The organism is Dysgonomonas mossii DSM 22836, from assembly GCF_000213575.1.
Classification (GTDB): domain Bacteria; phylum Bacteroidota; class Bacteroidia; order Bacteroidales; family Dysgonomonadaceae; genus Dysgonomonas; species Dysgonomonas mossii.
In genome coordinates this window covers 115,343-173,013 of the sequence record NZ_GL892004.1, presented here as the reverse complement: position 1 = coordinate 173,013, position 57,671 = coordinate 115,343, and the positions used below count along the sequence as shown (strand labels likewise).

Here is a 57,671-nt window from a genome sequence, read left to right as displayed (position 1 = left end):
GACAAAATAAAGCATACCAATAATGATAGTTATCGGAAAGATAAAAATTATTAGCAATATATTTTTCTTTCTTTTTGTCATTTCCTTTTCCATTAGTATATGGAATGTCTCTTACCGGCAGCATGATAAAATACATTAAACCAAGAAGCAAGATAGCTTTATAATAGGTTTTATTGTTTCTGCATAGTAAAAAGCTTAATTGTTAAAAAGTAACAAAAGTAACAGTTTTTAGACGTTTTTGGTTGTTACCTTTTTATCCCTCTAACTTAATATAAAATACTCTATAATAGATAAATTTAAGCCCAAAAATTAATTGTTAATTAAAAATAACTCCATTTTTAATTGTTTTTTCTACAATATTCATTCCTATATGGTAAGGCAGAAACTTGTAAGAAGGATATTCTAATATCACTAAATCGCCCTGCTTGCCCACATCAATACTACCAATCTTGTCCGCTATGCCTAAAGCTGCCGCTCCGTTTATAGTGAGTGCAGTAACAGCCTCTTCGGGTGAAAGCTGCATATAAATGCATGCCAAAGCAAATAACAGAGGTATAGAATTCGTAAAACTGCTTCCCGGATTGAGATCTGTGGCTAAAGCGACAGCACAGCCCGAGTCTATCATAAATCTGCCTCGTGCATAATCTTCTTTCAGAGAAAATGCGGTGCATGGCAATAGCGTCGCAACAGTATTGCTATTTGCTAAATCTGCAATTCCTTTGTCTGATGCCTGTAGTAAATGATCTGCCGACAATGCTCCTAATTCTACGGCCAGTTCAGCTCCACCAAGTGTCACTATCTCGTCGGCATGTATTTTTAGTTTAAAGCCAAGATTTTTTGCTGCTGTTAAGTATCTTCGTGATTGTTGTATGTCAAACACATTCTTTTCGCAAAATATGTCGCAGCATTCTGCCAGATTCTTGTCCTTTACTAAAGGCATCACCTCCTTTATCAGGTAGTCTAAGAAGGCATCTTCTCTGCCTTTATATTCCTGTGGTGTGGCATGTGCTCCCATAAAAGTGCTTACGATATCGATAGGATGCTCTTCGTCCAGAGCTTTCATCACTTCCAGTTGTTTAAGCTCTGTCTCTTTGTTCATTCCATAACCGCTCTTACCTTCTACAGTGGTTACACCCATAGCGAACATTTTGTCGAGTCTTTTCCGTCCGGCTTCTTTCAGCTCTTCAAAAGAAGCATTGCGAGTTACTGTCATTGTATTGTGTATACCACCGCCACGCTCCATTATAGACATATAGCTATCGCCACGCATACGCCATGAGAATTCTTCCTCGCGATAGCCTCCAAAAATAAAATGTGTGTGAGAGTCCACAAATCCGGGGAGTACAGCTTTATCTGTAGCGTCAATGACTGTATGTTCGGGGAAATCTGACAGCGGAGGGCAATTTGCACTTTTGCCTACAAATGTAATTATACCTCCTGTGACAATCACCGATCCGTTTTCGATGATCGACAGGTTAGACATTTCTCTCCCCTTCTTTGCCGAAAAGCCGGAACAAGTAACTAATTGTGCTGCGTTTTTTATAATGATGTTTCCTTTTTTCATGTGTTATCCATTATTGTCATATTGAGTGTAACGAAACATCTCGACTCTATTGAGACAAAAGATTCTTCCCTTTGGTCAGAATGACAAGGAAAGTCTACTCCATCAAATGTGTTTCCAGTACCTGCTTTGTCGAAAAATCTTCAAGCCCCAGATAGTAAGCCGCTGTATCTATCAGCGCATCCATCGGAACGAGACCGATGATTTCCGCTCCTACTACAGATACTCCGTAACGATTTGCTTCTATTCTTACTAATTCGTGAGCACGGTATATCGCTGTTTTCGTAAAATCTGTCAGGTTCATCGATACTTGTACGATTCCTCTTTCTGTCAGTTCCACGCCCATAGCCTTACAGAAGCGTAAGCCACCGCCTAGGAATCGCACCTTCTTTGCTATTGAGTCTGCTATCTCGAGCTTGTTGGTATTCAGGTTTACATTGTATGCTACCAGTGGCATGCGTGCCCCTATAACAACACCTCCGGCTGTTGGGTGTGGCTGATCGGGTCCAAAATCGGGCTTCCATTCGGGTAGAGTCATCTTTTCTTTCAGTCCTTCAAACTCTCCTTTTCGGATTGTAGCCAGATTTTCGCGATGAGGAGCAGATGCTGCTTTTTCGTAAAGGAATACCGGCAATCCATAGCGTTCGGCGACTTCCTGTCCTACTTCTTTCGAGAGGTTGACGGCTTCTTCCATGCTTACATTGCGGATAGGGATGAAAGGAACTACGTCGACAGCTCCCATACGGGGATGTTGTCCTTTGTGGTGATTAAGATCTATTACTTGCACTGCTATGCCTATAGCTTCTATCACTGCTTTTTTTAGAGCATTGGGTTCGCCTACAACGGTTACTACCATTCGGTTGTGGTCTTTGTCGGTGCTGTAGTCTAGCAGCTTAACGCCTTCTTTGGCACGGAAAGCATTTACGATCTTTTCTACCTTCTCAAGATCGCGTCCTTCGCTAAAATTTGGAACGCATTCAATGATTTTGTTTGAGCTCATGGTATTATTTTATTAAGACTTGACTTATTTCTACCTTTTTATAGCGTGCATATCTTTTTCTAAATAGAGATCCTTCGTGCCTCAGGATGACAGACAGAATTTAATTTTACTTATTATCCTGCTTATTTCGTTTTATCATAATCTGCTCTTGTCTCCAAGGTAAGTGATTCTGTATCGCAATCCCAGATGCTTACATAATTATCTGAAAGTACTATATGTGTGTCCCATCCGGCATATTGTGCATAAAGCATCAACGTACAAATATCAGTAGGCGTAATAAAGTCACCTGTTTCAGGAGCATGAGAGTGAACAGAGACTACGGCATCTTTTCCTCCGTCAAAGTCGATAGGAATTAGATTTCTGTGAATTTCTTTTTTCTCTTTCACATTGTTTTGTTCGTCAAACGTTAGCAGATAATCGTTTCCGAAGAGCATTACTCCGGTAACCTTTGGAGCGGTTAATACATATACTCTCTTTTCTCCGTTGCGGATATAGGGGATAAGATTGAAGCTTGTATTGCTATATGTCTTGAATAGGACGCTGTCTTCCTGTATTTCGGCTAAAGCTTTTTGCCGTATAGTAAACAGCAGCTTTTCATCTTCCCTGAAGTCTCGTTCCTTGAAGTCTATAGTTGCTGTTTCTACTATTTTAATATCTCCGAACGAAACGACTCCGATTACTTTTGGGTTTGCGCTTCTTGAAAAGAACAAACACTTTGCAGTTCCATTATCAATATAGGAGAAATATCCACCGATCCGCTCTTTCTCTTTGAAGCTTTTTGTAAAAATATCTGTCCCATGCCATGCTGTTATTTCGAGCCGGTAAAGGTATTTTCCTTCTTCTGTAATTTGCTCGGCTATCTTTTTTAGGTCTATATTCTGACTAAAAACATTAGCTGATAAAAGCAGAAGTATAATTGTGATAAGTTTCTTCATTAATTATTTTCTATAATATTCTTTACTAATTCTTCGTCTGCAATATAGGGTATTGTGATATGATAACCATCATTGTGAGTCTCATTAAAAGACTCGCAAGTTTCGATTGCATGTTCGTTTCGTGCCCACGAACGGCGTGCTACTCCACCCATCACGTCCCACAACATAGATGAACGTATAATTTCGTCAATTCGTTCACTACCATCGCAAACTAATCCAAATCCTCCGTTAATGGCTTTGCTAATGCCAACGCCTCCACCATTGTGAAGCGCAACGAGGCTCATTCCCCTTGCTGCATTTCCGGCAAAACATTGTACAGCCATGTCTGCCATTACATTGCTGCCATCTTTTATATTTGCTGTTTCCCGAAATGGAGAATCTGTACCGCTTACATCATGATGATCGCGTCCTAACATTATCGGGCCGACTTCTCCATCTCTAACCAGTTTATTGAAACGCAAAGCAATATTCATTCTTCCTAGAGCATCTTGATATAAGATACGTGCCTGTGTACCAACTACCAGTTGATTTTTTTCAGCTTCGCGAATCCATTCGTAATTGTCTTTATCTTGTCCTCTTCGTGTAGGATCGATACATTCCATTGCTGCATGGTCTGTTTTGATGAGGTCTTCGTGCTTTCCGCTGAGGCAAACCCAACGGAAAGGTCCATATCCATAATCGAACAATTCGGGTCCCATGATGTCTTCCACATACGAAGGCCAGATAAAGCCATCTTTTTCGTCGATGCCATTTTTAGATATTTCTTTTATACCCGAGTCGTATATTGCTTTCATGAAAGAATTACCATAATCGAAGAAATATATACCTTTAGCAACTAGTTTGCGGATAACTTCAAAATGACGTTTAAGAGAATCGTTTACTCGCTTGTGAAATGTTTGCCTATCTTCTTTTAATAATCTTGTCCTCTCTTCAAATGATATCCCAACAGGGCAATAGCCGCCTTCGTATACTGCATGACAGGAGGTCTGATCTGAAAGTAGGTCTATGTGAATTTGATTTTTTTCTGCATACTCCAGCAAATCAATAATATTGCCATGATAAGCTATGGAACAAGGCTTTTTATTTTTTTGAGCTTGTTTAGCCATATCAAAAGCTTCTTTTGCTTCGGATATTATATGATGTACCCATCCTTGTCTGAAACGTGTTTCGATACGAGAGAGATCTACTTCAGCTACAATAGAAACAGCACCCGCTATATCAGCAGCCTTGGGTTGTGCTCCACTCATGCCTCCCAACCCTGATGAAACAAACAGATAGCCTCCCAGGTTCTTATCTTGAGGAATGCCTAATTTTTTGCGTCCGGCATTTAGTAATGTATTGAATGTGCCATGTACTATACCTTGTGGTCCTATGTACATCCATCCTCCGGCTGTCATTTGCCCATAGTTGGCAACACCCATCTGTGCGGCAATTTCCCAATCAGCCTGATTGTCGAACATGCCCACCATCATGGAATTTGTGATAATGACTCGCGGAGCATCAGGCTTCGATTTGAATAGACCAAGAGGATGTCCGGACTCAATAACTAAGGTCTGATCCCTTGTAAGTACTTCAAGATACTTTTTAATCAATTGATATTGCATCCAGTTTTGACAAACTTGCCCTGTTTCGCCATACGTAACCAACTCGTACGGATATAATGCGATATCGAAGCAAAGGTTGTTATCTATCATTACTTGAAAGGCTTTTCCTTCAATACAGTTTCCTTTATATTGGTCGATAGACTTCGGGAAGATGTCTCCCTGTGGACGGAAACGGTATCCATAGATGCGTCCCCGGGTTTTGAGCTCTTTGAGAAACTCAGGAGCTAAGGTTTCATGTAATTCGACGGGAATATATCGCAAAGCATTTTTAAGTGCTGTTATTGTCTTAGCAGCACTGAGCCTAAAGCCCCTATCGGGTGCACGGCGTATCCCTTCAACAAAAGACGGATATTCGGGTAATCTATTATCAAGTCTGATGTCCATGATGTTTGATTCTTGGTTACATCTCTCGAAGATAAGATTTATATTTTTATCCTAAAATATATTGAGTATATTTCTCAATATGTTTTACGACAAAATATCAATGTTTGTAAGTTAAACAGTGAAAATCGAATAGGTCTGAATATTCTCAGCGTCTTTTGGTCTACCTGTTGTTGTCAAAATGTCAGACGTATTGCTTCAAGCTTTGCAGGAAGTCTGATAAATTCACATCTCTATCCAGATCCATTTTCTTTCGTAATCTGTATCTGTTTACTTCTACACCCCGTATCGATATGTTGAGCAGTGGCGCTATTTCCTTCGAGGAAAGGTTCATATTGAGGTATGCACACAATATTTTATCATTGCGTGTCAGATTAGGGAACCGTTCGTCAAGCAGTTTGAAGAAATCCTGATGTATCAGGTCAAAGTTTGATTGGAATATTTCGAAGTCAGTGTCATGCTCAATATTGGTATTGATCTGACTGATTAGGCTCATGACTTTTTGTTTGATTGTACTTATTTGTTTTTCTTCATCAATGGCTTTGGATATATTTAATGCGTTTCGTTTCACATTTTCGAGCATTTCATTTTTACGGATCACATTCAGCATATAACCATTTAGCTCTTGCGTTTTATATTTCAATTCATTTTTCAGATTCTCGTTTTGTAGCTCATATATTGCTTCATCTTTCAGCTTTGTTTCTTCTTCATAGCGTCTGGTTTGAGCAATTAGCTCCTCGCCCTTCTGATGTATAATTTTCTTTTGTTTACTGATTGTTTTTTTATAGATGATAAGTATTAAAATCACTATAGCTAATGAATAGAGCAAGTAAGCTAGTACCGACCTGTACCAAGGGGGGTGGACTGTAAAACTAAATGACGTAATGCTCGAAGAATCGGGGTTGCCATCAATAAATGCTTTTACCTCGAAAACATATTTACCCTCGTGGAGACCGGTGTATTCTTTAACAGTATTGGTCGAGGGGATACTCCAATCGTCATCTATTCCTTTCAGCCTGAAGCTATATAATATATCTGAGGAATGATCGTAGAAGGTTGCTGCAAAATTTATTTTTATAGAATTTAATGAGTATGGCAATGAAAGTCTTTTTTCGCTGCTGCCATAGCTTAAGATACTGTCGTTTTTACTACAAGTTATTTCTCGGATGTAAGTATTTATAGTTGAGAATTTACCATTTTTTCTTGACATGTCTATTCTTGCAAAGGCATTATCGACGGCTACAATTGCAGTTTCGGGATCGATCATGTTTATATTTTCATAGCTGTCTATCAGTTCGTTCGAAAGCCCCCAGTTATGTATATATTCTTGGTATTTACCTTCGCTATATGCTAAAACTTTTAGATTGCGATCGGCAACAAACCAAATATTTTTGTATTTATCTAGATAGAGAAATTCATAATACTTTGGTCCTTCCAGCATCAACTCGAGTTGAGTATAATGATCGAACGAGTCGGTTATCCGGCTATATTGGAGTATTCCGTTGCGGGTACATATAACCAGGTTGTTCTCTATCTTCCTGATAATAATATTGGAATCGAAAGCATTATTGTTTAGCGTATAGGTCTTGTATCGGATTATTTTTTCAAAATTTTTATCGAAGGTTAGTCGGCGCATGGTACCATTCGCATTTGCTACCCAAAAATTATAGGGCTCGTCATCTTCTATAAATCCTCGGAATGAGTCTCTAAATTCAGGGATTTTATGTGAAAACATCCAACGTCCATTTTCCCTCTTCAGAATACAGAATCCCGAATAGGTAGCAACCATAAGCTTATTCTTGTCTTCGCTTAGGGCATGAGTTTCCCAAGCTCCTAGAAGGTCTATTTTGTACGTCTCTGTGGGGGTTATTACCATTATACCATTATCCCCCGAACTAAAGAGCGTATTATCTATTATGTTGGTAGACCAGATTTGCCCTTCCGAGCCTTTTATTAATTGATACCGATTATCTTTATCCAGCTTATAAAGAGCCTGGTTAGTCCCAAAATATAGTTCATTATTGTACATCGCGCTACTGTATCCTGTGCCGATCGGTGATACTGTTGCAAATAATGGACTAATTGGAGAATTGAGGCTTATATAGCTTATTCCTTTATCAAGTCCGAGCCATAAGTTTTGATTACTATCAAAAAAACACCCTAAAACTGTATTATTCTTTAAGCCACTATTAATATTAAACTCTTCTTTGTAGAACGGATCTTTTAGGTCGAATATGATGACGCCGTTTTGGACTGATCCAATAGCGATTTTTGATCCTGATATGGCTGTGCTAAATAATTGATTCTTCTGTATGAAGCTATCAGCTATGGAGTTAATTTGTTGTATGTTGCTTTTATTTAACAGATATAAACCTTTCTTCGCCGATGTTACTAATATATCTTTATTGTATGATAATAGGCTTACAATTTTATGCCCACTCAATGGTTCGGATGCTTCCAGAAATGTTAGTTTGTTATTCGAGTTTAGATAAAAGATTCCATTCGGTGTTGCCAGATACAATGTTCCTTCATGTAAAAGAGAACAGTCTATTTTTGTATCGGAATCTATCATGCTGACATTTCCTACCTTCTTGTGGTATATATGGATATAACGTTCACTTATAAAGTAGATCACATCTCCCCCATCCTCTATATTCCAAACTTCTCCTCCCCAATTTTTTGATTTGTCTGATAGGGAGCGGTATGTTAGCTGACCGATTGCATTTGGTTTAAAAAGACCAAATTCGGAACTCCCGCCAATATATATATTGTTATCAATAATTTTAATAATTCGTATCACATTATTTCTTATTGGATATGATGTCCAGTTTACTCCATCGAACTCTAACAAGCCATTTGAGTTTGCCGAATATATCCATCCTTTGTCAGATTGTGTTATCATCCAGTTCTGAAATCCGGCTTTGTATTGGCTTCGTTCATAATTCGTGATTTTACGTTGCCAGATAGACGTGGAATGTGCAGGAACAACTAGTGATATTCCAATTATTACTGAAAATATAAAACATAGTATGTGTTTATTCATCTTCCCAACGATGTGTTTATCATATGATCCATCGAGTTGCGCTACTACTGGATAAATCCTCTTATATATTTGAATTTAATTTTTATTGTTATATTTTTTTATAAAATATGGTTAACTATCGAAATTTCAAATGGGCAGTTGATATCATATGAAGTTAATGTTTTGTTCCGGATACCTACATTTATATTCCTATTGGTATCAAATATACAAATATAATTATAAAAAATGGGTGTAAAGTTTGTTTTTGTTATAACTATCATATATACAGTTGTTTTTGTTGTTTTTGTAGTAATGGAAATGTTATATATTGAGTTTAAATTGATTAGAAAAAGTAATGAATAAATTTTTAATATTACTACTTTTTGAGATTTTTAAAATTGGGTAAAGAATTATTATTTATATTATTTTCGGGAGACTTGGCGATACTTTTTTTGATCTATGGGAAATTATTCAATTCTTGTTAAATTTCATATGTGTCTTTTATATAGACAATTACATTTTATATGTAGTATTAATGTAGTGTTCAATTTAGCTCTTTTTTGAGTTTTTGTTGTAGTGAAAATATGTAAAAACAAAAACTTGAGCCTTATTTTTGTATTAACAAATAAAAACAAGAGTTGCCTATTTCTCTTACATGTTAACTTTAATTATACATAATCCTAAATCTGATCAATAGTAGTTCTAAATCTAATCTAATTACCTTATTTATAAATCCAAATCCCCCTAATACATATATTTATATGTAAAATTTTATAAAGACCTAACAAATATGAAAAATATTTTTACTTGAATTATTTTCAAATAGTTTAAAATTTTCATAATCAAATGATACGGAATCGTAAATATTTAAGCTTTTTGGTTTTTTAAGGGAAAAGAAGCCGCCCTGTTACTAAAAGAATAAAGAGGTTATGATTCTTATATATTTAACTTAATCTAACTAAACTAAAAAAACTTATAGACATGGCTAACGAAAATCTAGTATGAAAAACATGAACCGATTGCATAAGAGTGAGAAAAACAAACAAACTTATTTCATTATATCATAAGATAAATACAATTTACTTCATTTTACTAGAGAACTTATTTACCGATTTCATAAGTCTATATACAAGACTCTAGAAAAATACGAATCATCTCACTTCAGTCAAAGAATTTATAAACAAAACAGAATTTAGTAGCATTAATCAGCAAATTGAATTCAGCAAAATTAATTAAGCATGAGAAAAATTTTGTTATTATTATTAACATTATCCTGTTACATTCAATTGTTTTCACAAGAGATTACAGGAGTAGTTTCTGACAATACAGGAGAACCGATCATCGGAGCCACTGTTGCCCTTAAGGGTAAAACGGTTGGATCATTGACCGATATTGACGGAAAATATTCAATCAAAGTTGACAATAGCAACGATGTGCTTGTATTTTCCTATGTAGGGTATATCCGTCAGGAAATAAAAGTAGGAAATCAGAAACAAATAAATGTTGTTCTGATCGAATCGGCAAAAGAACTTGATGAAGTTGTTGTTGTTGGATATGGAGTACAGAAAAAAGCTCTGTTAACGGGAGCTAATACGAATATAAAAGGAGATAAGATAACAGAAGTCAAGCCGACTACAGCTATGGAAGCTCTCCAAGGTGTAGCACCAGGGCTTAGCATTACACGTAATAGTGGAGCACCTGGATCGGGAACAAAAGTTACGATTCGTGGTATGGGTACCATTGGTAATTCCGATCCTCTTTACATCGTAGATGGTGTAGCCGTAGGGGGGATAGATTATCTTAGCCCGTCTGATATTCAGTCTATTGATGTATTGAAGGATGGAGCTTCTACAGCTATTTATGGTTCGCGTGCGGCGAATGGTGTAATTCTAGTAACTACAAAAAGAGGGGAGAAGAACTCTTCTCCAACAATAAGCTATGATGGGTATTTCGGTGTCCAAAATATTTATAAAAAATTACCCGCTCTGAATGCTCAGGAATATATGTATATTATTGATGAAGCGCGTTCTAATGAAGGGCTTCCTCTTTTCGATTGGAAGAATAAGATGATAAATGATAATACATATTTGGACAATACTAATGTTTTTGCCGGAAATGTAGGTAAGCAGTATGGCCAGTATATTTGGGACAGACTCCAATCGGGATGGAAAGGGACAGACTGGGTGGATGAAATCACTCAAAAAGATGCACCTGTTCAGAGCCATACAATCAATATTACCGGATCGGGTACAGATGTTGTTTATGCTCTTGGATTTTCATATTATGACCAGAAAAGTATTGTTGGAGGAAATGTGACGGATGCCGGCTATAGGCGTATTACCGGAAGGATGAACACCGAATTTACTTTATTAAAAAGAGGTACTAAACCAATGTTGACAGTAGGTGAAAATGTAACTTACACAAATACTATAAACAGATCTGTAGCCAATGGTAATATCTATTGGAACGACTTGCATGACGCTTTAGTTTCTACACCATTAATACCGGCATATTGGACAGAGAATGAGAATATATTGCCAAAGACTTGGGGTTATGGACCTGCTCTTGAGGGTATTTCTGCTAATCTTATAAATCCTTTAGCAAGAATGTATTTCCGTCACCAATACAATGCAGGAAGTGGTAACACAATTGTAGGAAACGTTTTCGCAGTATTTGAGCCAATGGATGGATTAAAGTTCAGGTCTTCATTTGGTGTTAATTCATGGTTTGGTAAAAGCAGGTCGTACGCTCCAATTTATATGCTAGGTAAATTTCAAGAGAATACAACGGATGGTATTGACCAAGGTATGAATATGGGAGCAGCAACAACATGGACCAACACTATATCTTATGAAACAAAAATAAATGATCATAAAATCAGTGGATTATTAGGTACAGAATGGGTCAAAAATATGACCAATACAGAACTTAATGGTCATAAGTCTAATTCAAAATATCCGGGCTCATTCGATCATGCATATTTAAATAATGCGGAAGTTCCGACGACTGTTTCTCAAATATCAACAACAGGTGCAGACTGGTGGGCTCAAGGAGGTGGACTATTCTCTTACATTGGCCGTTTAAGCTACAATTTCAAAGAACGATACATGGTTGACTTTACATTCCGTGCTGATGGTTCTTCCAATTTTGCTCGCGGTAATCGCTGGGGATACTTCCCGTCTGTTTCGGCAGGATGGAATTTTACGGAAGAAGAATTTATGCAATCAACTTCATCATGGTTGAATTACGGTAAATTAAGAGCTAGCTGGGGACAGAATGGTAATGAAAGTATACCAAACTTTGTTTATTCTTCGAATATCAGATATGTAGATAATGGTTATTATTTTGGTTCAAACAAAGAGGTGCCATCTGCAGGAGCACTTCCTGCAAATGTTCCTAATCCTGATATTAAGTGGGAAACCTCAGAACAGGTTAATGTCGGTTTAGATACTAGATTCTTGGCCTCTAGGCTTGGATTAACTTTCGACTACTATGTTAAAACTACTAAGGACTGGCTCGTTCAACCTCCGATTTTAGGTACAAATGGAGCAGATGCTCCATTTGTAAATGGTGGTGATGTCCGTAACTCTGGATATGAGATTGCTTTAAACTGGAACGACTCTTACAATGACTTCAAATATGGAGTTACTCTAAGTGGAGCTCATAATAAAAATGAAGTTATTCGTATAGCTAATGCAGAAGGAATTATTACCGGGCCTGTTGATGTTCTTTCACAAGGGACTTCGTATATCTCGCGTATAGAAGTTGGTCATCCGATGGGATTTTTCTATGGCTATAAAACTACAGGGATCTTCCAAAACCAACAAGAAGTAGATGCGTATGTAACTTCAAAAGGAGTACCAATTAAGATAGGTGGAGATGAAGAAAGTGTTGCTCGTAAGCCGGGAGACGTTCGTTTTGTTGATCAGAATGATGATGGAATAATTGACGAAAAAGATAAGGTGATGTTGGGGAAATATCAGCCTGATTTTGAATTAGGTATACAATTGAATGCAGAATATAAAGGTTTTTATGTAAACTCTACATTAGTAGGAAAATTTGGTATGCAGGTAATGCAGTCTTATCGTTCGTTTGCTGATAGTCCATGGCAAAACTATACAACTCAAATTTTTGACCGTTGGCATGGTGAAGGAACTTCTAACAGGATACCACGATTGACTTATACTACCAGTGCAAATAATATGTTAATATCAGATATATATATGCATGATGCGGACTATTTGAGAGTAAGTAATCTAACCCTTGGATATCATTTCGACAAACTGTTGAAGAAAACCAATTTTATTAAGAGGGCTTCCGTATATGTTTCTATTAACAACTTATACACCTTTACTAAATATGATGGTATGGATCCTGAAAGAGGTTGGTCTGGAAATGATGCAAAAGATAATGGTATATATTATAATTATGGATGGGCTGGAGGCGTAGATTTAGGATTATTCCCTCTTCCTCGTACAGTAATGTTTGGTGTTAATATAACTTTATAATTATTGAATATGAAAAAAATAGTATATATAATATATGCTTTATTGCCTTTTTTTATTAGCTGCGAAGATCAGCTAGATACAAAAAATCTCTATCAAAAAGACTTGGACAGTTTTTACAGTTCACCTAAAGATATAGATGAGGCAATGAACGGAGTTTACAGTGCACTTTATGTTGATGGTGTTTTCAGTGAAGAGCATTGTGCTGCAAACTTATTAGATGACTGTATGTTGGGTGGAGGAGGCCCTGACGACGTAAATGCTAAGAATGTTGATGATTTCAAAGATCCGGTTGAAGATACCTACAAATCACTTTGGGTAGAAACATACAATGGAGTCTATAGAGCGAATGCCATTATTGAAGCAGTTCAATCCAAAGATTTCTCTTCTTATTTTAAGACTAAAGAAGAGACAGACGAATTTTTAAACAATACTTTAGGCGAAGCTTATTTCATGAGAGGGTTCTTGATGTACAGAGCTGCCAGATTCTTTGGAGGAATGCCTCTAATTCCTACAACAAAAGCTGACCGTAAAGTACCTCGTGCATCTTTTCAAGAGACATTCTCGTTTATTGCAGAAGATTTTCTTAAAGCTATAGAGCATTTGCCTCGGATTAAAGGCACTGATCTTCCGTTGGAAGACTACGGACATGCTAATCTTTGGGTAGCAAAAGCTTATCTGGCACGCACATATCTTTTTTATACAGGTTACATGACTAATATAGAAGGTACTGCAACCAACGACATCCCTCTTGCCGAAGGAAGTCTGACAAAAGATAAAGTGGTAAAAGAACTTGAAGATGTAAGAGATAATAGTGGCTATGAATTAACTCCTGATTTTAGAAACTTATGGCCGTATGCTTATGTAAATGAAAATGCAAAGAATTTTGATCCAAAATTTGATTCCCAAAACCCTCCATTACCTTGGGCTGATAAACTTGGACTGAAATGGGTTGGACAAGATGGACCAAAATCAACAATAGGTACAGGAAACAAAGAGGTAATGTTTGCTTTGCGTTATGGTTTGGCAAATTGGAGTATTGGTCAAAAATACAACAACCGTATTCCTTTATTCTTCGGTATTCGCGGAAACTCTATGGTGCCATTCGGTGAAGGATGGGGATGGGGAACCATTCATACTGCTTTCTATAATTCATGGGCAGACGGAGACTTACGCAAAGAGGCTTCTGTAATAAACCTGTCTAAGAAAAGCTCGGATGATGGAGCAGCAAATTGGCAGAGCAGTAAAGGAGATCAAGAAACAGGTCTTGTAAACAGAAAATATACTACTCTCCAGCATAATGGAAAGCGAGGTAAAGATGAAGAAAGTATCAAAGGGATGTTCTACTATTTATACAATATGGTGAATGGAGATCCAATGCAGTTGTGGGCTGCACAGGACTTCTATTATCTAAGATTTTCAGACATTTATTTAATGCACTCTGAGCTTACTGAAACAGCTGATGGTATAAACAAGGTACGTGCTCGCGTGAGTTTACCTCCTGTTGCTTATTCTCTAGATGCACTTAAAAATGAACGTAAATATGAGTTCGCATTCGAAGGGCTTCGCTGGTTCGACCTCGTTCGTTGGGGAGATGTAGCGAAAGCAGACAAAAATTATTACGGTACAGAGATTGATGTGAATAACTCGGGAAGTACAGGGAAATATAAAGTAACTTACCGTACTGAAACTAAAGGCCTTGTTACTATACCTGAATCTGAAGTACGTCTGTCAAACGGAGTTTATACACAAAATCCGGGATGGTGATTTTTAATACAATAAAAAATAGAAAAATATGAATATAAATATTTTTAAAGGAATAAAATCAGCTTCTATACTTTTTTTGTTGATTTTCATATATGCTTGTTCTCCTATTGAAGATAGGGACGAATTAAGTAATAGTTTCTCTGCGGACAATATTGTTCTGGAGGCAACTCAATCTACTCCCGGAGGCAACAAAGTTTCTATAAAAATGGCAACCAAGGGAGTTACCGGATATTGGGATTACATACTTAATCAAAAGTATACAGATGAGATTAAGGATATTATATTCCCATTTACTGGAGAACATACCCTATCTTATTATGTAACTACGCCTTATATATCGTCAGGTGTTGATAATCCGGAGTATATCAAAAAGACCATAAATATTAAGATCACACAGCTTGATACTCCTCTTCCTGAAGCCTATTATGCTTTGGTTGGAGAAGATCTGAGCGGTAAATCATGGGTTTTTGACGGAACTTTGGGAGATAATAAAGTGTGGTGGGCAATGACAAATCCTGAAAATTCAGGAGATATCTGGTGGAATGCAGGGGGCATAAATCAAGCTACTCCTGAGGGGTATACAGGACATATGACATTTGATGTTACTGGAGGGTTGAATTTTACGACTTATTTATCACCAAGCGACGTAAGCCCGAAGAAAGGTTCGTATACTTTCAATGCCGATTTTACGAAACTTTATATCAAAGGAGAAACTAATATTTTGGGATCAGATCATACTAACTCACGTAATAATAAAGAGTTCCAAATCCTCGAGCTAACTAGTACCAGATTGGTATTATGGGTACCACATGCTTTGGGAGGAACTGGCTGGATATGGGCATTTAAACCACAAGAGAAGAAGTAAGTCTCAGACTTTTAAGATAAGAATGGAATGAGAATAAGTTGATAGAAGCCTGTTTTCGGGTATAGCTTGAAAGCAGGCTTCTTATTCTTTATATATTCTAACTCTAAGATCCTCCTATTTTTTTAGAAAAAGCGAATAATAATGATAAGATATTATATTACACTACTAGCAATAATACCCATATTTCTTTTTGCTTGTGGAGATTCAGAGAAAGATCCCGCACCAGTTACTGTGTTTGATATAACATTTGAGCCGACTCAATTGACTTTTACAAGCGATGTTGGAGAGAAAGAAATAATAATAAAATCAAACAGGTACTATACAATTTCGTCGAACCAATCGTGGTGTACAATCACACCTACGGTAGGCTATGCCGATGAGACTACAACTATAAAAGTAAATGTAACAACCAATAACACGACATCAGAACGTACAGCTACCTTAACCTTTAGTAGAGGTGCTGACAAAAAAGAATATATCATCAAGCAAGAGGCAGGTAAAGAAGTCAATTATGTTCCTTCGGGATACACCCTTGTTTGGCAAGATGAATTTAATGATCCAAGAACAAATGAAGGGAAAGCAGTCCTTCCCAATTCAACCGAATGGTTTTATGAAACGGCTGCCCCGGGTTGGGTAAACAATGAGTTGCAAACTTATATTGCAGGTCATAGAGGAACAGATACCTGTGCCATGATATACGATGGTTCACTGAAAATAATTGCTAAAAAGATTGGAAAAGAGATATTATCTGCTCGTGTGAATACAAATAAAAGTTGGCAGTACGGATATTTTGAAGCACGATTGAAGCTTCCGGGAGGAAAAGGTACTTGGCCGGCTTTCTGGATGATGCCTAAAAATTTCACGGCTTGGCCCGATGATGGCGAAATTGATATTATGGAATATGTAGGTTATCAAAAAGATGTAACACACTCTGCGATTCATACTAAATCTTACAATCATAGTATAAATACCCAAAAAGAGGCAGAAAAAGCGGTTGCGGATCTCGAGACTGAGTTTCATGTATATGCCCTTGAGTGGACGGCAGATAAAATAACGACATATATAGATGGTAAAGTTGTTTTTACTTTCGAAAATGATAAAAAAGGGAACAAAGATACCTGGCCCTTTAATGCCCCGTTTTATCTCAAGCTAAACCTTGCATGGGGAGGCAATTGGGGAGGAGCTCAGGGTGTTGACGAATCAGCCTTGCCGGCTACTTATGAGATTGATTATGTAAGAGTATATCAAAAAGAATAAAATATATGATAATTAAAAAATTAGGATTGTTAGGTATATCCGTATTGTTTGGTTTGTATTCAACATGTTTGGCTCAAGACAATCTAGAAAAACGTATTGAAAACCTCCTTTCAAAAATGACCCTTGAAGAAAAGATAGGGCAAATGAATCAGGTTAGTTTCTTCGCTGTAGACGATAAGGCTATAGCTCAATATAGCGAAGATGATATGAATACCTTCCTCGAAAGAATGGGCATTGCCGGTGGTCAGGGGCAGAAAAAGACTTCGCAGATGACCAAGACTGAAAAGGTTGCTCTCATCCGGCAAGCTGCGGCGCAGATGTTGGATAATAGCATCATTCAGCCTATTAAGGCGGGTGGGATAGGCTCTTTACTGAATGTTACCGATCCGGAAATGGTTAACAAGCTTCAGAAAGAAGCGATGGAAAACAGCCGGCTGGGTATTCCTCTGATTATAGGACGTGATGTAATTCACGGATTTAAAACAATATTTCCAATTCCATTAGGGCAGGCAGCTTCTTTCAGTCCACAAATAGTGGAAGAGGGGGCACGTGTTGCTGCCGTAGAAGCTCGTTCTACAGGAGTGACATGGACATTCGCTCCGATGCTTGATATATCTCGTGATGCACGTTGGGGACGTATAGCCGAAAGTCTTGGGGAAGATCCATATCTGGCAGGTATACTGGGAGCTGCTATGGTAAAGGGATTTCAAGGAAATGGAAATCTCAATGATCCGAATTCTGTTGCTGCATGTGTAAAGCATTTTGTGGGATATGGCGCAGCCGAAGGCGGACGTGACTATAACAGTACAAATATACCTCCGATTTTATTGCACAATGTATATCTGTCTCCATTCCAACAGGCAATTAAAGCAGGTGCTGCAACAGTTATGACTTCATTTAATGATAATGATGGTATTCCTGCTTCGGGGAATAGTTATATACTGAAAAAGGTTTTGCGTGACGAATGGAAATTTGATGGATTTGTTGTTTCCGATTGGGCTTCCATGACAGAGATGATCGCTCACGGATTTGCTAAGGATGGCAAGCAAGTAGCTGAAATATCAGCCAATGCGGGTCTGGATATGGAAATGGTTAGCGGTTCGTATGTTCAGTATTTGCCGCAATTGGTAAAAGAAGGAAAAGTTTCGGTAGAAACGATAGATAATGCGGTGCGTAATATACTCCGTATCAAATTCGGGATGGGGCTGTTCGAAAACCCTTATGTAGATATCAAAAAAGAATCTGTTTTATACGCAGATGCACATCTAAAAGCAGCAAGACAGGCTGCTATAGAGTCCGCTATCTTGTTGAAGAATGATAATAATATATTACCCTTGTCTCGGAGCAAAAAGGTGGCTATTATAGGACCAATGGCAGATGCGCCACACGATCAGATGGGAACATGGGTTTTTGACGGAGATAAGAATTACACAGTAACTCCTGTTGCTGCACTCAAAGGAGAATATAAAGATGTTAATTATGTGTATGAACAAGGATTAGCATATTCCCGTGATAAAAGTACAGCCAATTTTGAGAAAGCAAAACAAGCTGCAGCCTCGGCTGATGTGGCTGTAGTTTTCTTGGGAGAAGAAGCAATCCTTTCGGGAGAAGCTCACTCTTTATCCAATATCAATCTGATAGGATTACAATCAGACTTGCTGAAGGCGGTAAAAAGTGCAGGTAAACCTGTAGTATTAGTCATTATGGCAGGTCGCCCACTGACGATAGAGCGAGATCTTCCGTATGCCGATGCTGTGTTATTTAACTTCCATCCCGGAACAATGGGAGGCCCTGCTATTCTCGATCTATTATTCGGGAAAGCTAACCCAAGTGGAAAGCTTCCAGCTACGTTTGTACGTGAGGTGGGACAGATACCGATGTATTACAATCACAACAATACAGGACGTCCGGCTCCTGAAAAGGTGATGACACTCGATGATATTGCGCTCGAAGCAGGACAGACCTCTCTTGGTAATACATCCTTTTACTTAGATTCGGGTAAAGATCCGCTGTTTCCTTTCGGATATGGACTTTCTTATACGACATTCGAATATTCAAATATAACGCTCTCCGCTTCAACCATTCCTATGGATGGTACACTGACAGTAAAAGCAACTCTTAAAAATACAGGAAGTGTAGATGGAACAGAGGTTGCCCAACTGTATGTACAGGATATTGTAGGCTCTGTTGTACGCCCTGTAAAGGAATTGAAAGGCTTTCAACGAGTAGCACTGAAAGCAGGAGAGACAAAAACAATTGAATTTAAACTTACAACTGATGACTTAGCATTCTACGGTCGAGATTTAGTAAAGAAGGCTGAAAAAGGTGATTTTAATGTTTGGGTAGGCGGTCATAGCAACGCTACCCTAAAGGGTACTTTCTCTGTGACAGAATAAAGTACAACAAGAGGCTGTCTTATCTAAGAATGGTAACGGATTTTTAAGACAGCCTCTTCTTATGTCAAAATGCAATTATAATATAAAAACTATGAGAAAATTATTTTACTTATTGCCCTTGCTTATAATCTTTCTATCCTGTCAATCGAAGAAGGAAGAGAAACAATCCTCCGATCGTTTCATCCGTGTAGAGGGACCTGATTTGATAAAGCCCGATGGTAAAAAGTTTCTTATTCAAGGAATCAATTTGGGTAACTGGCTTAATCCCGAAGGATATATGTTTTTCTTTCAGGATGCAAGCTCATATCGCCTGATCAATGAGGCTTTTTGTGAAATGGTTGGGCCTGATTTTACAAATTGGTTTTGGAATGAATTTAAAAAGAATTATATAACAGAAGACGATATAAAATATATCAAACAAACCGGTATGAATTCAGTGAGGATACCGTTTCATTATAAACTCTTTACGAATGAAGATTATATGGGACAGGCTTCCGATCATAACGGTTTTGGAATGATAGATCAGGTAGTGGAGTGGTGTCGTCAAGAAGGTTTGTACGTTATACTGGATATGCATGATGCTCCGGGGGGGCAAACCGGAGATAATATTGATGATAGCTATGGATATCCTTGGCTGATGGAAAGTGAGCCGAGCAAAGAGTTGTTTTGTGATATATGGAAAAAAGTGGCAGAGCATTATGCTAATGACACCATCATACTGGGTTATGACCTGTTGAATGAGCCCATAGCACATTATTTTCTCGAAGAACATGCTCATCTGAACGATTCGTTAGAGCCGCTATACAAAAGATGTGTAGACACGATCCGCATGGTAGATAAGAATCACATTGTGTTGCTTGGCGGAGCACAGTGGAATGGAAACTTCAAGGTGTTTAAAGACTCTAAATTTGATGATAAACTGATGTATACCTGTCATCGCTACTGGTGCGACACATTGCAGTCTAATATTCAGGATTTTGTGCAGTTTAGAGATAGCGTGAATTTACCAATTTATATGGGCGAAACGGGCGAAAATACAGACCAGTGGATTGCCGGATGGACACGCCTGATGGAGCGTAATAATATAGGATGGCATTACTGGCCATATAAGAAAATGGTTCCGAATAGCTGTATGGTAACGATACCTAAGCCCGAAAACTGGGATGTGATAGTAGAATACACCAAGCAAGACAGGGGAAATTTTGCAAAAATACGAGCAGCAAGACCAAATCAAGAGGTGGTGAAAAAAGCGATGACTGATTTGCTGGAAAATATGAAATTTAAACATTGCAAGAAAAACGCCGGATACATTTCCGCATTGGGCATGAAGCCCTGATGTTGGGTCTGAAAATATAATCTCCTCGCTTAGTGATTAAGCATTTATTGTAAATAGAGATTGGGAAAGGGATTACGTTATAGAAATATAGTAGTCCCTTTCATTTTTTACTCCTCGTCTTTTTGCTCTTTTTTATATTCCATCGACATGGCAATGGTACCATATAAAGTAAGTATAGCGGCAATAAGTATGGTGACTACCCATCCTGTAATATTTACAAACATCAGATAGGCTGATACGCACATCAGCAGTGCCGCAAACACCATTATATTGAAGAGTCGCTTCCCTCGGAAGCTCTTTCCCGGATAAGGCGTCGTAAAGGTAATGGCTGTATACCCCACAGCTCCAGCTATCAGTATATATTTGGCTATTTCGGGCTGGAAATAATAAATAATTGCAGCTAAAAGAATTAGTATAGCTGATATTTGAAACAGGATGTTTTTAAGCTTAGGATTTTGCTTCATTACAAAATTAGATATGTTATTCTACCACAAAGACATCTTCATCGTCTTTTTTAAGCAGGTAGTTTTCGCGTGCGAATTTTTCGATCTGGTCTTTATCAGATTCCAGCAACTTCAATTTTTCCTTATCTTGTTCCGTTTTCTCACGGTAATAATCTATCTGACTATTCAACTCCATTATTTTTGCATCGTATCCAAAGCGGGCAAATATATTACTATCGCTGATAAAGAATGCAAAAAATATGATTACCAATATAATAAGTAACTGTACTTTTGTATATCTGGTAATAAGATAGTTGAATATAGATTTGAAAATCTTCATAAAAACCAAAAACAATTAAGATAATCCGGATGTACTATACTCCGTCTACAAAGATATATATTTGTAGTTATAAATAAATGAAATAAGGTTAAAAGATATTCTTTATGGATATCAGCTTATCAATATAGCAGGATGGCAAAAGAAGATAATATAGTCAGGAAATACAGGAATTATCTATTGTTGGAGAAATCATTATCGCCCAATTCCATTGATGCATATATGACTGATTTGGCTAAACTGTCAGGCTTTCTCCAAAATGAGAATCTGAAAGTAGAAGACGTTACGCTCGATAATCTGCAACAGTTTGTAGCTCAGTTGTATGATATAGGAATAAATGCACGTTCTGTAGCAAGGATCATCTCAGGGATAAAGTCGTTTTATGATTTCTTGGTGTTGGATGGCTATATGCAAAACGACCCGACCGAATTGCTTGATAGCCCGAAGATCGGATTGAAGTTACCAACCGTACTTGCTCTTGACGAAATAGAAAAATTAATGTCGGTGATCGATCTGTCAACAAAAGAAGGACAACGCAATCGTGCAATCTTAGAAACCCTCTATAGTTGCGGTTTGCGTATATCGGAACTTACTACACTCAAATTCTCCGATCTGTTTTTTGATGAAGGTTTTATCAAGGTACAAGGCAAGGGGAGTAAGCAGCGTCTTGTCCCTATATCGCATACGGCAATCAAGGAAATAGAAAAATATTTGATATACCGCAAGGAAATAAATGTAAAGAAAGGTTCGGAGGATGCCCTCTTTCTAAGCAACAGAGGTACTGCGATATCCCGTATTATGGTCTTTCATTTCATTAAAGAATACGCTATACAGGCCGGCATAAAGAAAACGATCAGTCCGCATACCTTCCGCCATTCGTTTGCGACGCACTTGCTTGAAGGTGGGGCAAATATCAGAGCCATTCAGTTGATGCTCGGACACGAAAAGATCACCACTACCGAGATCTACACGCATATGGACAGAGAGTATTTGCGTCAGGAAATCATAGAACATCACCCACGTAATAGGCGATAGAGACTTATATAAAATAGGCTGTCCTAAAAGTAAAATTACATAACCATAGAGCTACTCTCTTTGCCATTCTGAATGTAATGAAGAATCTTGACTCTCGGGACACGAGATGTTTCACTTCGTTCAACATGACAAAGAGGATGTAAAAAATACTTTTAGGACAGCCTATTTTATTCTTTCTATTCTTTTAATCGTGCTGCGTAACCCCTTTCCAACTATCAGTTCTGAAAGGTGCGGCAGGCAATCCTTCTTCGTTAAACAGATTCACATCAGGATTATTCGCCCAAGAATAGCGTACAGCCACAGGATTAGCTATCTTCTCTGAATAAACCACCACTTTATCTCCGTCGATATAAGCCTTCGCCCATTCAAATTTCTGATCTGCTCCTGCAATGGCAAAACCTTCAACGTATCCGTACTTGTTCTTTACGCATAGCCCTTTGCCTGTGTTGTTGTACGAAATGATTGCTTTATTACCTTCAATATTCATTGCCTTAAATGTAGGACCTGAATATACGATATCTTTCTTGCCATAATCTTTATTGAGTGCGATAAGAGCAAGGCGAAGACCAACATCCTGTTTGTTGCGAGGGTGAATGTCATCTGCATCGCCTATATCTGTAATCACAGCTTCACCTGTTTGAGAAAGAGAAAGTGTCATTGTTTGGGCTTCACGCAATTCCGCCCATTCGCTATTCACCGGCTTGTCGTCCTTTGCCGTATAGCTAGCCAGCTGTACCCAGTAGAATGGGAACTCGTAGCCCCATTTTGTACGCCAGTTGTTTATCATTGTGGGGAATAGGGTACGGTAATTGTAAGCCTGCGATGCATTATTTTCTCCCTGATACCAGATAGCTCCTTTGATGGCTAATCCGGTTATAGGGTTTATCATGCCGTTGTATAGCAGCGAATAATACATATTCGGAGAAATATCGATAAACTTATACATTCTGTTGGTTACGGCTTCTTTGTATTGCCATTCTCCGGCCAAAGGGTATTGTTTGCCTTGCACTTGCAGATACATTTGTTCAGCTTTTCCATATATACCGCCGCCGCCACCGTTATCGGTGATTTTTACAACAATGGTATTGTCTCCACTTTTTAGTACATTTTCCGGTATCTTGTAGCTCCTCTTCACTGCATAACCTTCTGTTTCTCCAATTTTTATGCCGTTTATCCATACAATGTCATTGTCGTCTATTACGCTTAAGTCTATTGTTGCAGCTTTTCCTTCACTTTCTTTTGGTAGTGAAATGTTATATTTGAACCATACGATACCATCAACATTGCCTATCACATTTTCCCACATCTGCGGCAATTGCATCTTGTTCCACGCTGAGGTATTGAATGAAGGGTCGTACCATTTTTCACTGATGCCCGGATCGTTATTCAGTGCATTCAGATATTGGGCTTTGTTTTCTTCATTGGTTTTGGCAAACTCATCAAAGTTGTCAACCTTAAAGTCTTTGTATCTTTCTCTGAATTTCTCGGGAAGGCTGTTAAAAGCATCACTACTTGTCCATGTTTCTATATCTGTTCCTCCCCACGAGGAGTTGATAATCCCTACAGGAATGTTCAGTTCTTTATTCAATTTGCGCGCAAAAAAGTATGCAACGGCAGAAAACTCCGATACTGTTTGAGGGGAACATACCTGCCATGTTCCGCCTAGATTGTCTTTGGGTTTCATGCTGATATCTTTCACTACGTTGAACGCACGTATCTGAGGGTAATTGGCATCCTTTATTTCCTGTTCATAATTATAAACTGACCCCCATCCGTGTACAGCCATTTCCATGTTCGATTGTCCCGAACATAGCCATACTTCACCGATAAGGATATCATTCAATGTGATGCTATTCTTCTTTCCTTTTACTTCCATTGTATAAGGACCGCCATACGATACAGGATTGAGTGTTGCAACCCAAGCTCCGTTCTTATCAGCCTTTACTTTTTTTATTTGATTCAGGAAGTGTACTTCAACAGCTTCATTCTTGTCAGCCCAACCCCATATTTTGATAGGTTTGTCACGCTGAAGAACCATGTTGTTGGAGAAGATGTTAGCTAGTTTTACTTCTGCGTGAAGTACTGATGCAAAGCACAAAAAGCAGAAAAAGGGTAAGAGTAATGTTCTTTTTGTCATGGTATTAAATCTTTTCTGTAAAAATAAACATTAAAAATTTATTTTTAAAGCAAATGTGAAACAAGTATTTTTCTCTTGCCTTGTTAAGGCTCACAGGTATTCATTATCAGTGAAACAAAAAAAGTTTATCTTTGTTATAATATTCGGATCCCAACTAAAAAACAACATAAAATTCATATGAATTACTTTAATTATAAAAGACGTCTGTCATCCGAAACCAGAATAGGGAATACTCCACTGGGCGGAAATAACCCTATCAGGGTACAGTCGATGACAAACACCAATACGAACGATACAGAAGCAAGTGCCGAACAGGTAATAAGAATAGTAGAAGCCGGAGCCGACTATGTGCGCCTTACAGCACAGGGGGTTCGCGAAGCTGATAATCTGAAAAATATAAAAGAAGTGGTGCGTGGGCGAGGATATAATACTCCGCTCATTGCCGATATACACTTCAACCCTCGTGCAGCCGAGGCCGCAGCTAAGGTTGTAGAAAAAGTGCGGATCAATCCGGGAAACTTTGTAGACAGAGTAAAAACGTTCGAAACATTTGAGTATACCGATGAAGAATATGCTCAGGAAATAGATAAAATACGAGCTAAACTCGTTCCTCTACTTGATATCTGTAAAGAACATAAGACAGCTATCCGTATCGGAGTAAATCACGGTTCTCTCTCCGATCGTATTATGAGCCGCTATGGTGATACACCTGAAGGAATGGTAGAATCCTGTATGGAATTTTTACATATCTGCCTCGAAGAAAGATTTAAGGATATTGCCATTTCGATGAAGACATCAAACACGGTGGTAATGTCGAAGGCTGTACGCCTGCTGATTGCCCGTATGGAAAAAGAAGGTCTTAATTTTCCTTTGCATTTGGGTGTAACCGAGGCCGGAGACGGTGAAGACGGACGTATCAAGTCAGCGGTTGGTATAGGCTCGCTTCTTTCGGATGGAATCGGAGATACGATTCGTGTATCGTTGAGTGAAGACCCTGAGTATGAAGTGCCGGTTGCTCGTAAGCTGATAGCATATATTAAGCAAAAAGAAAATCATCCTGAAATAGTAGCCACAGCAAGCGATAAGTTCTCTCCTTTTTCTACTGACAGACGTGAGACGTATGTAGTCCGAAATATAGGAGGTGATAGTGTTCCTGTTGTCATTTCAGATCGTTCGCAAGGTAATTTTGAGCTAAATAGCCATTTCTTGCCTGATTATTTATATGTAGGCAAGGAGCTTCCTATTGCTGCACCTCGGGCAATTCCTTCTATTATAGACTTTGAGGGCTGGAAAGGTGAGAAAAATACTTATCCGTTGTTTGATAAATCGAATTGGAATAAAATCAGCGAAACAGATTCGGCTATAAAATTCCTCCGCTTGTCTTATCCTGAGTTGGATAAAGATATTTTAGCATTGTTGAAGAATGATAAGTCTATCGTTGTTATTCTTTCTACCGATCATATCAACGGAGTAGGCGAACAGCGTGCTTTTATCCACGCATTGATGAATAACGATTGCGATACACCTGTTGTTCTCAATCGCCGCTATACAGAAAATGAGTCGGAAGACATTCAGATAAAAGCCGCAGCAGACTTCGGGACATTGTATCTCGATGGATTTGGGAATGGCATTATGTTGCAGAACGAAGGAGCAATTCCTCTAAAAAATATCGATGCGTATATGTTTGGTATTTTGCAGGCATCACGAGTGCGTACAAGCAAAACCGAATATATTTCGTGTCCGAGCTGTGGACGTACCTTATTTGATCTACAAACAACCGTTGCATTGGTGAAAGGGGCAACTTCGCACCTGAAACATCTTAAAATAGGTGTGATGGGATGTATTGTCAATGGTCCCGGAGAAATGGCTGATGCCGATTATGGCTATGTAGGTGCAGAGAAAGGCAAAATTTCTCTTTACAAAAAGAAGAACCTAATAGAGAAAAATATTTCTTCAGCGGAAGCTGTAGAACGTCTTGTTCAGCTTATAAAAGAAAATGGTGATTGGGTAGAGCCCGAAAACTAAAAAATTATAAAAATAGAGCAGCAGAGGATACATCGTTTCCCCTGCTGCTCTCTTTTTATACTATATCCTCAGATTTACACTAAAATCCCTCAATTCCTTTTATATATAAAAATAGAACATATAAATTATGCTCTGAAAGCTTCATTATTAATTCGTTTAAATCTGAAGAAATAACTATATTTGCGCCAATAAAAAATTGCAAGATATTCGGCTATGGAATACAACTTTAAAGAAATAGAAAAACGTTGGCATCAATATTGGATTGATAATAAAACTTACAAAGTAAAAGAGGATAAAAGCAAACCTAAATATTATGTCCTTGATATGTTCCCTTATCCCTCAGGAGCAGGGCTGCATGTAGGGCATCCGCTCGGATATATCGCATCCGATATATATTCCCGCTACAAAAGGCTGAAAGGTTTCAATGTTCTCCATCCAATGGGTTATGATGCTTACGGACTTCCTGCCGAACAATATGCTATACAGACAGGGCAGCATCCTGCCATTACTACGGCACAGAATATAAACCGCTACCGTGAGCAGTTGGATAAGATTGGCTTCTCATACGATTGGAGCCGTGAGATTCAGACCTGCGACCCCAGATATTATAAATGGACGCAATGGGCATTTATCCAAATGTTTAACAGCTACTACTGCTATGATGAAAATCAGGCACGCCCGATTGCGGAACTAATCGCAGCTTTCGAACAAGTTGGTACAGAAGGTTTAAATATAGCTTGCAGCGAAGAATTGCAATTTAGCGCTGCCGACTGGAAATCATATACCGAAAAACAAAAGCAAGAAATATTGCTCAACTACCGTATAGCCTACCGTAGCGAAACAACTGTAAACTGGTGTCAGGCTTTAGGAACTGTGTTGGCTAACGATGAGGTTATAAATGGCTTGTCGGAGCGTGGGGGATACCCTGTAGAACAACGCTTGATGCGCCAGTGGAGCTTGCGTGTGTCGGCCTATGCACAGCGTTTGCTCGAAGGTTTGGATAAAATAGACTGGAGTGATTCTATCAAAGAAACACAACGCAACTGGATTGGGCGTAGCGAAGGTGCAGAAATGAAATTCAAAGTAAAAGATTCGGATGTTGAATTCGAAATCTTTACTACCCGTGCCGATACCATCTTTGGTGTTACATTTATGGTACTTGCTCCCGAAAGCGAATACGTTCCTCAGGTGACAACAGCGGAGCAAAAGGCTGAAATAGAGAAATATCTGGATGCTACAAAACGCCGTACTGAGCGTGATCGCCTGATGGATAAAAAAATATCAGGAGTATTCACCGGTTCGTATGCTATAAATCCTCTTAACGGCAAAGAAATACCGATCTGGGTTTCTGACTATGTACTTGCCGGTTACGGTACAGGAGCAATAATGGCCGTACCGGGACACGATAGCCGTGACTATGCTTTTGCTAAACATTTCGACTTGCCGATTATACCTTTGATTGAGGGGTGTGATGTTTCGGAAGAAAGTTTTGACGCAAAAGAAGGGATCATGATGAACTCAGGATTCCTCGATGGTTTGACTGTTAAAGAAGCGATTGAGAAAACAAAAGAATATGTAAGAGAAAACAAGCTAGGACGTGTAAAAGTAAATTACCGTCTTCGTGATGCTATTTTCTCCCGCCAGCGTTACTGGGGAGAGCCATTCCCTGTATACTACAAAGAGGGTCTTCCTTACATGTTGCCATTAGATAAACTACCTCTTGAGTTACCCGAAGTAGATAAATATTTGCCTACCGAATCGGGAGAACCGCCATTAGGCCGTGCTACTAAATGGGCATGGGATGAAGCCAATGAAAAGGTTGTAGATACTGCTAAGGTAGACCACAAGACAATATTCCCACTCGAGCTAAATACAATGCCGGGATTTGCCGGTTCATCGGCATATTATCTGCATTACATGGATCCATATAATGATCAGGAGCTGGTTTCGAAAGAAAAAGATGAATACTGGCGCAATGTTGATTTGTATATCGGTGGTACAGAGCATGCTACGGGTCACTTGATATACAGCCGTTTCTGGGATAAATTTTTATTCGACATAGGCGTTTCGTGTGAAGATGAGCCATTCAAAAAGCTGATTAATCAGGGTATGATACAAGGGCGTAGCAGCTTGGTATATCGTATCAACGGAACAAATACATTTGTCTCTTATAACCTGAAAGATGAATATGAAACTTCAGAAATCCATGTGGATGTAAATATTGTGCATAATGATGTGCTTGATATAGATAGATTCAAAGCATGGAGACCTGAATACGAGACTGCCGAATTTATACTTGAAGATGGTAAGTATGTTTGCGGATGGAATATCGAAAAAATGGGTAAACGATATCACAATGTCGTAAATCCTGACGATGTAGCTGAAAAGTACGGAGCAGACACACTGCGTATGTACGAAATGTTCCTTGGGCCATTGGAGCAGTCCAAACCTTGGGATATGAATGGTATCGATGGTGTTCACCGCTTCTTACGTAAAGTGTGGAGTCTGTTCTATAAAGGTGAAGAGTTTGTTGTTATTGATGAAGAGCCAACAAAGGAAGAGCTAAAATCATTGCATAAGCTCATAAAGAAGGTCTCTGCCGATATCGAATCATTCTCATTCAATACATCTGTTTCAGCATTTATGATTTGTGTGAATGAATTGACTTCTTTAAAATGCAGTAAAAAAGCGATTTTGAAAGAGTTGATTACCTTGCTTGCTCCTTTTGCTCCATTCGTTTCCGAAGAGCTTTGGTCTGCATTGGGCAATACAACATCTGTTTGTGATGCCCAATGGCCTACTTTTAATGAAGAATATCTTGCAGAAGATTCATTCAAATATGGAGTTGCTTTTAACGGTAAGGTTCGCTTCGAACTTGATTTTTCAGCAGATGCCGTGCAGGCTGATGTAGAGAAAGCAGTGTTAAGTCATGAACTGGCTCAGAAATGGCTTGACGGAAAAACACCGAAGAAAGTAATCTTTGTTCCCAAGAAAATGATAAATGTCGTATTGTAATCAATAACAATCCATGCCTAAAAGATATTTAAAGGAGTTTTACTGGAAGGATTACGCAACTATATTTGTTGGACTGGCTCTGTATGCCGTAGGGCTTATTGGTTTTATAAAACCCGGAGGTATTGTTACCGGAGGATTAACGGGGATAGCCCTGCTTGTAGAATATGCTACAAGCAATAAGATTCCTTTGCAATACACCTATTTTCTTGTAAACTGTGGATTGTTGTTTGTGGCTCTTAAAGTTCTTGGTCTTAAGTTTATGATAAAGACCATCTATGGAGTTGTTGTGCTCACTTTTCTGCTTACTATTTGTCAGTCCATGATAACCGAGCCCATTGTGAAAAATGAGCCGCTTCTTTCGGGTGTTATCGGAGGGATGATGTGCGGAGTTGGGATAGGGTTGGTATTCAGTTCGAATGGTAGTACAGGAGGTACGGATATCGTTGTAGCACTTATCAATAAGTATAAGAATATAGCTTTTGGGCGAGGAATGCTTTTGTGCGACTTTGTGATAATTAGTTGTTCGTATTTTGTATTCCAGAATTATCAGACTATTATATACGGGCTTATTGTGATGGGTGTGATGACATATAGTATAGATATGGTTATCAATGGATTCCGTCAGTCGGTTCAGATACTTGTTTTCTCCGATAAATATGAGATTATAGCCACTGCCATAAATCATGAATTGCACCGGGGCTGTACTGTCCTGGATGGTATGGGATGGTATACGAAGAAGCCTACAAAGGTTCTGATTGTCTTAGCCAAACGCAACGAAGCACTGGAAATATTCCGCCTGATTAAAAGTATTGACGAAAAAGCATTTATCTCACAAAGTACTGTTCGGGGTGTTTATGGAGAAGGCTTTGATAAGATAAGGACATAAAATCATGGACTTGAAAGGTAAAAATATCATTCTCACAGGCGCCTCTTCAGGAATTGGGAGAGATATGCTCGATATTTTAGCCTTATATCCGAATGTCAAAATTGTAGCTGTTGCCCGTCATGCTGACCGTATCCCTCAAAAAGAGGGAGTTGTATATCCCTATGCTGCTGATGTAAGCAGTAAAGATGGAGTTGATAATGTATTCAATTATGCTCAGGAAATATTTGATGGCGGAGTTGATGTCTTTATCGCTAATGCCGGTTTTGCTTACCTCGAAAAAATAAATAACCCCGATTGGCAGCATATAGAAGATATTTTCAATCTGAACGTATTTTCCGCTATCTATTCACTGGAGAAGCTAGTAGCTGACAGTAACAATAAAAGAGTTGCATTTGCTTGTACTATATCGGGTGCAGGTCTGGTTTCTTTGCCTGCATATTCGCTCTACTGTTCTACAAAAGCCGCACTACACCATTTTGTGCAAACCTATAGGTACGAACAGTCCGAAAATTTACAAATAACAGCAGTTTACCCTGTTGCCACCCGCACTGAATTTTTTGATAAGGCAACCGGAGAAGATAATACGCCTTTGCCATTTCCTACACAAAACTCACAAACTGTAGCAAAAAAAATTATCAGAGGTATCGAAAAAGGGAAGGGGAATATTTATCCATCCTTATTGTTTCGTTTCTTTTTCCCCATTGGAAGGGCTTTCCCTCTTTTCCTGAAAATATATTCCGGGTTGGAAAAGCTGAAGGTTAGAAAATGGTTGTAATTACAGAATTTAAATCTAATAGAGTAAATAATATGTCAGATATATGTAAAAATTGTAGTACTCCTATCTCCGGGAAATATTGTTCAAACTGTGGGCAATCAACAACTACTGAACGTATTAATTTCCATTATATTATCCACGAAATACAGCATAGTGTTTTTCATGTAGATAGAGGAATTTTGTATACGATAAAAGAACTCATTACGAGACCCGGTGAGTCTATTCGCGAATATTTATCGGGTAAAAGGATTACCCATTTCAAACCGTTTTCATTTATTCTTATTTTAGGGACTATATATGGATTTATATGTTTTTTTCTAAAAGTATATCCTGAAAACTCATTTGCCTATCTTCAGACAGATGCTGCAGCCAATAATTACAGTCAATTGGTTTTCGATTGGATGTATGGGCATTATTCTTTTGTTATGCTGGCTTTTATTCCATTTTATGCATTAGCATCCTATATCGTATTTAAGAAGTCAGGCTACAATTTTGTGGAGTTTCTTGTAATAAGCTCATATATAGTAGGAATGCAGATTCTAATTCTTATTTTAACTTATCCTATTTATTACTTTACACTCTCCGTATGGGTTGTCATGCTGATTTTTTTATTTTGCTATTTATATCACTTTTGGGTATATATACAATTGTTTGGTCAAGATTCATGGATAAAAGCTGTATTTAAGACATTTATGAGCATGACGATATCATTTTTATTTATTGTAATAGCTTCTTTTTTAGTTACATTTGGATTGATCTTCATCAACTCTCGATAGAGATCTTTTAAGGTTTTAATCCTTTCTTCTTGTTTTTATAATATTCAAGGAGCTTATATCCCATAAGCCCGATTGCTATTCCAAATAATATACCGCAAATAACATCGATAGGATAATGCTTGGCAAGATAGATGCGGCTATATGCGACAATTGTAGCCCAAATTATTGCCAGATAACCATAATACTTAGAGCCGGTCTTACGGAATAATAAAAGGAAAAAAGTAGCCATCGTAAACGTTGTTGCAGAATGGGATGAGAAGAAGCTTGTGCTTGAGCTATATCTTTCTATTGCATGTATAATACCTGTCCAATCTTGATTGTGTATCGGACGTGGACGTTCTACCATCATCTTAATAATATTGGTTAATAATGCACTTGCACCGATAGAAAGCAGAAAAAAAGTAACAGATGTTTTCCTCCATGTCTCTAATCTGTAATAGATAAATACAGCCATCAGAATACACATAATCACCCAGAAATGGTACGAACTGAAAAATAACATAACAGGGTCGAGCCAACCCATATGTTTACTGTTCAGATACAAAAAGAGTTCTTTATCCCATTCTATAATTTTGTGGAGCATTGGCGTATATCTTGAAAATGAACCACAAAGAAATATTATTTTACGAATAAAATAAAGAATATTTAAATCTTTTATATTTTTAGTAATTGCAAATCAATCGGTATCTGTCTGTAAATTGAATATATTGATGTAAATTTGCAACTATACATTATGGAAGGAACATTTAATATACACAGGGAGAATATAAATGAAAATGAGAAGGAGTTTGAGAATGCGTTGCGCCCTCTCACCTTTCAGAGTTTTCGTGGACAGAGTAAAGTTGTAGAAAATTTACAAGTCTTTGTGACAGCTGCAAAAATGCGTGGCGAATCGCTCGACCATACGCTGTTGCATGGCCCTCCCGGACTTGGTAAAACAACCCTGTCGAATATTATAGCCAACGAACTTGGTGTCGGGTTCAAGATCACATCAGGCCCTGTATTGGATAAGCCCGGAGACTTGGCTGGACTGCTTACTTCGCTCGAACCAAACGATGTCCTTTTTATAGATGAAATACACCGCCTATCGCCCGTTGTGGAAGAATATCTGTATAGTGCGATGGAGGACTATCGCATCGATATAATGATAGATAAAGGGCCTAGCGCACGTTCGGTACAAATAGAGCTCAATCCGTTTACCCTTGTTGGTGCAACTACTCGTAGTGGTTTGCTTACAAGCCCTTTGCGTGCCCGTTTTGGGATAAACATGCACCTCGAATATTACGATATAGATACCCTTGTACATATTATCTTACGATCGGCAGATATATTGAATGTACCTGCTTCGAAAGATTCTGCTATAGAAATTGCTTCACGCAGTCGTGGTACACCTCGTATTGCAAATGCTTTGCTGCGTCGTGTGCGTGACTTCGCTCAGGTAAAAGGGTCTGGGAAGATAGACAAGGATATCGCTTCTTATGCTCTCGAAGCATTGAATATAGATAAGTATGGATTGGATGAGATAGATAATAAAATATTGCTTATTCTGATTGATAAATTCAAGGGGGGGCCGGTAGGAATTTCCACAATAGCAACCGCACTGGGAGAAGACGGAGGAACGATCGAAGAAGTATATGAGCCGTTCCTTATCAAGGAAGGTTTTATGAAACGTACTCCGCGCGGACGTGAAGTGACAGACCTTGCCTACAAGCATCTGGGAAGGAAGAGAGACAGTGAGCAAGGATTTCTATTTTAAAAGAATAAAACATTGAACTTAGAATTATTTATAGCTAAGCGAATCCATTTTAGTAAAGGCGAAGGAGAGAAAAAAGCCTCTTCACCTGCTATTAAAATCGCTATTGCAGGTGTTGCAATAGGATTGGCAGCTATGATTCTGGCATTGTCTATTGTTATCGGTTTTAAGAAAGAGGTGCGCAACAAGGTTGTTGGCTTCGGCTCTCATATTCAGATTACCAACCTGAATAACACCACGTCTTACGAAACATTGCCGGTAGCTGTTACTCCCGGGCTTTTGGATACATTGAGCCATGAGACGGGTATAGCACATGCGCAAATATATGCTACAAAACCGGGTATCATAAAAACAGATAGTGCATTTCAGGGGATAATTCTAAAAGGAGTAGGGAAAGATTACGATTGGGACTTCTTCAAGAAGAATATGATTGACGGTAAGATCATCAACCCTGATGATACAACAATCACCAATCAGGTTATTATCTCGAAGAATATAGCCGATAAACTTAATCTGAAGACAGGCGATAGTTTTATTTCGTACTTTGTTCAGGAACGCAGTGCCCGTAAGTTTAATATCACGGGTATATACAGCACCAATTTTGAAGATTACGACAAACTGTTTGTTGTAACAGACGTACGGCTTATACAAAGGCTTAATAAGTGGCAACCCGATCAGGTGAGCGGTATAGAGCTGCTCGTTAACGATTTTGACCAACTGGATCAGCTTACACAAAATATCTATTTAGATATGATGACTTATCGGGATGTGGATGGTAATACTTTTCTAACCCGATCTATTAAAGAGATGAACCCGATGATATTCAGTTGGCTCGATCTGTTGGATATGAATGTATGGGTAATCATGATCTTGATGTTTTCTATTTCCGTTTTTACGATGATATCGGGATTGCTTATTATAATCTTGGAGCGCACCAATATGATTGGTATACTTAAAACCCTTGGTGCACGAAATTTTAATATCCGTAAAACATTTCTCTATGTGTCTTCATTCTTGATCCTGAAAGGTATGTTGTGGGGAAATATTATAGCCTTGACTGTGCTGTTGCTTCAACGGTATTTTGGCTTGATAAAGCTAGATCCCAATACTTACTATGTATCCGAAATGCCGGTGGATATAAATATATTACACATTATTCTTATAAACATTGCTACCTTAACCTTGTCGGTATTGGCTATGGTTGGGCCTTCTTATCTGATAGCAAAAATATCTCCTGCAAAATCACTTCGTTTCGAATAAGAGATTATTCGTGATGGTAAGGTTCGTTGTTTAAGATTGTCATTGCTCTATACAGCTGTTCCACAAATATAAGACGTACCATCTGGTGCGAAAAAGTCATGCGTGATAAAGTTAGTTTTTCATTCGCCTTTTGATATACTGCTTCCGAGAAACCATAAGGACCTCCGATGGCAAATATAAGCCGCTTGCTTACGGTATGTGTTTTCTTTTCTATATAGGTGGCAAATTGCATGGAGGTATATTCTTTTCCCTTATCATCCAGCAGAACGAGATAATCTCCCGGCTGTATGTTTTTTAATATCAACTCACCTTCCTTCTCCTTTTGCTGTTCCATCGTAAGGCTTTTGGTGTTTTTTATATCAGGTATAATTTGTATTTCGAAAGGGATATAATGCTCTAACCTTTTCTGGTATTCGTTTATAGCCTCTACAAAATAGCCTGCATCGGTTTTGCCTATAGCGAGAAGAATGATTTTCATACTTTCTAGTTTTTTCATTACAAAAATAGGCAACAATTTCTTGCTGCCTATCCTGTTATATCAAAAATAAGTTGTCTCCTTACTTCGTTGCATCAATTACCCCTCTGAAATAACCTATAGATTCGGCTATTCCCGCTAAAGGGGCTTTCATGTTTCGCTCGTATTCGAGGCTGCAAGCTCCCGAGTATTTTACTTCGCGAAGCATTCTCACAAAAGCAGGAATGTCTATTATGCCCCGACCGATTTCACCTGTCTTTCCGGCTTTAGTTGCTGCGGTTGTATTCTTCATATGGATGTCGAACACTCTGTCGCTGTACTTTTTCAGGTCGGCAATCGGATCATGTCCTGCACGTGCATCATGACCGATGTCGAGACACATTCCGATACGAGGGTCGAGGTCTTTTACATGTTCGTAGATATCAGCTGCATGCGGATATAGTTCGATGTCGGGGCCATGAAGGTGAATGGCATATTTGAAATCATATTCTTTTACTTTCTTGTCTACATAAGGCAGTAGTTCATGGTTGGGAACACCTACAATTAGTTTTACTCCCACACGTTTGGCATAATCAAAAGCTTTGTCCACCTCTTCTTTGGTCTTCATATAGATAGGGCCTACAGCATAACCTGTCACATCATACTTTGCCAGCTTAGCATGGAATGCAGCAATTTCTTCGTCGGTGCTATTCAGCGGAAGATGAAAATCTTTGATACAAAGATAATGCACATCTACCTCTTGCATCATTTTGAGGGTCTCATCCAGATTGAAATTTACAAATGTATATCCGGCTATGGCTACCTTAAATAATTCGCCATCATCTCGTTGCGTTTTCTCGGGTTCATTGGCAAAAAGAATTGTTGTGTGCGCGCACACTAAAAGTAGGAATAATCTTAGTGTTTTACTCATGGGTTACTTTTTTAGATATTTAGATTTTTATTTAAGATCATCACGGTGCACAAATATAACAATTCTCATAGAATAATATATCCTTATACCCAAAGCTTATATCTTTATATTTTATTAAATAGAGCTTATAATAAAAGGAGAATGACACATTTGGATAAAGAGGATTTCAGACGAGGAGTGTATGACGTTGTGAGGAGCATTCCGTATGGTCGGGCTACAAGCTATGGCGCAATAGCTAAAGCTATCGGCTATCCGAATATGTCACGTTTGGTAGGTCGGGTGATGGGAGAATGCAATTCTACTATATCCGGTATTCCGGCGCATAGGGTAGTAAATAGTCAGGGAGTACTCTCAGCCAAAGAAGCATTTGGAAACTCGAACGAAATGCAGAAGCTCTTAGAAGAGGAAGGAGTCAATATTATAAATGACCGAATCATCAATTGGAAGAAAGTATTCTGGGATCCTACCGAAGAGTTGACAATCGAATGATTTCCTTTATAGCAATTCGCTTTCTAAGAATAAAATTATCTAATAGAGTAAGCTTTGATATGCAAAATAAAAGAAAAAGGTAACAACAAAAAACATTTCAAAAAGTGTCACTTTTGTCACCTTTTGGCTATAAAGTGCTGATATATAGCGTTGAGTTCTTTTCGGCTTTTGTCACTTTTTAGATGAATAGTAACTAAAGCATAGAACCAAGTAAAACAATTTATATCTTTGTAAATAAACACAAATAAACGATATGAGAATAATTCCCGATTCAGAACTGATTATAAATAGTGATGGCAGTGTCTTTCACTTACATATAAAACCCAAGCAACTATCAGACAAAATAATAATGATGGGCGACCCCGACAGAGTGAGCCTTACCGCATCTTTTTTTGATAGTATAGAATGTGATATCCAAAGCCGGGAGTTTCATACGATTACCGGAACGTATAAAGGGAAGCGCATTACCGCTCTTTCGCATGGTATCGGCCCCGATAATATAGATATTGTAATTACAGAATTGGATGCGTTGGCTAATGTCGATTTCAAGACACGTGAAGTAAAGAAAGACTTCAAACAGCTGACGATGGTTCGTGTAGGAACATCAGGAGGCTTGCAGCCTCATTGCCCAATCGGTTCGTATGTCGTTGCAGCAAAGTCGATCGGTTTCGACGGAGTACTCAATTATTATGCAAATCGTGATAAAGTGACATTGGGTGACTTTGAGGATACCTTTAAGAAACATGTTGGCTGGAATCCCCAACACTGTGCTCCGTATGTTGTAAAGGCCGATGAGGAATTGGTAGAACGCATAGGGCATGACATGATAAAAGGTGTTACCATATCTGCCATTGGCTTTTATGGGCCACAGGGGCGATATGTGCGTATGCCGTTGGCCAATCCCGATCTGAATAGTAAAATAGAGTCATTCCGGTTTGGAGAAGATTCTATTACCAACTATGAGATGGAAAGCGCACCGTTGGCAGGAATGAGCCGGTTGATGGGGCATAAAGCCATGACTGTATGTACAATAATAGCCAATCGTTTGGCAGGAGAGTCGAATTCAAATTACAAGGGTTCGATAGAAGATTTAATAAAGAAAGTATTGGAGCGTATTTAATGAAGACACAAACAAAAAAGAGGCTCAAGCGTATGTTTTGGGTATTATCAACCGGACTTATTTTAGCGGTTTTAGCAATCCTTTTTGCTAACTGGAAAATTCCTCACGATTCTAAAGGTTTTGTATATAATGAAGTAGATAGCATACCCCCTCAGAAAGCCGCGTTGGTTTTGGGTGCTGCTAAGAATATAGGCAATCGCCCCAATTTATATTTTACATACCGCATTCAGGCTGCAAAAGAATTATATGATGCCGGTAAGGTACAGGCCTTTGTTGTAAGCGGAGACAATAGTCGCAAAGATTATAATGAGGCAGACGATATGCGTGCCGCTCTTGTCGAAGCCGGCGTGCCCGACAGTATTATACATTGCGATTATGCGGGCTTGCGTACACTCGATTCGGTAGTGAGGATGAATGAAATATTTGGTCAGGATTCGTTTATTATCGTGTCGCAAGAGTTTCATAACGAAAGGGCTGTGTTTTTGGCTCAGAATTACGGGCTGACAGCCTATGGATATAATGCAAAAGATTTATCGCTTAACCGCTCGTCATACAGAACTAAAATAAGGGAGTTGTTTGCAAGGGTAAAAGTCTTTGTGGATATCGCTACAGGCAAAGAGCCAAAGTATCTGGGAGAAAAAATTAAAATCTGAAATCTTTTAAGAATTATGGTCTTGCTGATATTAGATGGAAACACTAATTTTGTCGCTTCTTTAAATAAGGTTAATTTAAACAATAATAAATTATATTAATGAAAAAGCTCTTATTCGTGCTCTCTTTATGTGTAGCATGCACCCTTGTATATGCTCAGGACTCAAATAGTGAACTGTTAAAAAAATTAGTAGAGAAAAATATATTGACTCAAAGTGAAGCCGACTCGATACGAGGAAATGCATCGGCAAAAAGTGTATTGGGAAACGGGACTACCGAGAAAATCAGGCAGGCTTTTAATACTCCATACATGCGTTTCGGAGGATATGGATTATTCATGTACAGATATAGCGATGTAGCGAATGTTAAGCATGACTTCGAGCCAAGAGTAATATTCTTATCGATGCGTGGTGAACTGACCAAAAATCTGAAATATTTTATTTTGGCAGAGTTTGTTAACCCAATGCCATACGAGTTTTGGGGAGAATGGACTCCGGCTAAAGAGTTTAATATCAGGTTGGGACAGATGAAGACGCCTCTTTCTCTCGAAAATCAAATATCATTAACCGATATTGAAGGAGTTTTCAATACTCGTTCTATTTCTGCTCTTATCGGAATGGGAGATGATGTACAGAGACAACAAAATAATAAGAATAATACAGGACGTGATGCCGGTGTGATGGCATACGGTAACTTGTTAAAAACGCAAACGCATGACCTACTCGAATATAAGGTAGGTTTGTTTCAGGGGACAGGTATTAATACCACAGAAAATAATAACTCGAAAGACTTCGCTGCAAACTTGATGCTTCAACCCATAAAGAATTTTAGAATCGGTGGAGGGGTATATCTTGGAGAAGCTAAGTATATAAAACCCGGAGAAACAGAGAAGAATGATCATGTTCGTAATCGTTGGATTGCAAGCTCCGATTATCGTTCAGAGAGAGTGTATGCTCGTGCTGAATGGATAAGAGGTAATGATGGCGGTATCAGCAAAGAAGGTCTTCATGGAATGGGGCTATATTATTTTGTTCCTAAAAAGTTCAATGCTTTTGCAAAGGTAGACTATCTGAATCAGAATAGAGACACAAGCAAGGAGGTGATTGATTATACACTGGGCTTGAATTATTATTTTTACGGAGCATGCCGTTTTCAGGTAAATTATACTTACTCAGATTACTCAAAGAGTTGGGGTGAGAAAAATTCGAATGTAGTATTAGGTCAAATGCAGATTGTATTTTGATCAGACATTCACGAAATATGAAAAGGTTATTTCGAAAGGAATAACCTTTTTCAGTACATTTGTATTGATATCTTAAAAAAATATAGTCTGATGAAGATCTGCTACCTTATATTAGCCCATAATAATTTCAGGCATTTAGATCGTCTGATTGATGCTTTGGATGATACGGATAGCACTTTCTATATTCATTTAGACAAGAAGGCAGGGCAGGACTATATCCCTAAAAAGAGTGATGCTACAATTATTCCCACCTCCATTGATATAAACTGGGGGGGGATTTCTATGGTAGAGGCTACATTGGCTCTCTTGGAATTTGGAGTGCAACGTTCCTCTGATGCCGATTATTATATTTTGCTTAGTGGGGTCGATTACCCCATCCGATCCAAAGCTTTCTTGCATAAGCTATTAGAAAAGAGGAAAGAGTATATAGATATTGCACCTCTCCCTGTTCCATACAAGCCGGCCGAGCGTTACGAGTATTATTACTTCGATTACAATCGGCGCAATCTGAAGCATTACAATCCCAAGTTCCTAATTGAGGTGTTGCTTAAAAAGTTGAAGATAAAAAGGAAAGCTCCTTTTCAGATATATGCCGGTTCACAATGGTTTGCTCTTACCCGCGAATGCATCGGATATATTCTGAATACCGTAAAGGATGACAGAAGGTATCTTGATTTTTTCCGTCATACATTAGTGCCTGATGAAGCTTTCTTCCAGACAATTATAGGTAACTCTAGCTTTGTATATAAAACAGAAGCAAACCTTACATATACTGATTGGAATGTTCCTAATCCTCCTGCTACAATAGAGCAGCGTCATGTTGATCTGTTAGAAACTCATATTGAATTCAATGATGAGTTTGGGCAGCGATTCCCTTATTTTGCACGTAAGTTTAATGATGATAGTGAAAGTATTATAGAGAGGATTAGTACCGTACTTTGGAAACAAGATTAGTTTAGTAGAATCCTCTTCTAAGAAATCATATAGCTTAAGCGGCTATTGATTGGTAGTAATTACCAGTTCTTTGCCTTTCTTCAAATCGCTATGAGGTATAAAGTAACCGTCAACTTTTTTACCTCCGTAAGTAATATTGGTAATTTTCCTGCCTGAGTTTTTCTTGCTTACAGAAAACTGAGTGCCATCGCCGAACGTGAATTCTACCTTGTCGAAAAGGGGAACTGATATGATGTACGAAGGGTCGGCAGGGGAATATGTATAAAGCCCGATGGCGTTAAATACATACCATGAAGACATTTCTCCGGCGTCGTCCATTCCGGCAAGAGCCAGTTGATGCTTGCCCATTCCGTAGAAGTGATTGAGGCAGCTATCTAATATGACTTGTGATTTCTCTTGTTTGTCGACAAAATAATATAGGAAAGGGAAGCTATGATCGGGCTGATTTCCGTGGCAATATTGCCCGATAAATCCCGACAGGTTATGTGCCTCATATCCTCCCCAAGGAATAGTAAATAGAGAGTCAACTTTCTTTTCGAAGTCATCTTTACTCTTATAAAGATTAATCAACCCTTTAGTATCGTGTGGTGAAAAGAACGATGATTGCCAGGCATTCGCTTCACGATACAGGTATTCATAGTAAGGGAATTCAGGGTCAAATGGAGTAACCCATTCACCGTTTTCGAGTCGACCTCTCATCAGTTCGGTGGAAGGGTCGAAGAGATTCTTGTAATTGCCGGTTCTTTTCATCAGCATATTGTAGTTCTCCCCGTCTCCCAACTCTTTAGCTAATAGAGCAACAGCGTAGTCGTCGTAGGCATATTCTAGCGTTTTTGTAACAGCTGCTTTCGCTACGGTTTCTATCTTCGGATTTTTGATGTCCATCTCAGAAATATATCCTTTTGCTATATATTCCATCAGATGAGGACGACCTCCTTCTACTGTAGCATTTTTCAGGATGAGGTGATATGCTTTGTTCACATCAAATCCTCTAAGCCCTCTAAGATAAGAGCCTGTCACGAAAGTGGAAGCATGGTCGCCATGAAAGAACGTAGGCATAAACCCGGTCTTTTCTCCTTTGTCGGTGATGGAGTTAATTACATCTGTTGCAACATCGGGCGAAATCATTCCGAGCAAGATAAGTTTATTACGATAGTCGTCCCAAAACGAAGGGTCTGTATAGTAGCGGTAGCCCTTGTTTACAACTTCGCCTTTCGCATCCGTAAACTCTCCATTTACATCACTTCTTAGTGCCGGCCATAGGAATGAACGATATAATGAGGAATAGAATACCCATCTTTGCTTTTTAGTGCCACCCGAGACTTTTATTTTTGATAATAGGCTTTCCCATGTTTCCGTAGCTTCACTCCTTACTTGTGCAAAGTCTTTGCTCCCTATTTCTTTTTCTAGGTTTTCTTTTGCATTCTTGATGCTAACGAAAGAGAATCCTATTTTTAATTCTAGAGGTTCTTTGTTATTCGCAAAGTTAACTATTGACAGGCTTTTGCTTTCACCCCTTATAGAATCTATATTCTTTATTGCTTGATTGGAAACTGCATAGAAGTACATCTTTTCGCTATTCTCCTGAAAACCTGTGAATACGTTTTCGCCTTCTTGTGTTATTTGCCAATCCTTAATCCTTTCATTTGATGTCGAAAGATCTACTATCAGCTTTTTATCCTTTTCCTCTTCAAATGTAAACCGGTGATAGGCACAGCGCAGGGTTGATGTCATTTCTGCATTTATCCCATATCGTTTGAGGAAAACCTGATAATAGCCGGGATGGGCAGATTCATTGTCGTGGCTGTATGCCGAACAATAGTCATCTGCACTGAAGTTCCCTGTTGCGGGAAGAATAGGGATATGACATAGGTTCCAATGACCTTTGTTGGTATGTGTAAAGGCATATATAACAGTGTCTTCGTATTGGTAGCCGGAGCCGCTTCTGAACAATGTTACCGGGCTTACCTGAACCATTGCATTGGGGAGAGATGATCCCGGGAATACTTCGGCTCCCCAAGTTCTGCGAGTTGGCTTGTAGCCTAAGTCGATACTATCCCATAGTGTGGCTGTTCCTAAAAACGGGTTTACATAGTCTGTATACCTTATTTGTTGTCTTTGCGCACAACCGGTTGCAACCAATAATAGGCTAATAATAATTAGATTAAATTTATTCATGTGTTAATAGATTATGGTGATAACAAATGTTTTATGGATTAAAAAATCCTTATGTAAAAATACTTTGTTTGTATAATCTATATGTATTTGTTAAAGAACAAATTGGAGGTGTGTCACAAAAGTATACTAGATTGTCTCAGATACTTATTTTTTTAAGCTGGGTAATAGGTCTGCGATATACCTGCGACTTATATCGGCAGGTTTCAGAACTTCATCATTCCAGATAACAAGGTCTATGTCGATTTTTACAATCCCTTTTTCTTTGTCGTGAGACTCACGTCCCATTTGTCGCTCTATAGACTTAAGTTGGAGGTGAACTTTCTCTTTGTCCTGATCGGTATATACAACGGCCAGTTGGTTTAGGAAGTCATTCTTATAGTGTGCTCCATAAGGAGTAGTGACAGAAGTGTCGGAGTAAGATATCTCTCCAAAAGAGCTGTTGAGTAGTTGATGACAGAGTCTTAAATTTGTTTCTGTATCTTCATTTGTTCCTATGCAGAGAAGCGCCTTATTCATAATTAGGTGCAAATATACACTGCATTTTCGAAATAGGATGAACGATGAAACTTTATTTATGGGGCATTTTTATACATTTGTAGGATAATAGTAAAAATATGAAGTTTATAGCAATCATTCCGGCTCGATATGCCTCTACTCGTTTTCCCGGAAAGCCACTGGCGGATATGGGGGGTAAACCGATGATACAACGTGTATATGAACAGGTGAAGCGAGCCGTTCACGGTGTATGGGTGGCAACAGATGATTCCCGTATCTTCCAAATTGTACAGTCATTCGGGGGAAAAGCAGTTATGACTTCAACCGAACATCGGAGTGGAACCGACCGTATTCAAGAAGCTTATTCTAAAATTGGGGAAGATTTTGATGTAGTTATAAATGTTCAAGGGGATGAACCGTTCATTCGGCCCGAGCAGATTGAATCTCTGAAAGAGTGCTTTGATAGTAAAGATGTAGAATTGGCAACATTGGTAAAACCTTTCAAAAAAGAAGATGGCTTTGATGTTTTGTTCAATCCTAATTCTCCCAAGGTCGTTATAAATAAGAAGAACGAAGCAATCTATTTTAGTCGTTCCATTGTTCCATATATACGAGATGCTCATCACACAGAATGGCTTGATAAACATATATTTTATAAGCATATAGGGATGTATGCCTATCGAGTGGATGTGTTAAAAGAAATCACACAACTGCCACAATCTTCACTAGAGAAAGCAGAATCGCTGGAGCAACTCCGTTGGATAGAAAATGGCTACCGTATACGAGTGGGTTATACAGATGTGGAAACAATTGGTATCGATACCCCCGAAGATATGGAAAGAGCGATTAAGCTGCTGAAATAAGTAAGCCTTAAACAACAATATAGATTTCTGTTTATGAGTTAAACGCTTGTTTAGGTTGATTTTATTTTTTATTTTTGCTTCTTAAACAATCGTTTAGAACACATGTTTAATAATGAAGATTCTTCGGAAGTAAGGAAACGGATTCTGAGTGAAGCGCAAATCCTTTTCATAAAAAATGGCTACAAAGGCACTAGTGTCAGGGATATAGCTAAGGCTTCGGGTACGAATGTGGCAATGGTAAATTATTATTTCCAGTCGAAATATAACTTATTTGAGATCATATTCGAAGACGCATTGGATGTGCTTACCAAAAGGATATTCGAGACTGTAACCTCCGATCTTCCATTTTTTGAATTAATCGAAACCTGGATACACGCCTACTATGAAATTCTTTTCCAATATCCGGAAATTGCAGCATTTATTCTAAATGAAGTGAGCCTCAATCCAGAAGCATTTACTCAGCGTATAAAGAATAAAAACCCCTATAGTTCTTTCAGTAAGATAGAAAAGCGTATAGCCGAAGAAGTGGAGAAGGGTACAATAAGAGAAACCCCGGCAGCTGATCTCTTATTGAATATCTTGTCTTTATGCATGTTCCCTTTTATGTTCGGAAATTTAGCTAAAACTTTGATGGAGATTCCTTCTGGCGTCTACAATGAGCTGATAGCCAATCATGAAAAATATGTGATAGAATTTACTATAAACGCACTGAAACCGTGCGATAATGAGATCAAACGAAATAAATTAACACAATAATTATGAACAAGGAACAACAATATAAAATGGGAATTGATGTTGGGTCAACAACCGTGAAAATTGTAGTTTTGGATGATAATAATACAATTATTTACAAATCATACTGTAGGCATCAGGCGAATATACAGCAGACTCTGATAGCCGAACTGCAAAAGGTGATTGAAGTATATACCCAAACAAAGTTTACAATAAATATATCAGGATCAGCGGGAATGGGTATTGGCGAACGTGTCGGTATTTCATTTGTTCAGGAAGTTGTTGCTGCCGTGGAGGTAGTAAAGAATGTTTATCCTGCTGCTCATACATTAATCGACTTGGGAGGGGAAGATGCTAAGATGGTGTTTTTCAGCGAGGGTCGCCACCCTGATATACGAATGAATGGGAGTTGTGCTGGAGGGACAGGTGCTTTTATAGATCAGATGGCGAGTCTGATGAATATTACCATCGAAGAGTTGGGGGTAAAGGCGCTGGATTTTGACAAAATATATCCGATAGCTTCACGATGTGGTGTATTTGCTAAAACCGACGTGCAGAATCTTATTAGCCGGAATATCCCTGTTTCGGATATCTCTGCTTCGATACTTCATGCTGTTGCTTTACAATCGGTTACTACCCTTGCGCGTGGGTGCGAGATTATCCCTAAGATAATCTGTATTGGGGGACCGTTGACTTTTATTCCTGCGTTGCGAAATGCTTTTCGTGAGGTTCTTAAGATACAGAGCGAAGATATAATTGTTCCCGAGAATGGGGAATACTTCCCAGCATGGGGTTCTGCTCTTTATCACGAAGCTGATGCAAAAACGTTTAATTTGCACGAACTGGTGGATAAACTTTCGGAATCTACGTCATCAAATCATAGTGATGCACTCGAACCACTTTTCAAAGACGAACTTGAATATATTGAGTGGGATGCGAACCGCAATGTAAAAGCCTTGAAGTTTAAACCTCTGGGAGAAGAGAAGTATGTAGAATGCTTTTTGGGCATAGATTCCGGATCTACTACATCTAAAGTAGTAGTGATGGATACAGAAGCCAACATCATATATAAGTTTTACGGTAATAACGAAGGAAATCCTCTGAGAAAAGTGATGGAGGGGCTATCCTTATTCTATAAAGAAGCTCAAGAGAAGGGTGTGTCCGTGAAATTCCTTTCGTCAGCAGCTACCGGCTACGGCGAAGATTTGATGAAGTCTGCTCTCGGACTTGATTACGGAATTGTAGAGACCATAGCGCACTTGTCAGGGGCACAATATGTTGATCCCGATGTGTCGTTCGTGCTCGATATAGGAGGGCAAGATATTAAGTCAATCTTTATCAACAATGGGTTGATCTCGAATATAGAGCTGAATGAAGCTTGTTCTGCGGGCTGTGGCTCGTTTCTGCAAAACTTTGCATCTACAATGAGCATGGAACTTTCTGATTTTGCTCGTGCTGCTTGTTTGGCTAAGTATCCGAGTGATCTGGGGTCTCGTTGTACGGTGTTTATGAACTCAAAGGTAAAGCAGTCTTTAAGGGAGAATGCAGGGAATGATGATATTGCGGCTGGTTTAGCTTACTCTGTTGTTAAGAACTGTTTATTTAAAGTACTCAAAATTTCTAACCTGAAACAGCTTGGAGACCATATCGTTGTACAAGGAGGTACATTCCGTAACGATGCCGTTTATCGTGCATTGGAAATGCTTTCGGGTAAAACTGTAAGTTCTACCGATCATCCTGAATTGATGGGAGCTTTGGGAGCCGCATTATACTCTCAGCGATTATGGGAGAAAAACCAAAACGTAACAACTTTTTCAGGAGAAGAGGCATTGTTTGATCTGTCTACAATTAACTCTAAGGAGTTGACTTGCAAAGGTTGTACAAACCTATGCTCGGTATTACGATTCAAATTTAACAATGGGAATATCAGTTATGCCGGAAATAAGTGTGAGAAAGTTTTCTATAATAAAAATAATGACCGCAAGGAAGGCTATAATGCTTTTGACAGGAAAAATGAAATACTTTTCAATCGTCCTGTAAAAGCTGATAATATAGAAAAAGGAAAAACGATAGGTATCCCTCGTGTGCTGAACATGTTCGATAATTATCCATTCTGGCATACTTTATTTACAGCATGCGGATTTAATGTGAGACTATCTCCCGAATCTACCTTCCCGTTATATCAAAAAGGAGTGGGAGGGGTGATGTCTGATAATATTTGTTTCCCTGCCAAACTTGTGCACGGACATATACTCGCTCTGATAGAGCAAAAGGTAGATCGGATTTTTTATCCGATTGTACCTAAAGAAGAAAAAGAATTCGGGCAATCGTCCAACTCATTCAACTGCCCCGTAGTTAGTGGCTACCCTGACGTTATCCAAAGTTCGATAAACCCATCGGGCAGACACGGTATCCCTTATGATGAGCCGGTGATAACATTCAGTAGTGATAAGGCCTTGGCTAAAGGCTGTTATAATTACTTGTCAGGCTTGGGAGTATCTAAAGATGTTTTTGATAAGGCATTTCAACAAGCTTTAGTTGTAAAGGATAGTTTAAAACAAGAACTTTATGGCTATCAGAAAGAGTTGTTGGATAAAGCCTTAGAGACGGGAGAGTTGACATTTATCGTTGCAGGTCGTCCATATCATACAGACCCGTTGATTCATCAGAAAGTTGGTCAGATATTTTCAGACCTCGGGGTTATAGTACTTACCGATGATGTGTTTCGTAAACCCGAAAGTCAAGGCTTTAGTAAGTTGAATATTATTTCGCAATGGTCTTACCCCAACCGTGTAGTACAGGCTGCGATGGAAGTAGCCAAGTTGCCTCAAAATATACAATTGGTACAGCTCAACTCCTTTGGTTGTGGTCCCGATTCCTTCTTTATGGACGAGACGCGTGATATATTGAAGGCTGCCGGCAAAAATATAACTGTTCTTCGTATCGATGAAATAGCCAGTCCGGGTTCTATTCGTTTGCGTTTGCGCTCATTGGTAGAGTCACTCAAAGCTGTAAAGTCTTATGATCTGGTAGCAAGCGATTCGTATAAAGGCTATTCTGCTCCATATAAAAAAGAGAAAGACAAAAATAAAACGGTTCTGATTCCTTGGCTTTGTGATTTTATCTCCCCATTTGCCCCGGCATTGGGTGAAATTCTTGGGCTGAAGGTAGAGAATCTTCCTAAATCAAATAAAGTCTCCGCTGATCTTGGTTTGATGTATGGAAACAATGAAGTGTGCTATCCGTCTACCCTCATTCTGGGAGATATTATCAATGCACTCCAGTCGGGAAACCATGAAGCGAAAGATATTGTGCTGGCAATTACTCAAACAGGAGGTCAGTGTCGTGCTACAAACTATATAGCACAGATCAAGACCGGATTGCAAAATGCAGGATTCAATGATATTCCTGTAATAGCACTCAGCTCGGGGGAAACGTATCAGAATGACGAGAGTGAATTTACGTTGGAATGGAAAAAAATAGCAAAGATCGCAGTTCCAATTGTATTATATGGCGATGGTCTGCAACAGATGCATAGTGCTATTTCTGTGCGTGAAAAAAAGGAAGGAGCGTCGCAGCAGATATTTGATTTTTATATCGAACGAGGGATTGATGCTGTTCGTGCAAAGGATGCAAAAACATTGTATAGATTACTGAAAGAGGCTGTCGAGGATTTTAACAATGTACCTATCTACGATAAAGAATATTCGAAAGTGGGGCTTATCGGAGAAATATTTGTGAAGTACAATAATTATGCTCAGTCAAATATATCCGAATGGTTACGGTCTCGTAATGTAGAAGTTTCTACTCCTCCATTGTTAGACTTTCTTATGCAGTTTTTTGTTAATAGTAAGGTGAATGTAGAAAATGGACTTAGTGAAGAAACGATTTTTTCGAAGACTCTAAAGCCCCTTATTTGGTGGTATATAAATAGTAAAGTGAAAAGGTCGGAGAAGATATTGAGCAAGTTCAAGTTTTATGAACCTTCAGAATCTATATATGCGAAAGCAGAAGCGGCTTCAGAAGTTTTAAACCTCTCCAATCAGTTTGGGGAAGGTTGGCTTATCCCCGGAGAAATTGCTCATTATGCTCGTAAGGGTGTAAATAAAGTTGTTTGTCTGCAACCGTTCGGGTGTATTGCAAATCATATTGTAGCCAAGGGGGTAGAAAAGCGGATTAAGGAAATCTATCCGAATATGAATATCTTGTATCTGGATATCGATGGAGGTATTGCAGAGGTGAACTTACAAAATCGCCTCCATTTTATGATATGATGACCAGTTGTCTCACAGCTTTGTAAATTCATATATGTTGTTTCTGAACGGAGAAAATAGTTTTAGGACTTAAAATTTTTCTCTATTCAGAAACAATATTTTAGTATGTTATTTTGTCCAATATCAAAATTATAACTGTAGCAAGTACCTATAATTAAAAAAATAAAAACTTATATTTGCAGAAATATTCAGTCATAACTATCTATGAAGAAATCCCATTTTCTGCAAACATTATACTTGCAAAAACCTCTCTTCCTGATTCTTCTTATAGCGACCTTATCGACTCTTCCTTGGATAGGATTAGGAGATTTTTATACCAAGGGTGAGCCTCGTGAGGCTGCACTGGCGGTATCGATGATCGAGAAAGGAGAGTGGGTTATCCCTTCTAGTTATGCGGATGAATTTGCATATAAACCACCATTGAATCATTGGCTTATAGCCGGCTTTTCTTTAGCCTTGACGCATGGCGAAGTTACCCCCTTTACGTCGCGCCTGCCATCTGCAATTGCATTTATTGCTATGATTGGGGTCTGCTTTATGTTTTTTGCTCGTCGCAGACCTGTTATAGAGGCTTTCGTTTCGTGTCTTATTCTGATTACCTGTTTCGAAATACACAGGGCTGCCATGACTACTCGGGTAGATATGGTACTCACTTTCTTGCTCGTGGCATCTATTATTCAAATGTATGCATGGTATCAAAAGCGGCGGGTGTATCAGCTTATTTCCATCTGGCTGCTTCTTAGTATGGCTACCCTTACCAAGGGACCGATAGGGGTACTACTGCCATGTATGATATTCGGCGTATTTTTGCTTTTCCAAAAGGAAAACTTTTTCAAAGCAGCACTAAAATGTATCTTGGTTGCACTTCCTGCATTTATCATACCCCTAATTTGGTATTATGCTGCTTATAAGATAAAAGGGGAGGCGTTCTTCGATCGTGTGTTTTATGAGAATTTTGGCAGATTCCTTCATCTGAAGGCTGCTGATATGGATGCAAGCTATGAGCTGGGGCATGATGGGCCGTTTTGGATTTACATCGTATATCTGGTATCAGGCTTTTTGCCTTGGACTATTTTGCTTGTGATTTCTCTTTTCTTTTTGAAATATAAAAGAGTGAGTGGATCGGTAAAACAAATCATAAACAATATTGTAGGTAAAATAATGGCTATGGACAAAGCACTCCTATATAGTCTTATAGTTATTGTTGTTTCGCTACTCTTCTACTCTATTCCTGTGTCGAAAAGGAGTGTATATATAATGCTCGTGTATCCGTTTATCTCAATATTTATCGCTCGCTTTTTTATTTATCTTGTTGATGCAAAACCGAAAGCGGTTCGTATATCAACCTCTATTCTGTTAGCGATTTCAATTATCGCTCTTCTGATAATAGGACTCGCATATACACGAGTTGTTGATATAGAAGTTATTGCAGGACATTTTGCCAAGAGAGAGAGAACCCTTCAGGATATCAAAATCTTCTCGGATATGTTCAAGTCCCCGGGTTGGTTAGGCTTATTTGGAATTTCGATTTTGCTATGCGCTACGATTAACAGCATTTATTTGTTGCGCAAAAAGATCAATATAAAAATATTGATGGCAGGTTTTGGAATCATGTTTTCTATCAATGTTTTCATGGATTCTTATTTGCTGTCTAATTTTAAAGATACTTATTCGGCTCGCCCATTTGCTGAAATGGTTTCTGAGAAATATAAGCCCGATGGAGAGATATACGTTACGAATAATCTGAAAAAGTATTTCAATCTGTATGCGTTAAATTTTTATCTGCACAATAACTTTAAGAACATAGATATAGAATCTCCAAAAGAAGGTTATTTTGTGACTTTGGAGAAATATTCAGATAGTATTCGTCAAGAATATGGAAATAGATATGAGTTTGAACTTTTAGAAAAAAGCGACAAGCTAAACGAATACAGAACTTCGATGTTATTTTATAGAATAAAATCGAGGAATTAACTCAGCCTTAGCAAACGATTAGAGACACATGAAGCAACAAATTAGTAAACTGGTTAAAAGTGATTCGATAAAACAATTGATAAAATATGGTCTCGTAGGTGTAGTGGGACTTGTTATTGATATGGGTGTTTACTACTTACTGGTTACTAAATATTCTGTGCATTACCCTTTTTCAGTTCATATCAGTACTCTTTTGGGTGGAAGGATGTCTATTGGGATGCTTGATATTCTTATTTCCAATATTATAAGTTCAACTTTGGCAGTGATTAATAACTTTATACTAAACAGCTATTTTACATTTAAGGTAACCGACAACAAGCTGAAGCGGTTTACTTCTTTTGCCGGTATAGCTTTGGTAGGCATGGTTATAAGCTCTATGCTGCTTACATTGTTTATTGGCGTTATGAAGATAGATGATATGTTGGCAAAAGCATTTGCTATATGTATTGTGGCTGCTATTCAATTTATAATTAATAAGTTTTTTACTTTCAAGCAAAAGTAAGTCTAGATAGGATGTTACATTTTAACATTATAAATGCAATAATTACACGAGCAACTAAAAACAAAATTCCATATTAATTGTTCTATAAGGGATAACGATAACCTTACTTATTTTGTATTCTAAAAATTTTACAATGAACTACCGATAAGAAGGGATATTCAGTAGTGTTTATTGTCTATTTCAGCTATATTTTTTTTGAACTTTTAATGTGGAATGCTTAACAACAGTATAAAAAAATATGTGTCCAACCCGGTAATCGGGCTTTTACCATTTCTCTTATATGTAATACTTCATATAGCAAATGTGGAAGAAGGATTAGCGCTAATTATCAGCCTTTTCTCTGCTATAATTGGAGAACTTCTAGTGCGTGTCTGTTACAAAACCCGAGGGTTTAGTATGACATTCTATATTTCGGCAATAGCTATTTTTATCACTTTGCTTATCTGGTTGCTGACTCATAAATATAATTCGCAATTAAACACCTATCTGGTGATATGCGAAATTGTAATAATATGCCTGTTCATGCTCTTAAGAGTAAGTAAGACATATATTGCTACACGATTTTTTCGACATAGAAACCATCTTCAGAAGGCACTCATGAGCGAGTTCTATGGTTGTGCTACACTTGTTCAGTATGGTTTGACTTTACATATTTTTGCCATACTGTTATATCGACAATTTTCTTTTAATTATAATTTCTTACACTCATCGGATATAATTATATTCGTTGCTACGCCGGTCTTTATTGTCTCCCTGATAGGGGTATATCAAACGGTGAAAGTAGGTAATCTGGTCTCGAAGCTTAAACAAGAAGATTGGATTCCTATCGTTACAGAGAAGGGGGAGGTTACAGGCAAAATAGCGAAGAGCGTATCTTTGAATATGAAAAACCGATTCATGCATCCCGTTGTTCGGGTGGCTCTCATCTCAGGATCGAAGATATATTTGCAAGAACGTCCCAAGAATGATTTGCTGAACCCTTCAAAGCTGGATTATCCGTTCGAAAAATATATGCTCTTCAATCATGAGATCAACCTATCGGCACGAAACAGTATAAGACGAATGCTTGGCCAAGAAACAAATATTCCATTAAAATTTGTCCTCAAATACGTATTTGAGAATGACGATACAAAGCGTTTGAATTTCTTGTTTGTAGCCAATGTTGACGATGAGTTTAGTATAAAGAGAACCGGAAAATTGAATGGAAAGTTCTGGACTATAAAACAATTAGAGGCGGGTTTTGCCGATGAAATCTTTAGTGAATGTTTTGAACTGGAATTTGAATACCTTAAAAATATGGTATTACTATCTCCTGAGAATCAGGGGAGCCAATCTGTATAAAACCTCTCTTCACAGGGTTTTTCTCTTTTTCCATACCTGATAAGAATTAACTACATTTTGCCACAATACATAAGCTCCGGGTCCTAAAGATGATATAGGATTTAGATATGTTTGAGCCATCCAGATAGCAAGGATGGTATTTTTTTGCCCTAATCCCTGCCCTCCGGCTATCGTGTCGTTGTAATAAGTGCCTAAACGGCGTCCTACAAGAAATTGAGCTATGCAAATAGCCAAAGCCGAGAAAGCGACCGACAGTTCTATTATAAAATTGGGACTTTCTTGGTCAATTATAAACTGTACGGTTTTCCCTGTAATAATAACCAACGCTATCGACCAAAGATAAAAAGACAATCCTTTTGCTTTTTGAATCTCATGATGTACTCTGGGTAATAACCTCTTGAGTAAGAATGCGCCAAACAGAGGAAGAAATAATAGTATTGAGACTTTTTGAAATACAATCCAGAATGATTGAAGAAATGAACTTGACTCTATTTCTCCCGTATATGAAAATAGGATGGGTGCAACAATAACAATAACCATGTTGCAGAGTAAACTATAAGCCATCAGGCTAGGGACATTTCCTCCAAGCATGCCTGTTATTACAGGCGCAGATGTGGCTGTGGGGGCTAAAACGCAAATCATTGCCCCTTGAGCGACAATGGGATTTAAAGGGCGAAGTAATACGTAAACCCCAATACTCCCCAATATCTGTATGGCAATAAGCCAAAAATGCAGTCGGGAAAAATGTATCTCCTTAAACGAAATATTGCAATAGGTGATCAATAGCATTAATGCTATGAGGTAAGGGGTAAGGAACGACAGTTCGCCCATATATTTGTGTAACAGAATGCCGGTAAGCATAGCTATGGGCATCATGTACGATTTAATCTTATTCAGCATGATTGGCTTATTGAAGGTGTAAAATTAGCAAATATATTCCCTTTGAAGCCGTAATAAAGGTAAAATCATAAAAAAAGAAAAAAAGAAGTAAATTGAAATATTTTTAAATCTAAATCGTCTAATTAGATAAATACACTAATAAGAACGTTGGATATGAAAGATGACAAGAACAAGAAGGAGAATTTGAAATACGCTCCTAAGAAAGAAATCGAATCTCTTGACAGGAAAGATAGTTCTAATGTGCAACTCGCACTTGCTATAGAAGAACTATGTTCCGATGACTTTTTATTTGATGATGAGAAAGAGTGATTCTTTTCGTTCACCTTATTAACTTAAAAAATGAAAGCCCCCCATGCTATTATACGGTTGAATACTACTATCTTTTTAGCTCGTCTATTGCTTGTCTGAGTGCTTCTGCTGCTTTTTTTACTGTAACGCTCCAGTCGTCGGCAGCATTATCGTCAGCGCCATCCGAAATATATTTCAGGCACAGGAACGGAATGTCTTCTTTCTTCGCAATATACGCCAATGGATAGGCTTCCATATCTACAATGTTATAATCTGATGTATTGTGGCTCATTTCGAAGCTGTCTCCGGTTCCACAAACACCTTCTTGCAGGCTGTCGATCCGAATCCCATATTCTAGGATCGGTTTTGTGTTAGAAAAAGGTGTTTCATATAACTCACAACCGAGTGTTGTTACATTCATGTCTCGTTGTATAAACTGGGTGCAGCAGATTACCGACCCTCTTTCAAAAAAGTTGCTGCCAGCCGATCCAAGGTTGATAATAATACTTGGTTTATTCTGTGCAATCCGCTTTGTTAAATGATAAGCTGCGTTAACCTTGCCCACACCAATAAAAAGCGGACTTTCATTTACAAACTTATCTGAGGCTTCACTCTCGAGTGCAAAAACGTATAAAGGATTTTTATTTAATAGTTCTTTAATCATGTTATTGAATCTTATTTGCAAATATAAGGAATATAAAAGAATTGGATAAAGATAAAAAAGTCACAAAAGTAACAGGTTTAGTTCATATTTGATTGTAACTTTTCTCCCCCAATCATATCAATCCCTTTTATATAAGATAATTTTTTTTCATCTGCATTAACATTCTACTTTGTTGAGTAAAAATAAGAAAATATCAAATTTATATCTCAGCTAATACTTAGGATAGTAAATAAAAATATGATTCTAAATCCCGGTTTCTATGATGATCGAATGATGGGGGAGGTGATTTTGTAACAATAATTTAACCGACAGATATTCCATCTTATGTTAAATGAACGTAACTTTGTCGGTTTTGAATAACCAATAAGGTTTTAAAGACGTTAAAGATAAATAACCAATAAATAATGGAAGGTAGAAAAAAATACATAGGTCTCTCCGATAGTGAAGTGAAAGCAAGCAGGCAGAAGCATGGTGCAAATATTCTCACTCCCCCCAAAAAAGAACCTCTTTGGAAACTTTTTTTGAAAAAGTTTGAAGATCCGATCATTCGTATATTGCTTATTGCCGCATTCTTGTCCTTAGGGATTTCTATTATACATAATGAGTATATAGAGACTATCGGTATTTTTTGTGCTATTCTTCTGGCAACAGGCGTCTCTTTTTGGTTCGAAATGGATGCCAACAAAAAGTTTGACGTCCTCAATCAGGTGAACGACGAAGACCAGATTATGGTGATGCGCAACGGAAATGTAAAGCAGGTTGCCAAAAAAGATATTGTAGTTGGTGATATTGTTTTGCTTGAGATAGGCAACGAGGTTCCGGCTGACGGCGAATTACTCGAAGCTGTATCAATGCAAATAGATGAGTCCTGCCTTACAGGAGAGCTGAGTATAGATAAGACTACAGACCCCGAACATTTCGAAGAAGGAGTTACTTATCCTTCAAACTGGGTGCTTAGAGGAACGAAGGTCATAAATGGGCACGGTGTTTTTGAAGTACATCGTATTGGAGATAATACCGAATTCGGAAAAGTGGCGGTGAAGGCGACCGAAAAAGTTGAAGGCGAAACACCATTGAACCGTCAGTTAGACTCTTTGGCTAAGTTTATCGGTGTTGTTGGTCTTATATTAGCCCTTTTCACATTTTTAGTCCTTGTTCTTAAGGATGTTGTTTTCGATCCTATTGTACCTATGCAAAAAAGACAGCTTGCTTTGCTTGCCGGTGCAATGTTGGGGGTAGCAGTGGGCATGATAAAAGTATGGCTGCCTATTATATATGGAGGTCTCGAATTGCTGGGCAAAGACTCTAAACTTCCTAAGTCTGTGAAAGAAGGAGGATGGTTGAGATGGCTTTTGACAGGAGTATTGGTGACGGTTGCCATTTCATCGATCGGATATGTTTTTGGCGTAGATCCGCTGAATAGTAGTTCGTGGATAAATCTTGATACGGCTACAGAGATTTTACAGGCCTTTATGGTGGCGGTTACATTGGTTGTTGTTGCTGTTCCCGAAGGTTTGCCGATGAGTGTTACGCTTAGTCTTGCGCTTAGTATGCGTCGCATGTTGAAGATGAATAATCTTGTGCGCAAAATGCATGCTGTGGAAACAATGGGAGCTACCACTGTTATCTGTACAGATAAGACAGGAACATTGACTCAAAACCAAATGCAGGTTGCCAGCACTAATTTCTACGGATTGGAAGATCAGCGATTGACCGACAGCGAAATCAGCCGTCTTGTGATAGGGAATATATCGGTAAACTCTACTGCATTTTTAGATTTCTCAGACCCTAAGAAAGTGGCGGCTTTAGGAAATCCTACCGAAGGAGCTTTGCTGCTTTGGCTCAACAATAGTAAAATCCTATATAGTAATATTCGTAACAAAGAAGCTATCATAGAGCAATTGCCATTCTCTACCGAACGTAAGTTTATGGCAACTTTTGTAGACTCTCCAAAACTGAGGAAGAAAGTTCTGTATGTAAAAGGTGCGCCAGAAGTAGTTTTGAGTAAATGCAAACATGTAATTACTACCGAAGGTCTCGTTCCGGTAAATGAATACAAAGAAAAAATTAATAGTCAGCTATTGCAATATCAGAATCAGGCAATGCGTACGCTCGGTTTTGCATACCAGTATGTAGATGATGCAAAAGCGGCTGTGGAAGATTTGATTAAAGGAGAATTGGTATTTCTTGGAATAGCAGGTATTTCCGATCCTGTACGTTCTGATGTGCCTGAGGCTGTGCAGCATTGTTTGAGTGCGGGTGTCGGCGTAAAAATTGTTACAGGCGACACGTATGGTACGGCTAAAGAAATAGGACGTCAGATTGGTATTTGGAAAGATGATGAGGATACCGATCTGAATATTATTGGTGGTGTTGATTTCGAAAAACTCTCAGATGAAGAAGCGCTCAATAGAGTACAAGGCTTGAAGATAATGTGTCGTGCTCGTCCGACAGACAAGCAGCGGCTTGTGCATCTCCTGAAACAGAAAGGGGAGATCGTTGCTGTAACCGGTGACGGGACAAACGATGCTCCTGCTCTCAATTATG

At 38.4% G+C, this 57,671-nt stretch carries 43 protein-coding genes (2 of these 43 running past the window's edge); 27 read left to right on the top strand and 16 right to left on the bottom strand.

What is annotated here, in order from left to right; all coding sequences use genetic code 11:
- From HMPREF9456_RS00700 to HMPREF9456_RS00675, 6 genes are all read right to left on the bottom strand, one after another.
- Positions 1-81 carry the 5' end (the start) of a transglycosylase domain-containing protein gene (locus tag HMPREF9456_RS00700; protein ID WP_006841516.1) on the bottom strand. 516 nt of this gene lie to the left of the window's left edge, so only the first 81 of its 597 coding nucleotides appear in the window; its start codon is at positions 79-81; its stop codon lies beyond the left edge, outside the window.
- A 235-nt stretch (positions 82-316) separates the two neighbouring features.
- Entirely contained in the window at positions 317-1,564 is a 1,248-nt protein-coding gene (gene hutI, locus HMPREF9456_RS00695; RefSeq protein ID WP_006841515.1) for an imidazolonepropionase, read from the bottom strand.
- A gap of 94 nt (positions 1,565-1,658) precedes the next feature.
- Entirely contained in the window at positions 1,659-2,561 is a 903-nt protein-coding gene (gene ftcD / locus HMPREF9456_RS00690) for a glutamate formimidoyltransferase (RefSeq protein WP_006841514.1), read from the bottom strand.
- 122 nt (positions 2,562-2,683) lie between these two features.
- Positions 2,684-3,496, bottom strand: coding sequence for a hypothetical protein (locus HMPREF9456_RS00685; RefSeq protein WP_006841513.1), 813 nt, complete (start codon positions 3,494-3,496; stop codon positions 2,684-2,686).
- On the bottom strand, positions 3,496-5,484 hold the full coding sequence (locus HMPREF9456_RS00680; protein WP_006841512.1) for a urocanate hydratase: 1,989 nt from the start codon (positions 5,482-5,484) through the stop codon (positions 3,496-3,498). The genes HMPREF9456_RS00685 and HMPREF9456_RS00680 overlap by 1 nt, the downstream gene beginning before the upstream one ends.
- Before the next feature lie 181 nt (positions 5,485-5,665).
- Positions 5,666-8,524, bottom strand: coding sequence for a triple tyrosine motif-containing protein (locus tag HMPREF9456_RS00675; RefSeq protein WP_006841511.1), 2,859 nt, complete (start codon positions 8,522-8,524; stop codon positions 5,666-5,668).
- 1,217 nt (positions 8,525-9,741) lie between these two features.
- Between HMPREF9456_RS00675 and HMPREF9456_RS00670 the strand changes: the two genes are divergently transcribed.
- The 6 genes from HMPREF9456_RS00670 (at position 9,742) to HMPREF9456_RS00645 (ending at position 20,629) form a co-directional block, all read left to right on the top strand.
- A complete protein-coding gene (locus HMPREF9456_RS00670) occupies positions 9,742-13,011 on the top strand; it encodes a SusC/RagA family TonB-linked outer membrane protein (protein ID WP_006841509.1) in 3,270 nt (1,089 codons plus the stop codon).
- Between the two features lie 9 nt (positions 13,012-13,020).
- Positions 13,021-14,775, top strand: coding sequence for a RagB/SusD family nutrient uptake outer membrane protein (locus tag HMPREF9456_RS00665; RefSeq protein WP_006841508.1), 1,755 nt, complete (start codon positions 13,021-13,023; stop codon positions 14,773-14,775).
- A 28-nt stretch (positions 14,776-14,803) separates the two neighbouring features.
- Entirely contained in the window at positions 14,804-15,640 is an 837-nt protein-coding gene (locus HMPREF9456_RS00660) for a hypothetical protein (RefSeq protein WP_006841507.1), read from the top strand.
- A gap of 141 nt (positions 15,641-15,781) precedes the next feature.
- Entirely contained in the window at positions 15,782-16,897 is a 1,116-nt protein-coding gene (locus HMPREF9456_RS00655; RefSeq protein WP_006841506.1) for a family 16 glycosylhydrolase, read from the top strand.
- A 5-nt stretch (positions 16,898-16,902) separates the two neighbouring features.
- On the top strand, positions 16,903-19,293 hold the full coding sequence (gene bglX / locus HMPREF9456_RS00650; RefSeq protein WP_006841505.1) for a beta-glucosidase BglX: 2,391 nt from the start codon (positions 16,903-16,905) through the stop codon (positions 19,291-19,293).
- A 91-nt stretch (positions 19,294-19,384) separates the two neighbouring features.
- Positions 19,385-20,629, top strand: a complete 1,245-nt coding sequence (locus HMPREF9456_RS00645; RefSeq protein WP_026177006.1) for a glycoside hydrolase family 5 protein — start codon at positions 19,385-19,387, stop codon at positions 20,627-20,629.
- A 107-nt stretch (positions 20,630-20,736) separates the two neighbouring features.
- Here HMPREF9456_RS00645 and HMPREF9456_RS00640 read toward each other — a convergent pair whose 3' ends face one another.
- Both HMPREF9456_RS00640 and HMPREF9456_RS00635 read right to left on the bottom strand, forming a co-directional pair.
- Positions 20,737-21,093, bottom strand: a complete 357-nt coding sequence (locus tag HMPREF9456_RS00640; protein WP_006841503.1) for a hypothetical protein — start codon at positions 21,091-21,093, stop codon at positions 20,737-20,739.
- Positions 21,094-21,109: 16 nt separating this feature from the next.
- Positions 21,110-21,412, bottom strand: a complete 303-nt coding sequence (locus HMPREF9456_RS00635; protein WP_006841502.1) for an FtsB family cell division protein — start codon at positions 21,410-21,412, stop codon at positions 21,110-21,112.
- 132 nt (positions 21,413-21,544) lie between these two features.
- On the opposite strand from HMPREF9456_RS00635, the gene xerD reads away from it, so the two are divergent.
- Positions 21,545-22,444, top strand: coding sequence for a site-specific tyrosine recombinase XerD (gene xerD / locus HMPREF9456_RS00630; protein WP_006841501.1), 900 nt, complete (start codon positions 21,545-21,547; stop codon positions 22,442-22,444).
- A 184-nt stretch (positions 22,445-22,628) separates the two neighbouring features.
- Here xerD and HMPREF9456_RS00625 read toward each other — a convergent pair whose 3' ends face one another.
- Entirely contained in the window at positions 22,629-24,581 is a 1,953-nt protein-coding gene (locus HMPREF9456_RS00625; RefSeq protein ID WP_006841500.1) for a sialate O-acetylesterase, read from the bottom strand.
- Between the two features lie 177 nt (positions 24,582-24,758).
- On the opposite strand from HMPREF9456_RS00625, the gene HMPREF9456_RS00620 reads away from it, so the two are divergent.
- The 5 genes from HMPREF9456_RS00620 (at position 24,759) to HMPREF9456_RS00600 (ending at position 32,058) form a co-directional block, all read left to right on the top strand.
- Positions 24,759-26,606 carry a 4-hydroxy-3-methylbut-2-en-1-yl diphosphate synthase gene (locus tag HMPREF9456_RS00620; protein WP_006841499.1) on the top strand — a complete coding sequence of 616 codons (1,848 nt, stop codon included), beginning with the start codon at positions 24,759-24,761 and terminating at the stop codon, positions 26,604-26,606.
- A gap of 213 nt (positions 26,607-26,819) precedes the next feature.
- Positions 26,820-29,621 carry a leucine--tRNA ligase gene (gene leuS / locus HMPREF9456_RS00615; protein ID WP_006841498.1) on the top strand — a complete coding sequence of 934 codons (2,802 nt, stop codon included), beginning with the start codon at positions 26,820-26,822 and terminating at the stop codon, positions 29,619-29,621.
- 13 nt (positions 29,622-29,634) lie between these two features.
- Positions 29,635-30,507 (top strand): YitT family protein, encoded by an 873-nt coding sequence (locus HMPREF9456_RS00610; RefSeq protein ID WP_006841497.1) that lies wholly within the window; start codon positions 29,635-29,637, stop codon positions 30,505-30,507.
- Between the two features lie 4 nt (positions 30,508-30,511).
- Positions 30,512-31,282 (top strand): SDR family NAD(P)-dependent oxidoreductase, encoded by a 771-nt coding sequence (locus HMPREF9456_RS00605; protein WP_006841496.1) that lies wholly within the window; start codon positions 30,512-30,514, stop codon positions 31,280-31,282.
- Between the two features lie 32 nt (positions 31,283-31,314).
- A complete protein-coding gene (locus tag HMPREF9456_RS00600; RefSeq protein ID WP_006841495.1) occupies positions 31,315-32,058 on the top strand; it encodes a DUF3667 domain-containing protein in 744 nt (247 codons plus the stop codon).
- A 7-nt stretch (positions 32,059-32,065) separates the two neighbouring features.
- Here HMPREF9456_RS00600 and HMPREF9456_RS00595 read toward each other — a convergent pair whose 3' ends face one another.
- A complete protein-coding gene (locus HMPREF9456_RS00595) occupies positions 32,066-32,641 on the bottom strand; it encodes a phosphatase PAP2 family protein (RefSeq protein WP_006841494.1) in 576 nt (191 codons plus the stop codon).
- Positions 32,642-32,791: 150 nt separating this feature from the next.
- On the opposite strand from HMPREF9456_RS00595, the gene ruvB reads away from it, so the two are divergent.
- Together ruvB and HMPREF9456_RS00585 are read left to right on the top strand one after the other, a co-directional pair.
- Entirely contained in the window at positions 32,792-33,814 is a 1,023-nt protein-coding gene (ruvB, locus tag HMPREF9456_RS00590; RefSeq protein WP_006841493.1) for a Holliday junction branch migration DNA helicase RuvB, read from the top strand.
- A 12-nt stretch (positions 33,815-33,826) separates the two neighbouring features.
- Entirely contained in the window at positions 33,827-35,071 is a 1,245-nt protein-coding gene (locus HMPREF9456_RS00585; protein ID WP_006841492.1) for an ABC transporter permease, read from the top strand.
- Positions 35,072-35,075: 4 nt separating this feature from the next.
- Here HMPREF9456_RS00585 and rlmH read toward each other — a convergent pair whose 3' ends face one another.
- On the bottom strand, positions 35,076-35,549 hold the full coding sequence (gene rlmH, locus HMPREF9456_RS00580; protein ID WP_006841491.1) for a 23S rRNA (pseudouridine(1915)-N(3))-methyltransferase RlmH: 474 nt from the start codon (positions 35,547-35,549) through the stop codon (positions 35,076-35,078).
- Positions 35,550-35,628: 79 nt separating this feature from the next.
- On the bottom strand, positions 35,629-36,456 hold the full coding sequence (locus HMPREF9456_RS00575) for a sugar phosphate isomerase/epimerase family protein (RefSeq protein WP_006841490.1): 828 nt from the start codon (positions 36,454-36,456) through the stop codon (positions 35,629-35,631).
- Positions 36,457-36,597: 141 nt separating this feature from the next.
- Between HMPREF9456_RS00575 and HMPREF9456_RS00570 the strand changes: the two genes are divergently transcribed.
- The 5 genes from HMPREF9456_RS00570 to HMPREF9456_RS00550 all read left to right on the top strand — a co-directional run bounded on the left by HMPREF9456_RS00570 (position 36,598) and on the right by HMPREF9456_RS00550 (position 40,913).
- Complete coding sequence (locus HMPREF9456_RS00570; RefSeq protein ID WP_006841489.1) at positions 36,598-36,945, top strand: MGMT family protein; 348 nt, start codon at positions 36,598-36,600, stop codon at positions 36,943-36,945.
- 253 nt (positions 36,946-37,198) lie between these two features.
- Positions 37,199-38,065, top strand: coding sequence for a nucleoside phosphorylase (locus HMPREF9456_RS00565; RefSeq protein WP_006841488.1), 867 nt, complete (start codon positions 37,199-37,201; stop codon positions 38,063-38,065).
- Positions 38,065-38,718, top strand: a complete 654-nt coding sequence (locus HMPREF9456_RS00560) for a SanA/YdcF family protein (RefSeq protein WP_006841487.1) — start codon at positions 38,065-38,067, stop codon at positions 38,716-38,718. The genes HMPREF9456_RS00565 and HMPREF9456_RS00560 overlap by 1 nt, the downstream gene beginning before the upstream one ends.
- 98 nt (positions 38,719-38,816) lie before the next feature.
- Entirely contained in the window at positions 38,817-39,959 is a 1,143-nt protein-coding gene (locus HMPREF9456_RS00555; protein WP_006841486.1) for a porin, read from the top strand.
- Between the two features lie 90 nt (positions 39,960-40,049).
- Positions 40,050-40,913 (top strand): beta-1,6-N-acetylglucosaminyltransferase, encoded by an 864-nt coding sequence (locus HMPREF9456_RS00550; protein WP_006841485.1) that lies wholly within the window; start codon positions 40,050-40,052, stop codon positions 40,911-40,913.
- Between the two features lie 42 nt (positions 40,914-40,955).
- Here the strand turns inward: HMPREF9456_RS00550 and HMPREF9456_RS00545 are convergent, their stop codons facing one another.
- Positions 40,956-43,091: a GH92 family glycosyl hydrolase gene (locus tag HMPREF9456_RS00545; RefSeq protein WP_006841484.1), complete on the bottom strand. Its 2,136-nt coding sequence runs from the start codon at positions 43,089-43,091 to the stop codon at positions 40,956-40,958.
- Positions 43,092-43,235: 144 nt separating this feature from the next.
- Entirely contained in the window at positions 43,236-43,607 is a 372-nt protein-coding gene (locus HMPREF9456_RS00540; protein ID WP_006841482.1) for a 2-amino-4-hydroxy-6-hydroxymethyldihydropteridine diphosphokinase, read from the bottom strand.
- A 98-nt stretch (positions 43,608-43,705) separates the two neighbouring features.
- Between HMPREF9456_RS00540 and kdsB the strand changes: the two genes are divergently transcribed.
- The 6 genes from kdsB to HMPREF9456_RS00510 all read left to right on the top strand — a co-directional run bounded on the left by kdsB (position 43,706) and on the right by HMPREF9456_RS00510 (position 53,272).
- Positions 43,706-44,449 (top strand): 3-deoxy-manno-octulosonate cytidylyltransferase, encoded by a 744-nt coding sequence (gene kdsB, locus HMPREF9456_RS00535; RefSeq protein WP_006841481.1) that lies wholly within the window; start codon positions 43,706-43,708, stop codon positions 44,447-44,449.
- 102 nt (positions 44,450-44,551) lie between these two features.
- Positions 44,552-45,205 carry a TetR/AcrR family transcriptional regulator gene (locus HMPREF9456_RS00530; protein ID WP_006841480.1) on the top strand — a complete coding sequence of 218 codons (654 nt, stop codon included), beginning with the start codon at positions 44,552-44,554 and terminating at the stop codon, positions 45,203-45,205.
- Positions 45,206-45,207: 2 nt separating this feature from the next.
- Positions 45,208-49,455 (top strand): acyl-CoA dehydratase activase, encoded by a 4,248-nt coding sequence (locus HMPREF9456_RS00525; RefSeq protein WP_006841479.1) that lies wholly within the window; start codon positions 45,208-45,210, stop codon positions 49,453-49,455.
- Between the two features lie 204 nt (positions 49,456-49,659).
- Positions 49,660-51,429 (top strand): ArnT family glycosyltransferase, encoded by a 1,770-nt coding sequence (locus tag HMPREF9456_RS00520; protein WP_006841478.1) that lies wholly within the window; start codon positions 49,660-49,662, stop codon positions 51,427-51,429.
- Positions 51,430-51,457: 28 nt separating this feature from the next.
- A complete protein-coding gene (locus HMPREF9456_RS00515) occupies positions 51,458-51,931 on the top strand; it encodes a GtrA family protein (RefSeq protein WP_006841477.1) in 474 nt (157 codons plus the stop codon).
- 213 nt (positions 51,932-52,144) lie between these two features.
- Positions 52,145-53,272 (top strand): NUDIX hydrolase, encoded by a 1,128-nt coding sequence (locus HMPREF9456_RS00510; RefSeq protein ID WP_006841476.1) that lies wholly within the window; start codon positions 52,145-52,147, stop codon positions 53,270-53,272.
- A gap of 9 nt (positions 53,273-53,281) precedes the next feature.
- Here HMPREF9456_RS00510 and HMPREF9456_RS00505 read toward each other — a convergent pair whose 3' ends face one another.
- Positions 53,282-54,172, bottom strand: a complete 891-nt coding sequence (locus HMPREF9456_RS00505; protein WP_006841475.1) for a bile acid:sodium symporter family protein — start codon at positions 54,170-54,172, stop codon at positions 53,282-53,284.
- 153 nt (positions 54,173-54,325) lie between these two features.
- On the opposite strand from HMPREF9456_RS00505, the gene HMPREF9456_RS17325 reads away from it, so the two are divergent.
- On the top strand, positions 54,326-54,481 hold the full coding sequence (locus HMPREF9456_RS17325; protein WP_006841474.1) for a hypothetical protein: 156 nt from the start codon (positions 54,326-54,328) through the stop codon (positions 54,479-54,481).
- Between the two features lie 67 nt (positions 54,482-54,548).
- Here the strand turns inward: HMPREF9456_RS17325 and HMPREF9456_RS00500 are convergent, their stop codons facing one another.
- Positions 54,549-55,124: a 5'-methylthioadenosine/S-adenosylhomocysteine nucleosidase family protein gene (locus tag HMPREF9456_RS00500; protein ID WP_006841473.1), complete on the bottom strand. Its 576-nt coding sequence runs from the start codon at positions 55,122-55,124 to the stop codon at positions 54,549-54,551.
- A 404-nt stretch (positions 55,125-55,528) separates the two neighbouring features.
- Between HMPREF9456_RS00500 and HMPREF9456_RS00495 the strand changes: the two genes are divergently transcribed.
- Positions 55,529-57,671, top strand: partial view of a calcium-translocating P-type ATPase, PMCA-type gene (locus HMPREF9456_RS00495; protein WP_006841472.1) — the 5' portion only. It continues 773 nt past the right edge of the window; only the first 2,143 of its 2,916 coding nucleotides appear in the window; the start codon lies at positions 55,529-55,531; its stop codon lies off the right edge, out of view.

What these genes read in the sequence shown, in the direction of transcription:
- HMPREF9456_RS00565 (WP_006841488.1), top strand. Translation starts at nt 37,199, where the DNA reads ATGAGAATAATTCCCGATTCAGAACTGATTATAAATAGTGATGGCAGT.
- HMPREF9456_RS00605 (WP_006841496.1), top strand. Translation starts at nt 30,512, where the DNA reads ATGGACTTGAAAGGTAAAAATATCATTCTCACAGGCGCCTCTTCAGGA.
- HMPREF9456_RS00560 (WP_006841487.1), top strand. Translation starts at nt 38,065, where the DNA reads ATGAAGACACAAACAAAAAAGAGGCTCAAGCGTATGTTTTGGGTATTA.
- bglX (WP_006841505.1), top strand. Translation starts at nt 16,903, where the DNA reads ATGATAATTAAAAAATTAGGATTGTTAGGTATATCCGTATTGTTTGGT.
- HMPREF9456_RS00685 (WP_006841513.1), bottom strand. Translation starts at nt 3,496, where the DNA reads ATGAAGAAACTTATCACAATTATACTTCTGCTTTTATCAGCTAATGTT.
- leuS (WP_006841498.1), top strand. Translation starts at nt 26,820, where the DNA reads ATGGAATACAACTTTAAAGAAATAGAAAAACGTTGGCATCAATATTGG.
- HMPREF9456_RS00680 (WP_006841512.1), bottom strand. Translation starts at nt 5,484, where the DNA reads ATGGACATCAGACTTGATAATAGATTACCCGAATATCCGTCTTTTGTT.
- HMPREF9456_RS00670 (WP_006841509.1), top strand. Translation starts at nt 9,742, where the DNA reads ATGAGAAAAATTTTGTTATTATTATTAACATTATCCTGTTACATTCAA.
- HMPREF9456_RS00505 (WP_006841475.1), bottom strand. Translation starts at nt 54,172, where the DNA reads ATGCTGAATAAGATTAAATCGTACATGATGCCCATAGCTATGCTTACC.
- HMPREF9456_RS00635 (WP_006841502.1), bottom strand. Translation starts at nt 21,412, where the DNA reads ATGAAGATTTTCAAATCTATATTCAACTATCTTATTACCAGATATACA.
- rlmH (WP_006841491.1), bottom strand. Translation starts at nt 35,549, where the DNA reads ATGAAAATCATTCTTCTCGCTATAGGCAAAACCGATGCAGGCTATTTT.
- HMPREF9456_RS00575 (WP_006841490.1), bottom strand. Translation starts at nt 36,456, where the DNA reads ATGAGTAAAACACTAAGATTATTCCTACTTTTAGTGTGCGCGCACACA.
- HMPREF9456_RS00620 (WP_006841499.1), top strand. Translation starts at nt 24,759, where the DNA reads ATGAATTACTTTAATTATAAAAGACGTCTGTCATCCGAAACCAGAATA.
- HMPREF9456_RS00540 (WP_006841482.1), bottom strand. Translation starts at nt 43,607, where the DNA reads ATGAATAAGGCGCTTCTCTGCATAGGAACAAATGAAGATACAGAAACA.
- HMPREF9456_RS00550 (WP_006841485.1), top strand. Translation starts at nt 40,050, where the DNA reads ATGAAGATCTGCTACCTTATATTAGCCCATAATAATTTCAGGCATTTA.
- hutI (WP_006841515.1), bottom strand. Translation starts at nt 1,564, where the DNA reads ATGAAAAAAGGAAACATCATTATAAAAAACGCAGCACAATTAGTTACT.
- HMPREF9456_RS00665 (WP_006841508.1), top strand. Translation starts at nt 13,021, where the DNA reads ATGAAAAAAATAGTATATATAATATATGCTTTATTGCCTTTTTTTATT.
- kdsB (WP_006841481.1), top strand. Translation starts at nt 43,706, where the DNA reads ATGAAGTTTATAGCAATCATTCCGGCTCGATATGCCTCTACTCGTTTT.
- HMPREF9456_RS00595 (WP_006841494.1), bottom strand. Translation starts at nt 32,641, where the DNA reads ATGCTCCACAAAATTATAGAATGGGATAAAGAACTCTTTTTGTATCTG.
- HMPREF9456_RS00530 (WP_006841480.1), top strand. Translation starts at nt 44,552, where the DNA reads ATGTTTAATAATGAAGATTCTTCGGAAGTAAGGAAACGGATTCTGAGT.
- HMPREF9456_RS00655 (WP_006841506.1), top strand. Translation starts at nt 15,782, where the DNA reads ATGATAAGATATTATATTACACTACTAGCAATAATACCCATATTTCTT.
- HMPREF9456_RS00675 (WP_006841511.1), bottom strand. Translation starts at nt 8,524, where the DNA reads ATGAATAAACACATACTATGTTTTATATTTTCAGTAATAATTGGAATA.
- HMPREF9456_RS00625 (WP_006841500.1), bottom strand. Translation starts at nt 24,581, where the DNA reads ATGACAAAAAGAACATTACTCTTACCCTTTTTCTGCTTTTTGTGCTTT.
- HMPREF9456_RS00520 (WP_006841478.1), top strand. Translation starts at nt 49,660, where the DNA reads ATGAAGAAATCCCATTTTCTGCAAACATTATACTTGCAAAAACCTCTC.
- HMPREF9456_RS00510 (WP_006841476.1), top strand. Translation starts at nt 52,145, where the DNA reads ATGCTTAACAACAGTATAAAAAAATATGTGTCCAACCCGGTAATCGGG.
- HMPREF9456_RS17325 (WP_006841474.1), top strand. Translation starts at nt 54,326, where the DNA reads ATGAAAGATGACAAGAACAAGAAGGAGAATTTGAAATACGCTCCTAAG.
- HMPREF9456_RS00645 (WP_026177006.1), top strand. Translation starts at nt 19,385, where the DNA reads ATGAGAAAATTATTTTACTTATTGCCCTTGCTTATAATCTTTCTATCC.
- xerD (WP_006841501.1), top strand. Translation starts at nt 21,545, where the DNA reads ATGGCAAAAGAAGATAATATAGTCAGGAAATACAGGAATTATCTATTG.
- HMPREF9456_RS00600 (WP_006841495.1), top strand. Translation starts at nt 31,315, where the DNA reads ATGTCAGATATATGTAAAAATTGTAGTACTCCTATCTCCGGGAAATAT.
- HMPREF9456_RS00525 (WP_006841479.1), top strand. Translation starts at nt 45,208, where the DNA reads ATGAACAAGGAACAACAATATAAAATGGGAATTGATGTTGGGTCAACA.
- HMPREF9456_RS00545 (WP_006841484.1), bottom strand. Translation starts at nt 43,091, where the DNA reads ATGAATAAATTTAATCTAATTATTATTAGCCTATTATTGGTTGCAACC.
- ruvB (WP_006841493.1), top strand. Translation starts at nt 32,792, where the DNA reads ATGGAAGGAACATTTAATATACACAGGGAGAATATAAATGAAAATGAG.
- HMPREF9456_RS00515 (WP_006841477.1), top strand. Translation starts at nt 51,458, where the DNA reads ATGAAGCAACAAATTAGTAAACTGGTTAAAAGTGATTCGATAAAACAA.
- HMPREF9456_RS00570 (WP_006841489.1), top strand. Translation starts at nt 36,598, where the DNA reads ATGACACATTTGGATAAAGAGGATTTCAGACGAGGAGTGTATGACGTT.
- HMPREF9456_RS00640 (WP_006841503.1), bottom strand. Translation starts at nt 21,093, where the DNA reads ATGAAGCAAAATCCTAAGCTTAAAAACATCCTGTTTCAAATATCAGCT.
- HMPREF9456_RS00660 (WP_006841507.1), top strand. Translation starts at nt 14,804, where the DNA reads ATGAATATAAATATTTTTAAAGGAATAAAATCAGCTTCTATACTTTTT.
- ftcD (WP_006841514.1), bottom strand. Translation starts at nt 2,561, where the DNA reads ATGAGCTCAAACAAAATCATTGAATGCGTTCCAAATTTTAGCGAAGGA.
- HMPREF9456_RS00500 (WP_006841473.1), bottom strand. Translation starts at nt 55,124, where the DNA reads ATGATTAAAGAACTATTAAATAAAAATCCTTTATACGTTTTTGCACTC.
- HMPREF9456_RS00610 (WP_006841497.1), top strand. Translation starts at nt 29,635, where the DNA reads ATGCCTAAAAGATATTTAAAGGAGTTTTACTGGAAGGATTACGCAACT.
- HMPREF9456_RS00555 (WP_006841486.1), top strand. Translation starts at nt 38,817, where the DNA reads ATGAAAAAGCTCTTATTCGTGCTCTCTTTATGTGTAGCATGCACCCTT.